A 56,893-nucleotide genomic window follows, 5' to 3' on the forward strand; every position below is an offset into this window, starting at 1 on the left:
TGCGGCAGCGACACGAAATGACCTAGTACCCATAGCGTGACGATCAGCGCCATGTCGTACGACCACAACAGGCTCATCAGGTATTCGGTAGCCACCAGCCACATGCGCCGCTGGCGCCAGCGCATCAGGCTCGGTCCATAACGCAGCAGTACTTCCGAACCACCTTGCGCCCAGCGCAGGCGCTGCTTCCACAGACCACGCAGCGTCTCCGGCATCAGGATCCAGCACAGCGCGTTGGGTTCGTAACGGATTTCCCAGTGGCGCATCTGCAGACGCCAGCTCACGTCGATATCTTCGGTCACCATATCGGTGTTCCAGTAACCGATATCGTGCAGCGCGCTCTTGCGAAAACCTGCGATCACACCCGAGATGGTGAAGATGCGTCCGTACACGCGTTGTGCGCGCTTGATCAAGCCGATGATGGAAGAGAACTCGCCAACCTGTAGCTTGCCGAGCAAGGTGGAGCGGTTGCGAATGCGCGGGTTGCCGGTGACCGCCGCCACGCGCGGGCTTTCCAGCATATGCATCACCAGCCACTGGGTGGCATAGCTGTCGAGCAAGGCGTCGCCATCGACGCATACCAGGAAATCCGCGTTCGATGCGAGCGCCGCCGCGCGCAGCCCCATCGCCTTGCCCTGGTTGCTGGCCAGGTGAAGCACGCGCAGCTTTGGGTACTCATCCATCAACTGATCGAGCTGTTCGCCGGTATCGTCGGTGGAACCGTCGTTGACCGCGATGATCTCGAAGTTGGGATAGATCTGCCCGGCCAGATGCGCAATCGTCTCGCGCACCTGTTCGCCCTCGTTATGGCAAGGCACGATCAGCGACACCATGGGATAGGAACCCATCGCCGGCGGCTTGATACGCAAAGGCTCCTTGCGTTCCCAGCGCAGGAAATAAATCACGCCACCGCTCATCCAGATCAGCGACATGATCAACGGATAGAAGAAGGCGAATTCAAGCAGAGCGTGCTGGATGCTTCCGTTCATGGTCATTTCTCCGGGTACGGATAGTCGGAGATCGATATCGACGGGCGAATCGCTTCACGCTTGGGATGATCCTTGATGAAGTCGTCCGGGTAGTAGCCGATATGGCGCGCGCCGGCTGCCTGCAGCAACCGGGTGCGATCGATCAGCATCTGATCGGGCACCGGTTGCCGGGTCTGCCAGTCGTAACTAGCCAGCTCGAACAAGGTGTGTTCCAGCGCGTCCGGCGTGGCCGCCACACGCGCAATCAATGCGCGATACCAGCTATCCGTATCGGGTTGTTTGTCCAGCTGCGGCATCGCCATCACCGCGGTCATGTCATAGCCGGAGAGGAACGCCGGCAGGCTTTGCGCGAACCACGCTTCGCCGCGCGGATCGAGAATGGGGCGCGCAAAGATATTGCGCACCGTGCGCACCTGCGGCCGCCAGCGCTTCACGCGTTCGGTCAGCGCGTGCGTGAAATCCACCAGCGCCGCGGTTTTCTCGGCGGGTGACTTGTTCGCCCAAGGGCCAAGGTTGTCGCTGTCGCGCAGGATCGCGTCGTCCGAGAACAACAGGCCCGCTTCGTCGGCATGCTGGGCGAGGTCTTCGTAGACATCGCCGATCATCTGCTGCACGCGTGGATCCCACGGTGCCAGCCGGAATACATCGCCACCGGCACTACCAAGCGCGGGCAGGTCCTTGGCATCCGGAAAGCGAAATGCCATTACCGGCAACCATGCGTAGACACGTACCCCGGCACGGGTACGTAGCTGCCACGCCACGCGCGAGAAAAGATCGGCGCGCATCGGCAGGTGGCGATTGGGAAAGTACACCGACTCGGCCACGCCGCTGCCGGTCGGATCGGCATACGCTTGCAGCCACACCTGGCTGGGATGCAGGCGCTTGATGCGATCGAGCAGCGCGGAAAGATTGCGTTCCTGCTGTGCCGGATCAGGGTCGTAGACATAGTCGAGATCGACCTGCACCGCTCGCACCGGATCGATACGCGACTGATGACGCAGCAACCAGCCCAGACGATTGGCGGTGATGTTGCCGCTGACCAATAGGCGCGGAATGGTACGGCCGGCCTGCAAGGTCGGCAGTGTGTCGCCCAGGCTCATCGATACCGGCATGCCTTCTTCCGCGGCCACCTTGGTAGCGACGCGTGTGTAAGCGCCATAGGGCCACACGATCGCGCGTGGACGCGTGCCGGTGTGTTCAGCGATCTCATCGGCGCTGTGGCGCAGGTCGGCGCGGATGCGGGCGGTATAAGCCGCTTCGCTTTCGTAGCCTGCCTTGGGATCGTTGCGCAGCGTGACCGCGGCCGGCATCGAGTTGCCTTGCGGGTTGCCCTGGATACCTTCGTGCAAGCCCCAGGTGTGCGAGGCGTATTCGACCAGCCCCGACTGCTGCATCTGCCGTACCTGATCCCAGGTAAGGAAACACTCGCGGGTGCAGTCGCCGCTGTTATAGGCCATCTTCTTGCCGGCCGGCAGATCGATCCACGAGCCGACCAGCGCCGCCACGGCCGGATAGTCATAGGCACGCAGCAGCGGATAGACGCGGGTGTAGAAACTTTCCAGGCCATCGTCGAAGGTCAGCAGCACCGCATCCTTGGGCAGCGGGCGCACGCCCTGCTCGGCATTCAGCACATCCTGCAGGCTGACGACGTGATAGCCGTTGGCCCTGAGCCAGTCGAAGTGCGAAATCAGATGATCGGTGCTGGTGGCGTCGGGATCGCGATCGGTCAGCGTACCGACGTCGTCGCGAATATCGTGATAGGCAAGCACGATCAGCGTCGGACGAGCCGGCGTCGGGCGAGCCGGCGTGGGCGCCGCAGCCATTGCTACCGAAGCGATCAGCGACAATACGAAGGTGAGCAGCAGGCGACGCATCGGTCATTCCCCCCAATGCATCGACAGGTCGAGCACGACACGTGATTCGCGCCGTCCATCGTACGGTTGGTTGTGCCAGGCGAGCCCCCAGCCAAAACGCAGGCCGAGCCGTGGCTGAAAGTACTGACCGTAGCGCGCGCTGAACATCCAGTCCGACGCGTAGCCACGTTCGTTGTAGCGGCCCACCGAAACATCGAAACGTTGCGTCCAGGTGCGTGCGTAGTACTGACTGAACAGGTTCTCGAAACGACCAGTCAACGCATAGGAGCGATCGCTGGGCGGATTGAAATACGGCCGATCGGTTTCGCTATTGCGCGAACCGCCGACTTCCACACCCCCGTCGAAAGTAAGGTTAGGCGCGGTGTACAGACGTTGCAGGAAGGTGAAGTCCCAACCCTTGCGCAAGTTGTCGTCGGTGAAGCGGCCGCGATACAGCGTGAGCTTGGCCGAGGTCAGTTCATCGCGTCGCCATTGCAACGAGGTATTGAGCGTCTTGCCGGTGATGCCGTAGTACTGCGCACGCAGCGGCACATCGGCACCGGCGCTGCTCCAGTCGGCGGCGACCGACCAATGATCGCTGATCGCCCAATTGGCGCCGGCTTCCAGTGCGGTGCGACCGACATAGTTGTCGACTGAGGGCAGCGCCTGTACATAGACCTCCAGCCCACGTGCGTAACCACGCAGGCCGATGCCGAGCCGATCGCGGCGCACATCGCCTTCGGGCAACGCCGCCGAATCGATGCGCGCCAAGGCGAGTACCCGCCAGTGATCGTCGATCAACGGGCTGGCCAGCGTGGCCAGAGTTTCCTGATCGTGGTCGCCAAAATCCGGCGAGCTGCCGCGGCCCTGGTCGTGCGAAATATCGAACTGCCAGCCGCGCTGGCGCTCCCATGCCTCGGCCGCATTGATGACACGGCCACTGCGGCCGGCCTGCGCCTGAGCCTGGGCGATATCCGCGTCGACGTCGCCGTATTCGTTCAAGGCGCGGTGTGCCTCGGCTTCGCCCAGGTCCGCACCGACATCGCGTTCGTCCAGCGTGCCGGCGATTGCCAGGGTTTGCTCGGCCCGACGCGGCCAGCCACGCGCCAGCTCGGCCAGACCCAACTCGCGGCGCAGCTGCGCATTGGCCGGCGCCTCGGCACTGAGCACACTCAGCCGATCGTAGGCTTCACCGGGTATGCCGACGTACTCGCGCAAGGTCGCGGCGTTCAGATCGGCATCGACCTTGCGCGGGTTCTGGATTCCCGTGCGGATGCCGGCAACGTGCAACCATTGCGGCTCGTCCGCGGCCAGTTTGTCGATAACGGCATACGCTTTCCTGGTTTCGCCTTCATCGAGATAGGCGTACATCAGGCCAATGCGCGGATCGGTTTCCCCACTGTCGTACGGGCCCGGATCCTGACGAATGCTGTCCTCATAGAGGGCGGCGGCTTCGCGCGGACGATGTTTCTGCAACATGGCGTCGGCGACGGCGCGCTCGACATAGGCGGGCAGCGCCAGATGGGCCTGCTTCATGGGTGCATAGACGGCCAGGGCTTCATCCGGCCGACCGGCTTGATCGAGTGCGACCAGCAAGTCCAGGCGCGCGCGATGGCGTACCTCTTCCGGTTGCGCCGGATCGTCAGCCAACTCGCGCACCTCGGTCACTGCCTGATCGGCTTCGGCATAGGGCTGGCCCGGATCGGCCGGCTCACCGCTCGCCCAACGGATTTCACGTGAGGCGGCATCGGCCTGGAGGTCGGCCCGGTCGCGGGGAGTCAGAGGCGGGTCAAGCTGGGTCGCCAGCTCGCGGGCGCGCATGGATGCACCGATATCCGACAACAGACGCACATTCAGCTCGCGCGCGTCACGGTCGTTCGGCCAGCGCGCGAGGATGTCCTGGCAAATCGACAGTGCCTCCAACCGATGACCGGCTTCGCGTTCGGCTCGCGCACGCACAAGCATGCTGTCGCGGTCGGCCCCCGCCTGGGCCCCAACTGCGTCACTTATGCCGTATAGCGTCAGCACGATGGCCAGTGCTATCCGCGCGCGTTTCCAGTTAACCGTCTGCATGCCCCTTCCAGATCGCTTTCCCGCCGAAAGACCGCGGGAGGTGATGTGTGTGGAACAGGCAGAACGCAAGCTTTATGCCAATGGGAAACCCCTTCACGCATGGGCGGAGCAGACGTGGGCGGCGCAAACTGGATGCCGCCCCATGTGAAGACGCCTATATGCAGCTCAGCGTGGGGGTTCGGATGTGCGCGAAATGTGGACGAGCTCGCCTTCACATGTGAAGAGGTTCACGAATACAGCCATTAGGACAGGTTGCTCAGCTGGCTGCGTGTACGTACTTCCGAGAAATACCAATCGCGCACCAGCTCGCCGTTTTCCCAGACGGTTTCCAGGGCATGTTCCCAATCCGCCGGCAAGGGCAGCTCCTCGATCTCATCGACATTCGCGGGAACAGCTACGGTCTTGTATGTGCCGTGTTTGCGATGACGCAGCAAGGTAAGGCGGCCGCGCTGCGATGTCTTGCCGCTATCGGTGACCGGCGCCTTGAACACGTCGACCCACTGACCGTCGATGCGGGCGGCCGAACACTTCAGCGCGAATTTCTGCGTGTCGCGATTCATATGCTGCAGCAGCGCACCGCCCATGCCAAAGGCAATGTTGTCGGCAGCGTAGCCGGCCTCCGTGATGCGCTCGAGGATCGCTCGGATGCTGGCCGGATTGACGCCGTCACCCTGGATCAGACGCACATGTTTGAGCAGTTTGTAGCCCCTGGCGTTGACCGTACTGCCGAAGGCTTCGTCCAGCAGGGTCATGCACTTGTGCACCACCTCGACCGGCTCGCCCGAATCCGGGCGCACGACCAGCGTGGCGCCCGACGCGATCACCTCGTCGCGCAAGGTCTTACCCCAGTGTTCGCTGATGGCGCGATAGATGTCGTAGCTGTCTGAGACCACCGCGACCAGGCTGCGTGGCTTGGCGAACTGCGCAAGCATGTTGCGATACGCCTCGACCTCGTTCTCGCGTCCCCAACTGGTGATCGTGCTGTGTTCGGCTGCAGGAATCGAATAGCCGGCCATGTCCTCGTGATAGTAGCGTCGCGCAGCCAGCACGCCAGACACGGTATCCGTGCCCTTAAAGTTCACCAGGTGTGCCATGCCACCGAGCGCTGCCGACTCCAGGCTGGAGACACCGCGCGCACCGAAATCGTGCAGTTTGAAGGGCAACTGTGCTTCCGGCTCATCGCTGGTCCGGTCGAGGAAACCCTTGATGATCTGCTTCACCTGCCAGCTCACGGTTGCCACGGTCACCGGATACCACAGACGCAGCAACAGCGTTTCCAGATAGCTAGGCAGCCAGAACGCTTCGTTGTCGGTCGACTCGATCGTCACCAGCGCCTGATGCGTCGGCACCACGCTGCCCTCGGGTACCGCGCGAATACGCAAGGGCAGCTTGCCGCCATGGACATCGACGATACGGCGCCAGCCGGACTCGTTGAATGGCTCGCCATGGGCAGCAAAGAAATCGCAAGCTTCGTCGACATCGTCGTGAGTCACCGTGCGGCTCAGGTATTCCTTGAGGATCGCCTGCAAACCGAAGAACACCGTGCTGTCGTACTGGCCACCGCGCGATTCGACATAGAAGAAGGTCTTTTCGGTGCCAGGCGGGTATTGCAGCCAGTGGCTGGCCTTGTAGCTGTCGGTGTTGAGGATGAGGTTGTCGAGGTAATACATGACGGGAGCTCCTTCGTGTCTTGATATTACCGGTGGCCTGAGGCCATTCCATCAACCTCGGCTTCTCCTACTCGTCATCCCGGCGCAGGCCGGGACCCAGTAGCTTTGTGCTCGATTATCGCGAGAGCCAACAAGCATCGGCTCGCTCGCGGACACCGGAAACCGAAGCCACTGGGTCCCGGCCTGCGCCGGGATGACGAGTAGGGAGGGGTTCACAGGTGAGCGAAAAGAGACGCTTGACTGAAACGATCGTTACATGTAACGATCGTTTCATGCGCGATAAAAAGCAGGAACTTCTCTACGCCGTCATAGCCCATTTGCTGCAGAACGGGCTGTCGGAACTGTCGTTGCGGCCGTTGGCCGAAGACGTCGGAACCAGCGCGCGGCTGCTTATCTACCACTTCGACTCCAAGGAAGGGCTGTTGACCGAAGTGCTCGACGCCATGCAACGGCATCTGCACGATTCGCTCGCCGCACTGGCCGAACAGCCGGCGCGTGGCGATACACCTTTGTTGGAGCGGGTCTGGCAATGGGCACTGCACGAGCGCAACTTCCCTTATCTGAAGCTGCTCTACGAGCTGCAGATTCTGGCCATCCAGAATCCGGCGACGTATGCGCAGTACCTGCAGCGCAATGCGCTCGATTGGCAGAAGCATATCGAGCGCACGCTCCCGTCCACGCCACATCGCGCGGCGCTGGCGACCTTGTGCGGCGCCGTGTTCGACGGCCTGTTTCTGGAGGTGCTGCAAACCGGCGATCGCACACGCGCCACCAAGGCATTACGCGAATTTCTGCGTATCGCCAACAAGGCCTACAGCACGGCTGACACAGCCTGAGGAACTATGCATGACCACCACCACCTTGCCGGCTACGCTGCCAACACGCTCGCGCTGGCAGATAGGGCTTGGCCTGCTGCTTGCGCTAGGCATCGTCAGCCTGCCGTTCTCGCTGTGGATCGACGAATTCGCCAATGTGCGCCACCTGATCGCCAACGAAGCCATCTGGTGGATCTACATCGCCGGCATGCTGGTTTACGTCGTCCGCGTGGAACGCCGGCCACTCTCCTCGATCGGCTTTCGGCGCCCCGGAGCTCGCGATGTCGCGATCGGCATCGGCGCCGGCATCGCCATACTCGCCGTATTGGCGTGCGTGTATTACCTGATCTTCCCGTTGCTGCACTGGGATCTGTCGCAAGGCATGAACCAGCTCGCCGCCACGCCGCTCTGGTGGCGGTTGATTTCCACGGTACGTGCGGCGGTGTCGGAAGAAGTGCTGTTTCGCGGCTACGCGATGGAGCGCCTGCGCGAACTGACCGGCAGTCGCAAGATCGCCGCCAGCGTTTCATGCGCGATATTCATGTTCGACCATGTGCCTACCTGGGGCTGGGAGCACCTGGCCATAGCTGGCATCGGCGGTATCGCGCTCACCCTGCTCTACCTGTGGCGGCGCAATCTATGGGTAAACATTCTCGCGCACTTTATCGTCGACGCTGCGTCGATGCTTTGAGCCGCCCATCACATGCGTTGAACTACCTCTCCACCGTCGCCTGGTCCAGATATGCCTTTACCAGGTCGCGTAGCTCGCCGAGCCAACGCTGCGATGATTTCCGCTCCGTACTCGACAAGGCGGCAACGGATTTCAGCACCTCGATAAGCACGGGCGCCATCGTCTCAGCCTTCGCACTGGTCAGGTTCGGCATCGCTGATCGAAGGATCGCCGCAATACCCGCACGCATCGATGCGCGAAACAACAGGCGTCGATCACCCGCGCGTGCATCGAGCAAGGCGAGCACGAACTGGCGTTTGTTCTGCAATGCGAGAACAAAGTCGACCAGCGCATCGGCCAGCTGTCGCGATGTCCATGTCGCGGCTTGTGACTGCATGGTCGTCAGGCTGGCCACGGCAAGGTCGGCGTAGCTCTCCAGCAAGGCATCGGCCAGCGATTCCTTGGACGGAAAGAAGCGATACAGCGAACCAATAGCAGTCTCCGCCCGGGCGGCGATCTCGGTCATCGTTGCCGCCTCATAGCCCTTTTCGGCGAACACCTGTGCTCCCGCCTCCAGGATGGCTGCGACGCGCAGACGGCCACGTTCGCGCTTGGCGGGGCGAGCGGCCTCGGCCGCCGGGGCATTTGACTTTTGCGAGGGCATCCTCAACAATCCGTTTTGCGAGTGTACCCTCGCATATTACGCCTGACTTCCTTCGGCGGCCATTGGCCGCCTGTCCTGATCTTCGAATCGGTGCACACCATGCACATCGTTGCTTCGTTCTTCGCCGGCGCTTTCCTGTGCAACAGCCTGCCGCATCTGGTTGCAGGCCTGCAGGGCAAAGGCTTTCCTTCGCCATTTGCCAAACCGCATGGCGTGGGCTTTTCCAGCCCCCTCGTCAATTTTCTATGGGGCGCATTCAACCTGGTCGCTGGCCTGGCCTTGCTGCAACAGGCTTCGATCAGTTACGGCTGGAACGCGGACTTCCTCGTAATGCTAGTCGGCGGCCTTATCCTGGGTTGTTACGCTGCGCTGCATTTCGGCAAGGTCATGCGGGAACGAGGCGAGGCTTAGCGGCAGGCAAGAACGGCATCGACTTTTTAATGATGATACCCGTCATATAATCTGTCGATACATGCCTGCCCGGAGTCCGCCATGAAAGTCAGCCGCGAACAGTTCGCCGAGAATCGCGAGCGCATTCTCGATGTGGCCGGCACCTTGTTTCGCGAGAAGGGCTTCGACGGCATCGGTATTGCCGACATCATGAAAGCCGCCGGTATGACGCATGGCGGTTTTTATCGTCACTTCGAATCGAAAGACGACCTGATCGATCAGGCCAGCCAAAAGGCGCTGGCGCGTGGTGCCGGCTATTGGGACCACACCATCGGCGACGGTGATAACGCCCATGCCGCGCTGACAAGGTTGCTGCAGATGTACTTGTCTGAAGCCCATCGCGATGCCAGCGGCAAAGGCTGCAGCATTGCCGCGCTCGGTGCGGATGCTGCGCGCCAGAACGGCAGCATACGCAAGACCTTCGAACACGGCGTGGAATCGCTCGTCGACAAACTCACCGCCCTGCTACCCGGACGCACCCGCGCCGTGCGCAGGCGCAAGGCGCTGGCGTCTTTCTCGCAGATGATGGGGGCGCTGGTGCTTTCGCGTGCGGTCGACGATCCGGCCTTGTCGAAGGAGATTCTTTCCGCGGCGATGTTCGAGCTTTCCACCGCGCACGGGGCGATGTAACGAGTATCAGCCCGGCTCTGATGTGCAAGCGATCGATACGTGTGCCGGTTCTTTCGTCTGACCGAAAGTGACAAAGCTTGCGGCGGCCAACAGCCACGCGCCCCATCCGCCATAAAGCATCACCCAGCCAAAGCCGTGTACCAGTGCCGCGTGCGCGATCTCGCTGGAGATATCGTCAACGCCCGGCAGCAGATTGCCTGCAGCGATCTTCGCGGCCACGTCATGCCATTGCGATGTGTCGACAGAGGTGTCCACCGCTCCCCTCAAGTAGAAGAGAATCCCCTCCAGCAGCAGGAAACCCATCAGCGCGATATTGATCGCCAAGGTGATCAACCGCGCGCTCATATCGATGCCTGACGCCATGCCTGCCCGCGCTGTCGGTACGGCGGCCGTGGTCGTGTTGGTCACCGGCGTGTTGGTCAGACCAAGACCGGCGCCCGCCAGCACGCAACCCGGCAGCATGCTCAACCAACTGGCGTGATCCACGCTGCTACCCAACTTCATCAGCATGAATCCGAGACCGATCATGAAAAGCCCCGCTGGAATAACGATGCGTGGTTGATAACGCAGCGCAAGGCGCTCGGCTAACGGCGGAATCACCAATGTCGGCAGCGTGTACGCCAGGAGCGATGTGCCAGCGGCAATAGCGCCGTAGCCCAGAGCGCTTTGAAAGTAGATCGGCAGGTAGATCATGAACGGCCAGAAGCTGAAGTTCATGCCCATGGAGCCGTAGAGCGCACCGGAGAATGCGCGGATCCGAAACACCGAGAAGTCGAACATCGGATGCGCGTTACGCTTTTCCGCGTAGAGAAACGCAAGAAAGCTCAAGACGGCAACGACGATGCTTACGATAGCGATACTGCTGGCGAAACCCAGGCTGGGTCCCTGGGTGATAAAGAACGTCAGACCGAATACCGCCAGCGACAGCGTGACAATGCCGGGCAGATCCAACGCCTTGGCCTGCGGATCGCTCGACTCGTCCACGCTGCCGACAATCAGCAGCGAGGTTATCGCCGCCAGCGGCACCTGGATCAGGAATACCCAGGTCCAGTTCGACAAAGCGACGATGGCGCCACCGATGATCGGACCGAAACCCAGCCCGACACCGAAAATGATGCCCCAGGCGCCAAACGCCTTGCTGCGCGACGGACCTTCCTGGAACTGATGCGACAAGGCGGCGATCTGGCAGATCACCATCGCGCCACCGCTCATGCCCTGTAGAAACCGGCTGACGATCAGCACGGATGCATTCGGTGCCAGACCGCAGATCCACGACGTCACCCCAAACAACAGCACGCTGATAAGCAGCAGGCGCTTGCGGCCATAGCGGTCGGCCAGGGTGCCCGCGGCCATCAGCACCGTGGTGCAGGCGATGGTGTACGCGTTCATGATCCACTGCGCGCTGCTGAAATCGGTGTGCAGCACGTTTTCCACGTGCGGCAGGATCACCGGAACACTGGAGATCTCCAGGCCGAACATGAGCGCAGCCAGGCAGATGGCTACCAGAGCGACGGCGTTTCTACGGGCCATGGGCTTCACCGGAGGGACGGGGAAGGCGATTGTCGGCGCGCCCGAAGCATGATGGAAATGATTTAATTTTGTGCTATTCATTAGCGCCCATCATTTATAGCCCGCCATGGACTTCGATCCCGCCCTCTTGCGCGCCTTCGTCGCCGTCAAGGAAACCGGTGGCTTTACCCGTGCGGCACAGCGACTCAACCTGACGCAGTCGGCCGTGAGCCACCAGATCCGCAAGCTGGAAGAACAGGTCGGGCGGCAGTTGCTGTTTCGCACGACGCGCGCACTGACGCTGAGCGAGGACGGCGAAGATTTCCTGCGCTATGCGCAAAGCATCCTGCATACGTTCGACAGCATGGCGCAGCGGTTCCGGCCGTCGCCCATCTCCGGCGTGGTGCGTTTCGGCGTGCTCGAGAACTTCATGGGCGACCGCCTGCCCACGTTGCTTTGCAAATTCAGCCGCGCGTTTCCGTCCGTGCGGCTCGATGTCAGCGTCGGCATGAATCTGGACTTGTTGCCGATGATCAAGGCGGGCGAACTCGATCTTGCTGTGGTGATGACACCACCGGACAGCGACGAAGGAACTGCGCTGCGGCGAACCCAGTTTGTCTGGGTGGCCGCCGATTCGTTCGATGTCCCGCCCCGCACATCGCTACCGTTCGCCTTCTTCCCGGCACCGTGCATCAACCGGCAGGTTGGGTTGGCCGCGCTGGATGGCAAGGCCGTCGAATGGCATGTCGTTTTCACATCGCAAAGCCAGCAAGGCATTCGCGCGGCGGTGCTCTCCGGACTAGCCATCACCATCATGACGCGCGATGACGTGGAACCAGGCATGCGTATCGTCGACGGCAGCTACGGCCTGCCACCGCTGTCGGATGCCGACTTCACTTTGCTATGGAGTGCCGGCGGCAAGACCGCCGCCGCGATGGAGTTCGGCAAGCTGCTTCAGGATCTGGATGCGACGCCTTTGACGGCGGGACGTCGCTAGGACAGCTACTCAGTTGAAATCAAAATGCGCGTCAATGCTGGCGCATGGCTTCCTTGCGCGCCCGCTTGGCGGCGTACATCGCCGCGTCGGCCTGAGAGAGCAGCAGGTCAGGATCGACATCGTCCTGTTCGGCGACAACGACGCCGATGCTCGGCCCGGCATAGTCGATCCCACGCCCATCCAGACCGAAATGGCCGGTGGTGGCCTGCTGCAGTCGGTCGCGCAACAGCCTGGCCATGTTCTGCGCATCCTCGCGACGCGGGCTGGCCAGTACCACAAATTCATCGCCGCCCAGGCGGCAGGCGAAATCCCCCTCGCGCAGCGCGCCCTGCAAACGACCGGCGATGGCGGCGAGGAAACGATCGCCCACGTCGTGTCCGTACTGGTCGTTGATCGCCTTGAAGTGATCGAGGTCGATAAAAGCGATAAGCAGAGCTTGGCCGTTCGCGCGAGTCGTATCCAGCCGGCGATTCATTTCGTTCATCAACGCGCGACGGTTGGGCAAATGCGTCGTGGCATCGGTCAACGCGCTGACCGCAAGCGTATCGTTGGCGTTCTGCAACGTTTGCACGAGGCGTTCGCGCTCGATCTGTTGACTGATGAGGCGCGAGAACATGATGAGCACCTGTTCTGCGCCATCGGCGAGCGGCTTGCGTTCGTCACTGGCGGCGCACAACGTACCGTAGAGCATGCCATCGTCAGTTCGTACCGGTGTGCTCGCATACGTGGCGATGCCCAGCTCACGCGCCGGACCGGAATCCGGCCAGCAGTTGGCTACGTCATCGGTATAAGGGCGCCCTTCTTCCAATGCGCGCTTGCACAACGTTGCCTCCCAAGGCACCGACAAGCCTTCGGGAATCTCGAGGCGATGCGTATTGCGCGCGAAGAGAATGTGCTGCACGCCGCTGGTTTCATCGATCGTGGTCAGATACGTCGACTCGAGTCCCGTGACGGTCTGCAACAATTCCAGCAACGGCCGCACCAGTTCTTCCAACGATCTGGCCTGAGCTACGGAGCTGGCGACGACACCCAGGAAATGGGCGGAAGAAGCATAGTTTTCTGAGCGCGTCATCTTGAATCTGTCGATAAGGACGGCGGCCGATAAGCCCGATGGGTTCATTTCATCTGCTGTCGGCGCAAGTTGCAATGCCCGCCCGCACACGGCTACCAAACGGGCGGTAAAAAACGAGAACGGGCGCCGAAGCGCCCGTCCTTGCGTCAAGCTTGCGAACGATCAGATCGCGTAATACATCTGGAATTCCAGCGGATGCGTGCTGGCGCGGTAGCGGGTCACTTCCTGCATCTTCAGCGCGATGTACGCGTCGATGAAGTCGTCGGTGAATACGCCGCCGGCCTTGAGGAAGTCGCGGTCCTTGTCCAACGCTTCAAGCGCAGCGTCGAGGCTGGAGCAGACCTGCGGGATGTTCTTCTCTTCTTCGGGCGGCAGATCGTAGAGATCCTTGTCGGCCGGCGCACCCGGGTCGATCTTGTTGATGATGCCATCGAGGCCGGCCATCATCAGCGCGGTGAAGGTCAGGTAGCCCGACTGCATCGGATCGGGGAAGCGCACTTCGATGCGGCGGCCCTTCGGGCTCGACACGAACGGAATGCGGCAGCTGGCCGAGCGGTTGCGTGCCGAGTAGGCGAGCATCACCGGCGCTTCGAAGCCCGGCACCAGGCGCTTGTAGCTGTTGGTGGTGGAGTTGGCGAACGCGTTGATCGCCTTGGCATGCTTGAAGATGCCGCCGATGTACCACAGCGCCGTCTGCGACAGGCCGCCGTACAGGTCGCCCGCGAACAGGTTGGTGCCGTCCTTGGACAGCGACTGGTGCACGTGCATGCCGCTGCCGTTGTCGCCGACGATCGGCTTGGGCATGAAGGTGACGGTCTTGCCGTTCTGGTGGGCGACGTTCTTGATGACGTACTTCATCGTCATCAGTTCGTCGGCCTTCTGCACCAGCGTGTTGAAGCGCACGCCGATTTCGCACTGGCCGGCATTGGCCACTTCGTGGTGATGCACTTCCACCACCTGGCCCAGCGACTCGAGCACCTTGCACATGTCAGCGCGCAGGTCGCCCAGCGAGTCGACCGGACTGACCGGGAAGTAGCCGCCCTTAACACCCGGACGGTGACCGGTGTTGTTGTTGTCGTACTTGTAGCGCGACGACCAGGCGGCTTCTTCGGAGCCAATTTCATAGAACACGCGGCCCATGTCGTTCTGCCAGCGCACCGAGTCGAAGATGAAGAACTCGGGCTCCGGGCCGAAGAAGGCGGTGTCGGCGATGCCGGTGGACTTCATATAGGCTTCGGCGCGCTTGGCGATCGAGCGCGGGTCGCGGCCGTAGGCCTGCATGGTGCTCGGCTCGAGCACGTCGCAATGCAGGACCAGCTGGGTGTGCGCGCTGAACGGATCGAGGTAGGCGGTATCCGGGTCGGGCAGCAGGACCATGTCCGACTCGTTGATGCCCTTCCAGCCCGAGATCGACGAACCGTCGAACATCTTGCCGTCTTCGAACGTCGACTCGTCGATGGCGTGGGCCGGGAAGCTGACGTGATGGTGCTTGCCGAGCATGTCGGCAAAACGCAGGTCGACGAACTCGACCTCGTGTTCCTGGATCAGGTCGAGCACTTTCTGAGCGGACATGGACGGACCTCGGGGGCTGATAAGCGGGAAAAGATGCAACGTTTTAGCAACAGCTGTGCCAGGCAGTGTAGCGCTTTTGAATCAGATAGTTAAAGCATGGTGACGGCCTATCTAGAGCATCGATAAGCACCAGGCTGGAGCGATCATTGCACCACACTGGAGCAATGAACAGTCGCCGATCATCACCCCTCCTCTGCCAGCCTCGCGCCATATAGACCACGTAAGCTATGCCGCTTCGTGTCGGGCGCAAGCCCGCCAGTCTTATCGCATAACGGAGTTGCAGCACAGTGAGCGACCTGATCAACGTCATCCTGCTCGGCATCATCGAGGGCATTACCGAATTCCTGCCCATTTCCAGCACGGGCCACCTGCTGATCGCCGAGAAGCTCGGCCTGGGCGAACGCTCGGACCTGTTCAATGTCGGCATCCAGGCGGGCGCGATCCTCGCCGTGACGTTCATCTACTGGAAGCGCATCTGGCAGCTGTTCACGCAACTGGGCGACCGCGACAACCGCGACTACCTGATGAAGCTGATCGTCGCCTTCGCGATCACCGCTGTGCTTGGCCTGATCGTGACCCATTACGGCTTCAAGCTGCCTGAGACGATTACCCCCATTGCCTGGGCGCTGCTGATCGGCGGTTTCTGGATGATCGCCGCCGAGCAGATCGCCGCGCGGCAGGTCGATCGCAAGGCCGTGACCTGGCCGGTTGCGATCCTGGTCGGCGTGGCGCAGATGGTGGCCGGCGTATTCCCGGGCACCTCGCGTTCCGGCGCGACGATCTTCACTGCCATGCTTGTGGGCACCAGCAACCGCGCGGCCGCCACCGAGTTCGCCTTCCTGGTCGGCATCCCGACCATGTACGCCGCCACCGGCTACGAGCTGCTCAAGGTGGTCAAGCATGACGGCGTTGCGCACGAGGACTGGACCGCGCTGATCGTCGGCTTCATCGTCTCGGCCATCGTCGCCTTTATCGCGGTGAAGTGGTTGCTCGGCTATATCCGCAGCCATCGTTTCACCGCATTTGCGGTGTACCGCATCGTGCTGGGCCTGGCATTGCTGCTGTTCATGCGCGGCGCCTGAGCCATTCCATGAGCGACATGTCCTATCCCCTGGCAACCATGGCCACCGCGCTGCGCACGGTGCGCGAGCGCGCGCCGCTCGTGCAGTGCATCACCAACTTCGTGGCGATGAACATGGCTGCCAACGCGATGCTGGCGATCGGCGCCTCGCCGGCGATGGTGCATGCCGAAGAAGAAGCCGGTGAATTTGCCGCCTTCGCCGACGCGTTGACCGTGAACATCGGCACGCTCTCGTCGGACTGGCTGGCCGGCATGCTGGCCGCGGCAGCGTCCGCGCGACAGGCCGGCAAGCCATGGGTGCTCGATCCGGTGGCGCATCAGGCCACGGCGTTCCGACGCCAGGCCCTCATGCGCCTGCTTGAACATCGTCCGGCCGTGATACGCAGCAATGCCTCCGAGATGCTCGCCTTGAGTGGCAGCGCCAGTCGCGCGCAGGGCGTGGACAGCCGCGACGCGGTGGAAGCGGCCGAAGCTGGCGCCATGCGTTTTGCGCGCGAGCAAGGCACCGTCGTCGCCGTCACCGGCGAGGTCGACTTTCTTACCGATGGCGAACGCAGCCTGCGCTTTGCCGGCGGCTCGCCCTGGATGCCGCGCGTGACCGCCATGGGCTGCACGCAGACCTGCGTGATGGGTGCGATGCTGGCCGTGTTGCCCGGACAACCGTTCGAAGCGGCAGCGACGACACTAGCGCTGTTCAAACAGGCTGGCGAACGCGCCGCACGTGATGCGGAAGGTCCCGGCTCGTTTCACTGGCGCTTTATCGATGCGCTGGCCACGATCGACGATGTGCAGCCGCGTGCTCCCTGAGACAAAGCAATAACGCCAGGGCAGCCACCCACGCCACCATCGGAGCGCATACCATAGCGATGTCGCCCGGATGGCCGCCCATGCAAGCCCCGCAACGCTACCGACTGCTCGATCTTTCCATCGACCTCGCACGGCAGCGCGTGGAACGCGGTGGCGATACGCTTGACGTTCAAGGCTTGAGCTTTCGGTTGCTCGCCTTCCTGCTGACACGCGGCACCGATGTCGTCTCCTTCGATGCCCTGATCGAAGGCGTCTGGTCGCCGGCTGTGGTGGGCGAGGAAACGGTGACGCAACGGGTCAAGCTATTGCGCCAATCACTGGGCGACGATGGCCGACAGCCACGATACCTCCGCTCGGTACGCGGCCAGGGTTACCAGTTGTGCGAGCAACCGCTGGTCGATAGCGAACCCGCACCATCGGTTTCGCCGACACGACGGCGGCGTGCCCTGATCGCGATCGCAGTGACCATCGTGGCCATTGCTGTGCTGGGCGTGCTCGGACTGATACTTCGCCCGGCACCGCCGCCCAAGCCCGCCACAGCGGCGCAAGAACTATTGCAACGCGCGGCCTACTACGCCGGCATCGGCCAGCGTGACAACAACGAACGCGCCATCGTGCTGTACACCCAGGCATTGGCACTGAGACCGACGGACACGGCGGCGCAGATCGGTCTCAGCCGCGCCTATAGCGCACGCGTTTGTCTCTATAACTTTCCTTATGAATGGACCACGCGTGCGCAACAGCTGGCCGAAGCGGTAACCAAGGCGAATCCGCGACAGGCAGAAGCCTGGTCGGTGCTGGCTTATGCCTATGACTGCCGCGGAGAAATGGCATCGGCGATTGCCGCTTATGAGCATGCCCTGGTACTCAATCCGGATGACGATGCTACGCGGGCGTCCGTTGCCTACCTCTATCAGGAACAAGGACGCCTGGTAGACGCCTTGCATGCCAACCTGGACATGCATGGCGATGGTGCAAAGGTGCGCTTTCGCGATGTACAGATCGCGCGTGAATTGGACCTTCTTGGTTTTCACGACGCAGCCGAAAAGCGCTTTCGCCGCAGCTTCGAACTCAATCCCGACAGCGTGTTTTCCAATATCGCCTGGCCACAGCATTTGTTTCTGCAGGGACGCTTTGTCGACGCCGGCATAGCGCTCGATCAGGCGATGGCACGCAACACGCCACACGTCGGCCTGTACCAACTCGCAGGCGAGCTGGCCCTGCTGCGCGGTGACCGCAGCGGGGCTGAAGCTGCTTTCGCCAAGGCGGTGCAACTGCGTCCGCAGATGAGCCTCCCCACGACATTGGCTGCACTTTATGCCGAACAGCCGCCTTCAACGGCGTGGCTGGACGAGCGCATCGCGGCGATGCGCTCGCAACCGGCGGGCGTTGGCTATCCGTCCGATCGGCTGGAGCTGGTGTTGTTGGAGTGGGCGCGCGGTCAGCACAAAGAGGCGATGGAAACTTTGTCCGCCGCCGTGCAGACCGGCTACGTCGATCGCGCCTATTTGCAGACATCGCCCTTGTTTCAGCCGATGACCGGTGAACCGGCATACGCCGCAGCCATCGATGCCATCAGCCGGCGCATCGCCACGCAGCATACGCAGGTGCTTGCGGCGGATTGGCGGCCGTCGGAGCTGGGAAGCCATCAACCTTAGGTAGCCGACTATGGAAGGACAAACGAAATCTATTCGTTCGACGCGGAACGTTTGCCGCCCCATAACCAGCTTGCTGATCGCGGTTGCGATTTGGAGCGTGACGGGAACGGTGCTGGCAAGTACACCGCCACCCCATCTTCCATTTCAGGATGCCCATTGGGCCGCCTCCATGAAGTCACCGCCGACCAGGGGAATCGCACTCGGCAAGCTTTCCGTCGAATTCGAAAAAACAACACTCGCAGATGTGCGTAATGCCGCATCGATCGGCACCATTGATCACCAAGGCGATGCGAGTGAGAGCATTTACTGGCTCTGCTACAGCCACACTGCCGCAGATGTCGGTTATCGAATCTGGATTGCCTCGAATGGCGAGATGGGAGGCCCCGAGCACGCTGTTACCCTGATTGCGGCGGAACGCATGGCGAATGCAAAGCCCACCGATGACTGCCCCTCCCTGCCGGCAAAGCTACAGCCGATTTCGTTGAATGCTCCGATATGGATTGGAACAACAGATCGAGATGTAGAGCGCGCCCTTGGCGCACCCTCTCATCGACAAGGCAAGTGGCGGCAATTCGACTATCAGGGCAAGGTTCCGGGGCCATGCCAAGGCGGTTACGACATGAGCAACTGGTTGCAGACCAAAAGCGAACACGGTCGCATCAGCATAATCTTCGCCGGACAGGTAACAAGCTGCTGACGCTCCCGTTTGTAGATGTGGTTCGAGGAGCCATAGACTTGCCTACTTCATCGACCGGCCGATGAGCCATCGCAGGAATCCATGCAAGGGGAAGGAAAACACTTGAACGCCTATCAGAAGACAGCGGTTTTCATTCTGCGCCTTGTCGGCGTCTGCTGGACTATATTTTTAGGTTTTGTCTGGTCCGTATACGGCGCCGAGGCTTTGATCGGCATCGAGGTCCAGCACTATCCCACGCATACTCTCATCGGCAACATGGGCTATATCGCTGTGGGAATCATAGTCACGGCTGCATCAAATCCGTTAGGTCGGTTTATCGGTCGAGGATTGGGCGATTAGTTCTCCGGTGAGCACATCGATGACCTTGGTGCTGCTTCCCGGGATGGATGGAACCGGTGAGCTCTTCAAGCCATTTCTCGATGCGATGGGGCAACGATATCCGATCAAGGTTGTCGACTACCCCAGGTCCGGAGCCTTGGGCTATACCGGACTTGAGGCGGCGATGAGGATGTCGCTTCCTCCTGATGGGCCATTTGTCCTGCTCGGTGAATCGTTTTCCGGCCCGGTGGCCATGTCCATCGCCGCCTCTCATCCGCCCGGACTCAAAGGACTGATCCTCAGCTGTACGTTTGCGCGTAATCCGCGCCCTCGGCTTGGAGCGTTGCATTTTCTTATCGGCGCATTGCCAACGGGCGCTATCGCTGCACGTTGCGCAAGCATCGCTCTGCTTGGCAGCTATTCCACCTCACGCTTGCGTCGCGCATTTCTCGAAGCGCTAAGCAAGGTTACTCCGGATGCCTTGCGCGCTCGGCTTCGAGCAGTGGTGTCGGTGGATGTGACACGTGAACTTGCGAAGATCGATGTGCCTGTTTTGTATTTGCGTGCCACGCATGACCATGTCGTGCCTGCTGGTGCTGCGGAGCTTATAAAGAGGATCAAGCCGGAGGCGCGTGTGGTCGATATGGATGCGCCGCATTTTCTGTTGCAGGCTGCGCCCGGAAAAGCGGCCGGGCTTGTTGCGGAGTTTATTGATGGTCTCGTGGGTTGCGAGTCGAGCAACTGAAGGAACCTCAATGTCTGTCGTCATCCCGGCGAAGGCCGGAATGACGGATAGGAGGCGCAATGGTGAGATCTTTGTAGGAGCGACTTCAGTCGCGACAGGTCGTGACGTAACCGTGAGTCGCGACTGAAGTCGCTCCCGCAAAAACTAGGCGGGCGATCCGGATCTCCTCAGTCAGTCGCACCAGGCAACGCCTTCAACACATAATCGCGAAAAATCTCCTGCGACTGCGGATGTGCATAGCGCTGGTTGTACGCCGTGCTGGTCACCACCGTGACGAGCCGTTGCGACGGCATCACAAACACGTAATTGCCGCCGTTGCCGGACATCGCCCATACCGGTTGCTCCTTGCCGTTTACCTTGAAGCGGAAGCACCACCACAGATAACCATAGTCAGCATCGTCGCGCGCTTGCGCATGCACGCTCAGCATCTGATGCACCCATGCGGACGAGATCACCTGCTGCCCTTTCCAACGCCCTTCGTCCAGAGCCAACTCGCCGAGCTTGGCCAGGTCGCGGCTTCGGTAGCGAGTACCGCCGCCGCCCATGCCAACGCCCAGGGGCGAGACATTCCAATGAACGCTCGTAATGCCCAGCGGCTTTTCCAGCACCTCGGCGGCGAACGCCGATAGCGGCTTGTGCGTCACGCGCTCCACTACCGCGCCGGCGACAAAGGCACCCGCCGTGCAGTAAGAGAAGGACCGGCCATGCGGACTGTCCGCCGGCTTGGTCATCCATGGCGCAAAGCCTTTGATGGGAAGGTCGAGCGCGAATTGCAGCCAATCCTCGGTCACGTACATGCGCTCTTCGTTGCCGGACGAAAACTGGTTTTCGTCGTCGCACTCCCATAGCGAGCTCATGGTGAGCAGGTCTTCCAGCGTGATCGCCTGCTTGCGTGGATCGGGATGCTGCCAGGGCTGCTTGTCCGGAAAGTAGCCGTAGACCTTGGCCTGGACATCGGGAATCAGCTTCCGCTCGATCGCAGCACCCACCAGCCACGCGGTGATGCTCTTGCTGGCCGAGCGGATGTCGTTGAGCTGGTCGGCGTTGCTGCCGTTGAAGTAGCCCTCATAGACCAACTTGTTGTCGCTGACTACGACCACACTGGTGATGCCCTTGAAGCTGCCATCGGCGAGCTTCGATTCCAGGGCGGCAAAACGGCTGATGTCCCAATGGGCGGCGCGGGCATCGGTGGAGGACCAGCCGTCATTGACGGCCGCGGGGGGATGGTAGTCCGCGGCGCAAAGCGGCATGGCGGCAAGGGTGAACAGCGTGGCGAACAGGCGCTTCGATGGCATGTGCAGGCTCCAGTCGGGGTGGCGCCAGCACAGCAGGACGTTCAATGAAGTGCCTGATGGGGAAATGAAGAATTATGAAGGCCGGGGTCGATGGCCAAAAACCTCCGTCGCGACGCATCGTCCACTGGAAGCACCACACCCTGACGCTTATGATGACCGCTGAACAGGGGAGACAAGAATGGACGCGAGGTACATCACGACGTTGGCGCTACGCCTTTTCGCTATCTGGTTTTGCGTGAGTGCCTTTCAGCTTTTTGGCACGATCGAGAGCCTTCGACAGCTAGGCGGAAACTTCAATCAGTCGTCCTTGGTCAGTCTATCGATCATCGGGGTAGCGGTCAGCATCGGCATCATTCTTTGGATACTGAGCCGTCCGATCGCAGGTTTGTTGACGTTCGACCTGGCCAAGCAACACAGCGCGACGCGCCTTTCCATGGCCGACCTGGTCGTCGTGGGCTGCGTACTCATGGGACTGTGGTGGCTCAAGAACGCCGTGTTGCCGTTTGTCGAGTTCTGGCTGACCGCGGTGGCACGCGCTTCTTATGCGGACGAGTCCGCCCTGGCGACACTGGACGGCAAGGACAAAATTACGATCGCGCTGGATTTATTGCGGATCGCCATCGCCTTGTTCTTTATCTGCAGGCCGCGCCATATCGCGCATTGGATACTTGGCCGCCCGGCGACTCCTGACGAGGCACCGGGCGAAGCGAGCTGAGGAAATCCGCGCCCCTCAGGCGCTCAACCGCTGCTCTTCGATCTTTTCCATCGTCATCGCCGCCGGGCGCTTCATGAAGCCCGGCTCGTTGGTGCGATCGAACAATTCGCGTACCCATTCGATAAACGCCTGCACGCGCGCCGACAGATGTTTCTTCTGCGGGTAGACGATCCAGACCGGCTTGCCGGTGGACATGGTGTCGGTCATGACCAGCTCGAGCATGCCGCGATCGAGGTAACAGCAGGCCAGCATGTGCGGGGTCTGGGTAATGCCCAGGCCGGCGGCGACGGCCTGGATCACCGATTCGCCATCATTAATAAGCATGTGCGCATCGATATCCACCTCGACCTGCCCGCTGGGCGTGTCGAACTGCCACTGGCGCGGGCGGCCGTTGGGATAGATGTAGTTGATCGCGCGATGATTTTTGAGGTCGTCGATGCTATGCGGGGCGCCAAACTTCTCCAGGTAATCCGGCGAAGCGACGACGACGTTGCGCAGATAGCCGATCTTGCGGGCAATCAGGCTGGAATCCTCCAGCTGGCCGACCCGAATCGCGCAATCGATGCCTTCCTGGATCAGGTCGGCCGGGTTATCGGTCATCGATAGCTCAAGACGGATATCGGGATAGCGCTCCTCGAATTCACGCAGACGCGGAATGATCGCCGCCCGCCCCACCGCCAGCGACAAACCGACCCGCAAACGGCCAGTCGGCTTACGGTTGTTGTAGTTCAACGCCTCGGTCGCCTCGGCCAGATCGGCGAGGATCTCCTTACAACGTGCATGGAACGCGGCGCCATCGTCGGTCAACCGCAAGGCACGGGTCGACCGAAAAAGCAGCCGGGCGCCGAGGCGCTCTTCCAGGCGTGAGACAGCCCGGCTGACACCCGAAGGCGTCATACCCAGCTGGACGGCGGCGGCGGCGAAGCTCTTGGCCTCAACCACGCGAACGAAGGCGGAGATTGCGGAAAAGTCTTCCATAGCCAGTCTTTTTACCCTATTCGTGACTGTCAGTCACTATTGCTTTGCACAAGAAACGGATTTTCTGTACCGCTCAGTGCGCCTATTCTTCCGCGCCTCACGGCGATGTACTCGCCGGTCTAATAATTACCTGGAGCGCACGATGAAGAAGCGTTGGATCTTGGCCAGTGTTGCCGCCGTGGCGGTCATTGGCAGCTATGCCCTCTTAAATGGGCACGACAACCCGCATGCGCAAGCCGCCGCCGGTGGGCCGCCGCCCGTCACCGTGGCCCAGGTGCTGGTCCGCAACGTAGACGACTCGGGTGAATTCACCGGCCGCCTGCAGGCGATCGACACGATCGAACTGCGCCCCCGGGTCAGCGGTTACGTGGATTCGATCCATTTCACCGAAGGCGCCTCGGTCAAGAAGGGCCAGTTGTTGTTCCAGATCGACCCACGCCCCTACCAGGCCGAAGTCGACCGCTTGAACGCCAACCTCGCCCAGGCCCGTGCCGAACAGGTATTGGCCCAGGCCAATGCGGACCGCGGCCAGCGCCTGCTCGACCAGCATGCCGTGGCCAAGGAAGAAGCCGACCGCCTGTCGACCGCCGCGCAGAGTGCCCGCTCGCAAGTGGCAGCCACCACCGCTGCACTCGCCGCGGCCAAGCTCAACCTGGATTTCACCCAGGTGCGCGCGCCGATCGACGGCCGCGTCAGTAATGCCCTGATCACCGCCGGCAATCTGGTAACCAGCACCGACGTGCTGACCCGCGTGGTGAGCGTCAACCCGATCTATGCCTACTTCGACGTGGACGAGAACAGCTACCTCAAGCTCGACCAGATCCGTCGCGAGAAAGGCGTCGCGCCGCAGGTGACGATGGCGTTGGCGAACGAAAGCAGTTTCCCGCATGCGGGCCGCATCGACTTTGTCGACAACGAACTGCGCGCAGGCTCAGGCACGATCCGTTTGCGTGCAGTGTTCGACAACAACGACACGCGTTACACGCCGGGTCTGTTCGTTCGCCTGCAGTTGCGTAGCGGCAGTGCGCACGAGCGTGCGCTGATCGACGACCGCGCCGTGGCGACCGATCTGGGTAACAAGTTCGTCTACGTGCTGGGCAAGGACAAGAAGGTCGAATACCGCCGCGTCACCACCGGTCCGTTGCTCGACGGCCTGCGCGTGATCGACGACGGCCTGACCGCCAACGACGTGGTCGTGGTGAACGGTTTGCAGCATGTGCGTCCGGGCGTGGAAGTCGCGCCGACCAAGGTCGCCATGGATAGCCGCAGCCTCGATCCAAGCAAACAGTTAGCAAATGTCGGCGCAGCACCGAAGGTCGCTGCGTTGAACAAGGACTGATTCGATGAAAATCGCGCAATTTTTCGTGGACAGACCGATTCTGGCCGGCGTCCTTTCCGTACTGATCCTGATCTGCGGCAGCATTGCGATGTTCAAGCTGCCGATCAGTGAGTACCCCGAGATCGTGCCGCCCACCGTGGTGGTGCGCGCCAACTACCCCGGCGCCAACCCCAAGACCATCGCCGAGACTGTTGCCACGCCGCTTGAAGAGCAGATCAACGGCGTGGAGAACATGCTCTACACCTCGTCGCAGTCCACCAGCGATGGCCAGATGACGTTGACCGTCACCTTCGCGCTCGGCAGCGACCTGGACAACGCGCAGGTGCAGGTGCAGAACCGCGTGGCGCAGGCGCTCAGCCGTCTGCCCCAGGAAGTGCAGCGCCTCGGTGTGACGACGCAGAAGAGTTCGCCCGACCTGACCATGGTCGTGCATCTGACCTCGCCCGATAAGCGCTACAACATGCTGTACCTGTCCAACTATGCACGCCTGCATATCAAGGACCAGCTCGCACGCCTGGACGGCGTGGGCGACGTGCAGTTGTTCGGTGCCGGCGAGTACTCGATGCGCGTATGGCTGAACCCGGACAAGCTGGCCCAGCGCGGCCTGACCACCGGCGATATCGTGCATGCGATCCAGGAACAGAACGTCGCGGTCGCCGCCGGTGCGCTCAATGCTCCGCCCGGCCCCGGCACGGCCGCGTTCCAGCTCAACATCAATACGCAGGGCCGCCTGATCAACGAGGAAGACTTCCTCAACATCATCGTGCGCACCGAAGGCAACGGCGCGGTGACTCACCTGCGTGACGTGGCCCGCGTGGAACTGGGCGCCGATCAGTACGCACTGCGCGCCCTGCTCGACAACCAACCGGCCGTGGCGATTCCTATCTTTGCCCGACCGGGCTCGAACGCGATTCATATCTCCGACGAAGTGCGTGCCGAAATGGCACTGCTGCAGAAGGATTTCCCGCAGGGCGTGGATTACCAGATCGTCTACGATCCGACCGTGTTCGTGCGCGGCTCGATCGAAGCGGTGGTGCATACCTTGTTCGAAGCCATCGCCCTGGTGGTGCTGGTGGTGATCCTGTTCCTGCAGACCTGGCGTGCCTCGATCATCCCGTTGATTGCTGTGCCGGTGTCGTTGATCGGTACGTTCGCGGTGATGTACCTGGCGGGCTTCTCGCTCAATGCGTTGTCGTTGTTCGGCCTGGTGCTGGCCATCGGCATCGTGGTGGATGACGCCATCGTGGTGGTGGAAAACGTCGAGCGACATATCGAACACGGTATGCAGCCGAAGGAAGCCACGCGGCAGGCAATGAAGGAAGTCACCGGCCCGATCGTCGCGACCGCCTTGGTGCTGTGCGCCGTGTTCGTGCCGACCGCCTTCATCAGCGGCCTGACCGGCCAGTTCTATCGCCAGTTCGCGCTGACGATCGCCATCTCCACGGTGATTTCGGCATTCAACTCGCTGACGCTGAGCCCGGCACTGTCGGCCATCCTGCTGCGCGGCCATGGTGCGCCCAAGGACAAGCTCACGCTGCTGATGGATCGCGGCCTGGGCTGGCTGTTCCGTCCGTTCAACCGCTTGTTCATCAGCGGTGCCAACCGTTACGTCGGCGGCGTCAAGCGCGTGCTTGGTGCCGGTACGATCACCGTGTTGATCTATCTGGGCCTGGTAGGCCTGGGCGGTGCCGGCTTTGCCCACGTGCCGACCGGTTTCGTGCCGCCGCAGGATAAGCAATACCTCGTCGCGTTCGCGCAGCTGCCCGATGCCGCTTCGCTCGACCGCACCGAGGAAGTGATCCGCAAGATGAGCGAGATCGCACTCAAGCAGCCGGGTGTCGCCAATGCGGTGTCGTTCCCGGGCCTGTCGATCAACGGTTTCACCAACAGCACCAATTCGGGCATCGTGTTCACCCCGCTCAAGCCGTTCGAAGAGCGTCGTGATCCGTCCGAATCGGCCGCTGCGATCGCCGCCGCACTGAACCAGAAGTTCGCCGGCATCCAGGACGCGTACATCGCGATCTTCCCGCCGCCGCCGGTACAGGGCCTGGGAACCATCGGTGGTTTCCGCGTGCAGATCGAAGACCGCTCCGACGCCGGTTTCGAGGAGCTGTACAAGCAGACGCAGAATCTGATCGCACAGAGCCAGAAGACACCGACGCTTGCAGGGCTGTTCTCCAGCTATCAGGTGAGCGTGCCGCAGATCAACGCCAACATCGACCGCGAGAAAGCCAAGGCCGAAGGTGTGGATCTGGCTGACGTGTACCAGACGATGCAGGCGTACATGGGTTCGCTCTACGTCAACGACTTCAACCGCTTCGGCCGCACCTATCAGGTGAACGTTTCGGCCGACCAGAGCTTCCGTCATGAACCGGAAGACCTGTTGCAGCTGAAGACGCGCAACGCACGTGGCGATGCCATCCCGCTCGGTTCGTTCGTGAGTGTGGAGCAGACGGTCGGCCCGGATCGCGTGCAGCACTACAACGGCTATCCGACCGCGGAAATCAGCGGTGGCGCCGCACCGGGCTTCAGCTCGGGCCAGGCCCAGGATGCGATGGAAAAGCTGGCCCGCGACAACCTGCCCAACGGCATGTCGTTCGAATGGACCGAGCTGACCTATCAGCAGATCCTTGCCGGCAATACTGCAGTGCTGGTGTTCCCCTTGTGCGTGCTGTTGGTGTTCCTGGTGCTGGCCTCGCTGTATGAAAGCCTGACCTTGCCGCTGGCGGTAATCCTGATCGTGCCGATGGTGCTGTTGTCCGCGATCTCCGGTGTGTGGCTGTCCGGTGGCGACAACAACATCTTCACCCAGATCGGTTTGATCGTGCTGGTGGGCCTGGCGTGCAAGAACGCGATCCTGATCGTCGAGTTTGCCCGCGAAGCGCAGCTCCTCGAAGGCCTGGATCGCAAGCAGGCCGTGCTCGAAGCTGCTCGCCTGCGACTGCGCCCGATCCTGATGACCTCGATCGCTTTCATCATGGGTGTGGTGCCGCTGGTGACCTCGCATGGTGCGGGTGCGGAGATGCGTCATGCGATGGGTGTGGCGGTGTTCGCCGGCATGCTGGGCGTGACCTTCTTCGGCCTGATCTTCACCCCGCTGTTCTACGTGCTGATTCGCGGCTGGACCGAAAAGATGGACGCGCGCAAGGCTGCGCACGCACAGCACCCGGCGCTGGAGGAACATTGAGATGAGCATGCACAACCACAACATGACCGATAAGAGCGGACGACCGGGCAACAAGCCCGGTCGCACCCTCGGCACGATGACCGCGATGTTCTCCGCGCTGTTGCTGGCCGGCTGCGTCAGCGTCGGCCCGGACTATCACGCGCCGCAGGAAAAGCCGGTTACGCTGCAAGGCGTCGACACGCAACGGCAGAGCGAGCAGAACTTCCAGGCCCGCTGGTGGGAGCAGTTCAACGATCCTACGTTGAATACGCTGATCCAACGCGCCGCGAAGAATGCGCCGGACCTGAAGATCGCCCTTGCACGCTTGCGTGAGGCACGTGCCGAGCTTGGCGTCGCCAAGGCCGATCAGTGGCCGACGATCAATACCGGCGTCGACTACAGCAAGAGCGTCGCCCAGCAACCGGGCTTCACCACGCAACGCGTGCCGGTACAGACCTACCAGGCCGGCTTCGACGCATCGTGGGAGCTGGATCTGTTCGGTGGTGTACGTCGCTCGGTCGAGGCGGCCAAGGCACAGGCGCAAAGCGCCGACGCCTCGCTGCAGGATGCACAGGTCACGCTGTTCGCCGAAGTCGCGCGCTATTACTTCGACCTGCGTGGCACGCAGCTGCGTATCGATGTCGCCAAGCGCGATATCGAAAACCAGCAGCAGTCGTTGACGCTGATCCGCGCTCGCCTCGATGTCGGCACCGGCTCGGAGCAGGACGTTGCCAGTGCCAATGCGCGACTGGCGCAGGTCGAAGCGGAACTGCCGTTGCTGGAGACGCAGGCGCGCGCGGATGAATTCCGCCTCGCCGTACTGCTGGGCGAACGCCCGGGTGAATTGGCCGTCGATCTTACGCCGGTCAATTTCAAGCCGATCGACGTGTCACTGCCGATCGGCCAAGCCGGCGATGTATTGTCGCGTCGCCCCGATGTACGCGTGGCCGAGCGTCAGTACGCCGCGGCCAATGCACGCATCGGTGTCGCCAAGGCCGACTGGTTCCCGCATATCACGCTCGGCGGCTTCTTCGGCTTTCTGTCCGGCCGCAGCAATGATTTCGGTAGCCCGTCGACCCGCGCATGGACGCTGGCCCCGAGCATCAGCTGGTCGGGCCTCAACGTGCAGCGCGTGAACTCGAACGTGAAAGCGAGCGAGGCGCGCGCCGACGAAGCCCTGGCCAACTACCAGCGCACCGTGTTGCAGGCTGCCGAGGATGTCGACAACTCGCTGACCTCGTACAACCTGCAACGCGAGCGCGTGCAGAAGCTGATGGAGCAGGCACAGCAAAGCCGTCGCGCGGCCGAGCTGGCGAAGATCCGCTATACCGAAGGCGCCACCGACTTCCTTGAGTGGCTGGATGCCGAGCGCACCCAGCTCACTGCGGAAGACGCGTTGGCCGAAGGCGAGGCGGCGATCAACCTGCGCGCCGTGGCGATCTACAAGTCGCTCGGTGGCGGTTGGGAAGCCTGTGCTGACGAGAAGTGCTCCGAGGTGGCCTCTGCACCATGAACGCCACCGTGCACCGCCTGCCGCGCAAGGCCGCGCGCGGTAGTGTCGTATCCAATGAACCGCCGCCAAGCCAGCGCGTTGCGCTGGTGAGCGGCGGCAACCGCGGCCTTGGATTGGAAGTGGTAAGACAGCTAGCAGCACAGGGCATCACCGTGCTGCTCGGCTCGCGTTCGCTGGCGGCGGGCGAGAAAGTCGCCCGCCAGCTGCGCCATGAAGGCGGCGACGTCGTTGCGGTCAAGCTCGACGTCACCTCCGACCATGACGTGGCCAACCTGGCCAAGCACATCGATACCAGCTACCACCGGCTGGATATCCTGGTGAACAACGCCGGCGCGTTTTTCGATATCGACAAGCGCGCCTCCAATGCCGACTTGTCGGTCGTGCGCAGCGCGCTGGACACCAACCTGCTCGGCGCATGGCGCCTGACCGAAGCCGTGCTGCCGTTGATGCAACGACATAACTACGGCAGGGTCGTGAACGTTTCCAGCAGTTGCGGCGCGATCGAGATGGAGGGCGAGAACTGTCCCGCGTATCGCGTCTCCAAGACTGCGCTCAATGGTTATACCCGCATGCTTGCCGCCGAGCTCAAGGGCAGTGGCGTGCTGGTCAATGCCGTGTGTCCCGGCTGGGTGGCTACCGATATGGGTGGTAGCGGTGGCCGACCGGTTGCCGAAGGTGCGGAAGGTATTGTCTGGGCTGCGTGTCTGTCGCCGCAGCAAGGCAATTTGAATGGGCGGTTTTTTCGGGACAAGCAGCCGATTGCTTGGTGACAAAACCGCCACCCTCCTACTCGTCATTCCGGCGCAGGCCGGAACCCAGTGAGCTCAGTAACCGGTTGTCGCCACGAGCATCACGGCTTGCTCTGTCCAGCACATCGCGAAAATCGAAGAACAACGTCACTGGGTTCCGGCCTGCGCCGGAATGACGAGTAGGGAAGGTATCTACAAGATCGGTCAGGCCAACGCCGCCTCGCCCACGAACTCACTACGCATGCTTGCTTGCGCCACTGGTTTTGCTTCCGTGGCTTTCTTGCCATCAGCCGCATCCCCATCAATGGTGAAATACCCCATCTGCCGGTGCAGCGCATCGGCCTGATCCTGCATCGACTTGGCCGCAGCCGCCGCCTCTTCCACCAGCGCCGCGTTCTCCTGCGTCACCTGGTCGATCTGCGTGATGGCGATATTGACCTGATCGACACCCGCCGACTGCTCCTGACTGGCAGCGGCAATCTCGGCCACGATATCCGTCACCCGTTTCACACCGCCGACAATGGCCTGCAACGCCTCAGCCGATTGCGCCACCAGCATCTCGCCCACTTCGACGCGCTCGGTACTCTCGGCGATCAACCGCTTGATATCGCGCGATGCCGCGCCACTCGATTGCGCCAGGCGCCGCACCTCGGCCGCCACGACACCAAACCCACGCCCATGCTCGCCCGCACGCGCCGCCTCGACCGCGGCATTGAGCGCCAGCAGATTGGTCTGGAAGGCGATCTCGTCGATGAGACTGACGATGTCGGCGATCTTGCGGCTGGACTCGCCGATATTCGCCATGGCCTGCATGACTTCTTCGGCCACGGCCCCACCCCGTTCGGCCTTTTCACGTGCGGCACGCGTCAGTCGGTCGGCTTGCAGGGCATTTTCCGCGTTCTGCTTTACCGTCGCGGTCATCTCTTCCATCGATGCGGCGGTTTCCTCCAGGCTCGATGCCTGCTCCTGCGTGCGCTGTGACAGATCATCGTTGCCTTGCGCGAGCTGTTGCGAGTTCAGCGTCACCATGCCGGCGCCGCGCTGCACATCGGCCACGATTACCGACAGGTGTTCGCGCATACGATTGACCATGTCCAGCAGGCTGCCTTCGGGAAACGCAACATCACCGCCCTTGCGTAGATCGCCTTCGGCAATACGTGTGGCAATGTGCACCGCCTGTGCCGGCTCGCCGCCGATTGTGCGCTTGATGCTTCGCATCGACAGCCATACCACCATGATCACGACAAAGCCGATGCCTGCCGCGCGCAGCAGGCTCTTGATCAGGGCGGTGTGGAACGCCGCATCGATATGATCGAAGTAGGCGCCGGAAGCGAAGTGAATATCCCAGGGCTTGTACCACTCCGAGTAGCTGATCTTCGGCTTCTGCTCGCCGGTTTTTGGAATATTTTGCACATAGCTGGTCATTGCATGGCCAGCATCCTGATCGGTGCTGGCCATCGCGGCATAGTGATGGAATCCATTGGCATCGGCTTCGTCATGAAGGTTCGCGCCCACATCGGTGCGCAACGGATGCATCAGCAGCACCGCCTTCGAGTCGAAGGCGAACACATAGCCCGCGCCGTCGTCCCAGCGCATGGACTGGATGTCCCGCAAGGCCGCCTTGCGCGCATCGGCTTCGCTCATCTCGCCTTTGACAGCGCGCTGGCGATAACCCTCCGCCACGGCGATGGCGCTCTGCACCTGATCATGCAGGCCATCGGCGAGCGCAGCCATCTGCACGTCGCGGCTTTCGATCTCGCCGATAACCGTGAGCGCGCCCAGGCCGAACGCGACGGTCAGCATCACCATCCACACGCGCGCGTTAAGCGTGGTGCGGCCGAACCAGTTGAACATACCCATGGCTTCCCCCGTGACTTATAACGGCGACGCTTTCGACCTCTCATGCAGGCCCCGTCAAGGGTCCGGATGGATCATTCGTGGTCGTCGCTTACCGGGGTTAACGGCTCTGGATCGAAATTCTTTACGTGGCCATTTGGCCTATGGCAGGGCGTTTTCCCTGCCTAGACAATAATTTGTGCGGCAAGTAGAAACCTGCGAAACGCCTGTCTCCGTATCAGCCAGCAAGCGTCAGCAGCACCTTGCCGATGGCCGCCCGGCTCTCGATAAAGGCATGGGCATCCTTGCCGTCGCGTATCGGGAAACGTGCCGCGATCTGCGGCTGCACGGTGCCCCGGCGCACCAGCTCGAACAGCGCGTTCGCACGCTCGCGCCGAATCGAGCCACTGGTCAACACGTTCCATAGATCGCCGCCGGTAAGCGTCAGCGAGCGATCCATCAACAGGCGCGGATCGACCGGATCGGGATCGCCCGCCGCCATACCGTAGAACACCACGGTACCGCCGATGCGGGTTGCCGCGAGACTGTCGCCCAGCGTGCGCCCGACCGAGTCGTACACCACGTCCGCACCGCGACCTTCGGTCAAGGTATGAACTGCCGATACCAGCTCGGCATAGTCGATCGCCAGCACCGCGCCGGCAGCGAGCACGGCCTCACGCTTGACCGTGGACGAGGCGATACCCACGACCTTCGCGCCCATCGCCTTGAGCATTTGCGTCAACAACAAACCCACGCCACCGGCCGCCGCGTGAACTACCGCGACATCGCCCGCCTTGACGCTGTAGCTGTCGCGTACCAGATACTGCGCGGTCAGCCCCTGCAGCAAAACCGCAGCCGCCGTATCGGCATCGATATCCGCCGGCAGGGGAATCAGTTTGTCGATATCGACCGCGACCAGCTCGGCATTGGCGTACGGCATATCCGCAAAACCCACGCGCGTGCCGACCGGGAACAAAGTGTCGCCTTCAGCCGCCTGCTCGATAACGCCGGCGCCTTCGTAACCGAGGATCCACGGCGCCTCGCCGCTCAAGTGATAGTTGCCGTTACGGCGATACACGTCGGCAAAATTCAGCCCCGCACACTGCATGCGCACCAGGGCTTGATGCGGCGCCGGCACCGGATCGGGCCGCTCGGCCCAATGCAGAACGTCGGGGCCGCCGAAATGGTTGAAGATCAGTGCGTGCATGGGGAGACCTGATGCCGTCGAGCAGACTATTAGACCACCACGCGCCCTGCCGTAGCCGTCAGAGACCCAGCAGCTTCATCAATATCAAGACGCCTATCGTGGTGATCGCGGTCGACACGATGCTGATGATGGCGGCCTTCTTGAAGGTCGTCGCCAGGATCCACTGATAGATCAGCGTCGCTGCAATAAAGCTGACGACAAATTCCAGCGGCGACGCCAGATGCAGATGCTCAAGCGCCCCGGTCACCAGGGAGCAGAGAAAGATGGCGAAAACCACCGAGCCCAGCCCGGCCTTGTTGGCGCCCAGGAGGCGGGCCATATACATGACTGGCGCGATGATCAGCACCGCCAGCACAACGAGTATCAGCCAGAATTTCACGCCCCTGCTCCCTTGAACGATCCATCGCAAGATATTGTAATGTCGATGATTTCTATTATCTCGTCAACTCGGATGGGGCAAGGCATGTCTCCGCCGGTGAGACCGCGGGCGCGCAAACTGAGCCCATGAACGAGCCTCCTCGCGCCCTCAAAGGCCGAGGCGCTGCCTCCAATCCGGAGGGGCGCTTCGAGTCGATCCGTCACCATGCCGAAGACGATGGCTGGCAACACGCCCTGCTGGACGACACCCAGCCGCGTCCGCGCACCGAGGTGACCGAAGAGCGCGCGCGCAGCGTCATCAGCCATAACGACTCGCCCGACATCCATTTCAGTCAGGCATTGAACCCGTATCGCGGCTGCGAGCACGGCTGCATCTATTGCTATGCGCGCCCATCGCATAGCTATCTGAATCTCTCGCCCGGGCTCGATTTCGAAACCAAGCTACGCGCCAAGAGCAACCTGGCCGAGGTGCTGCGGCTGGAACTGGCCAAGCCCGGCTACAAGATCAGCGCAATTAATATCGGCAGCAATACCGATCCCTACCAGCCCGCGGAACGCCGCTGGCGGCTGACGCGAGCCGCGCTGGAGGTATTGGCCGAATGCCATCACCCTTGCACCATCGTCACCAAGAACGCGCTGATCGAACGCGACATCGACATCCTCGCGTCGATGGCACGCGAGAAGCTGGTCCACGTGCTTGTATCGATCAACTCACTGGACAATCACCTCGCCGCCAAACTGGAACCGCGCGCCAGCGCACCGCATCGGCGTATCAAGACGATTGCCGCCCTGACCGAAGCCGGTGTACCGACCGGCGTGCTGGTGGCACCGATCATCCCTGCGCTTAACGACCGCGACATGGAAGCCGTGCTGGAGCAAGCCGCCACTGCCGGTGCTCGCCGCGCCGGCTTCACCACCGTGCGCCTGCCCTATGAACTGAAAGCCCTGTTCCGCGAATGGCTGGCCCTGCATTTCCCCCAGCGCGCCGAGCACGTCATGAGCCTGATCCAGCAGATGCATGGCGGCAAGGATTACAAAGCGGATTTCGCCACGCGCATGCGCGGTGAAGGCGTGTTTGCACAGATGATCAAGAAGCGCTTCGACGTCGCCTGCCGCAAGTACGGCTTCAACCAGGCGTATGAGTTGAAGCTTGATACCTCCCGCTTTGTACCGCCGCGGGAGCCTTCGCCGCAGGGGCAGCTGTTTTAAGTGGGATAGCGTTTTTCAGCCGGCTTGTTTCATCCCTGCAACAGGTCGCAACACAATCGCGCACGACAGACTCGCGAACTGCCTAAGCTGTTCTCTGTGTGCCGAATCGTCGACTATCTCCGTTCGCCCCCCGCTGCACGACACGATAACGCCGTGTTTGCTATGCCTGTCATTTTCTTGTGCCTCAATACTGGCGTGGCGGTCGTAGGGCCATGGGGCGCAATTCATCTTTCTCCACCACCACGCAAGCTTGAAGGAGCGAAACGATGAGCAGCATCACGACGAAAGACGGGACCAGGATCGCCTATAAGGATTGGGGCAAGGGGCAGCCGATTCTGTTCTCGCACGGCTGGCCGCTGGCCGGCGATGCATGGGATGCGCAGATGCTTTTCTTCGGCCAGCAAGGCTACCGGGTGATCGCCCATGATCGACGTGGGCATGGAGCGTCCGATCAACCTTGGGACGGCAACAACATGGATCAGTACGCCGACGATCTGGCCGAGCTGATCGAGAAGCTCGACCTGAAGGACCTCGTCATGATCGGCCATTCGACCGGCGGTGGCGAAGTGGCGCATTACATTGGGCGTCATGGTACCAGCCGTGTCGCGAAGGTCGTACTGGTAGGTGCCGTGCCTCCCCTGATGCTCAAGACCGACGCCAATCCGGAAGGCACGCCCCTGGAAGTGTTCGACGGTATCCGCAAAGGGACGGGAGGCGATCGCTCGCAGTTCTTCCGCGACCTGTCGATCCCGTTCTACGGATTCAACCGCGAGGGCGCCAAGATCAACGAAGGCCTGCGCGACACCTTCTGGCTGATGGGTATGCAGGGCGGCATCAAGGGCGAGTACGACTGCATCCATGAATTTTCGGAAGTCGATTACACCGACGACCTGAAGAAGATCGACAAGCCCACCCTGGTGATTCATGGCGACGACGATCAGATCGTGCCGATCGCCGCAGCGGGTGCCAAGACAGCGAAGATCGTCAAGGACGCAACCTTCAAGGTCTACAAGGGCAGCCCGCATGGCCTGGCGCAGACGCAGGCCGATCAGTTCAACCAGGACGTGCTTGCTTTTATCAAAGGCTGATTGACTCGGTGCCGCTCGCTTTAGTGCGAGCGCCATTTTTCGCTCGTCATCCCGGCGCAGGCCGGGATCCATTCCTCAGGCCTCGCTCGTCAGACGACATATGGCAAGCATCCACGCTGAGGAGTAGATCCCGGCCTGCGCCGGGATGACGAATAGGAGGAGCTTCAGTTTTGATTGGCAAGAAACGCATGCGGCCGATGTTGTAGCGACTGCCAGCCGGTGCGCCCCAGATACACCATCACTAAACCCATCACCGCCCAGACAGCCGTAACGGCCAACGCGACATAATCGATGTTCGGATGCAGCGAGTCGTCCTTGGCGAGGACTGGCAACACGCAGCCCGCATTGAGCAGCACGATCATCAATAGCGTTCCCACCACAAACATCCAGGCCTGCGGCGGTCGCCCACCGATGACACGTAACAACACGGCCGGCAGCAGGGCCAGGCTGCACAGCTGTGCTGCAGCGATGGATACGATAATAGCGGCGTCGACGTGCAGATAAAGAGCGCCGGCAATCATCGCCACGGCAAGCCCGATTTGCCAACGCATCGGCAAACTCAACGAAGCCCGCAGAAACTCCTTTTTCACCTTCGCTGCATCGCCAAGGCCCGGCATCAAAGCCAGCAGTGGCAGCTCGGTATTGGTCTTGCGCCAGCGTTGCGAGAAGCGAGCGATGGTAACGATGCTGATAAGCGCCGTGCCGTAGATCGCTAAGGACGCTCCGAGTGGCAGCGCAATGTGAGTTAGTGCTCCGGACAGGCTGACTTTGCTATCCAGGCCGATCATCAGAACGACTGCAGCCAGAATAATCAACAAGAAGGAGAACTGCGCGGCTGTCAACAACAGGCCTCGCCATGTCTTGGGCATATAGAAGCCGCCAAGGGCAACACGTATCGTTTGCAGCGGCGCATTCGGTCCCACCTTCCTGAGGTCCGCCTTGGCCAGCATCCATGCCGGTTGCTGGCTCAGAGTCTCCTTGCTGAAGGCAGTACCAAACGTCCCCCAGCTATTTTCGCCGATACGACGGAACTGCATCACCATCGGGCTGCGCATGCTTTGCTGAAGCATGCCATGCGTACGCATCAACTGGCGCCAGCGGTAGGCAATCAAGAGTGCGAGCACCAGAGTCAGCGGCAGCGCCCAGCTCAGAAACTCCGGTTGCGACGGCCCAGGAATGTTGGCGATGCGCCGTGCACCGATCATCAATGCAGGCAGCAAGCCCATCGGCGAGGCGAAATAACGCGGCAGCCACGCGAAGAGCAAACCGCCCAGCACGCATAAGGCCATCACAACCGCGATAGCCAGCGCGGGGCCGCCGAGCAAGCCCAGGGCGATCGCGGGTAGGACGATACAAAGCGCGGCATACAGCACGAGGCTGACGACAATGTTTGCCGGCAGTTGCGGTATGCGCAGATCGCGTGCATCCATCGCCATCAGCAGCATGTGCGAGACAAAGAATGCCCACACGTAAACCATGCCGAAGCCGATCGCCCCGATGGCATCGGAGATGGCCCCTTCCCTGTTCTTGTTGAAGATCAATATGCACGCGGCGGCAATAAGCAAAAGAACAAAGAAGCTGCACATCACCCAACGCACCGGCGCACGCGCTGAACGCCACGGTGCTTTCAGTATCAGCGAGAGATTCATTCGGCGATCTCCACGAACAGATCTTCCAACCCCAGCGGGTCGATACGCGCACCTGGCAGCTGACTCGCCTGCGGCCACTGACCTTCACTATCGCGCTCGACCACCAGGCTGATGCTGCCGTCCCCGTGCTGGCGATGGCTCAATGCAACCTCCGGTGCCGCCGCGCTGAGACGGGGCGGTAACCACAAGCGCATGAAGCGTTCTTTCGTGTCGTCCACGGTGCTGCGCAGAATCAGCCGGCCTTCGTGCACAAAGGCAATGTCCGAAGCGACGCGCTCGAGATCGGACACGATGTGCGTGGAGAACAGCACGGTCGTACCGAACTCGCCGGCGCGCACGGCGACTTCACGCAACAGTTCGCGGCGCGCCACTGGGTCGAGCGCCGCGGCCGGCTCGTCCAGCACCAGCAGGTCGGGCTGCGATGCCAGCGCGCGAATCAACTCCACACGTTGCCGTTCGCCGGGCGAAAGCTTGGCCAGCAGGCGATTCTGTGGAATCTGCCAGCGCTGCATCAGCTGCTTGGCGAAGCCACGATCCCAACGCGGATAAAAACGTCCGATGTAATCGAGCATCTGCTCCGCCGTCAGCCAGGCCAATGCCTCCGGCTGCTGCGGCACATAAGACAGGCGCCCCTTGGTGGCATCGGACATGCGCAAGGCCGGCTCGCCAAAGACGAACGCCTTGCCCTCGCTCGGTTCGAGCAAGCCGACCATGGCGCGGATCAGCGTGGACTTGCCCGCGCCATTGCGACCGATCAAACCCAGCACGCCACCGGGCTCGAGTGCGAGGTCGATCCCCGCCAACACCGGGCTACCCTCATAAGCATGGTGCAGGCCCTGAACGGATAACGGGGCAACCATCGTGGTCTCGCGAAGTACGGCGTTCATGTCATTCCCCCAGCAGTTTGGACAACCGCCGCAGCACAGGCTCGGCAGGTAATTCGAGTTCGGTGGTCTGTCGCGCCAGTGCCTGTAACTGCGGCTCGAGCAGCCCCAGGCGTTGCGCCTGGGTTTGCGTCGATCGATGCGCTTGCGCCACGACCATCCCCTTGCCGCGCAACCGTTCGAGCAGGCCTTCGCTTTCGGCCATGCCATAGGCGCGCGACACCGTCATCGGATTGATCGCATGGAACCCCGCCACATCGCGCACCGAAGGCAGCAGCTCGCCGGGCGCAATCTGTCCCCCGGCAATCAGCCGCCGAAGCTGCTCGACAATCTGCCGATAGATCGGCTCGGCCGAGGCGGGTTGAATCGTGAGTAGAGAGGCATCCATGTGTATTAATACAACAATACACTTGAGGAAAGTCAACTGGGACTTATGGCCTAGGGGCGCTTGTGCGTATTCGCATAGTTAGTACCCGGTGTACAAACTATGGGGGAAAACGGAGTAGATGAGTTTTATTAAGTTAATGATTGTGCTTGCAAAATTCTACTATTTCACGGTTTGTCCCGTGCGTTTTGTCCATTGAGGACCAGCCTTAGCGGCCTCCAGCCTGACTTGTCTTTTCGACCAGAACATCAAAAGCCTTGCCAATTTCTTCGTTCGTAAAGGCACAGTGCCCTTCCCCGACGGGAGGTAGCACCGTCACCTTCGAGGCGTTGCCGGCAGCCTTCGCGAGCCCGGGATAAACCGTATCGAAGCGCGACGGGACGGTCTGGTCGAAGGCATTTCTCTGCAGCACGACAGGTGCCGTGATTTTCCCCGTCAACGTTGCATTGCTCGCGAGATACGCCATGGCCGAGGGTACCCCTTTGTACCGATGCACCTTCTTATTGAAGGCACCATCATCTGCAAATTCGGTGTAGATGGTCTTCATCGTGTCGACAGGCATACCACCTGCACGCTGCACTATCTCGTGCAAGACCATGTAGTCGAGCATCAACGACCCCGGCAACGTTGCACTGGTTTCCTGCAATCGATCCTGCAGCCGGGCAGCGCTGGCGGGATTGGTTTTCAATGCTTCCTGGATGCGTTCTTGATCGACCATGGCCGGAGAGGCAGGATCCGCCAGATCGGGAAGTACGCCAGGGAAATACACATCAAAGGCGACCAGAGGCGTTACGACGCCACGCGCAACAATATCTGGCGCGGATACATTTACGCCGCACATCGACAGGGCGCCGCTGTATTTGGAGCCATAGCGTTCCATGGTCGCCAGCGATTCCAGCCCACCCAACGAGAAGCCAACCACATAAGCATGGTGGGGCGCTCGGTTCTCCTTGATGAAGAACTGACGGAGCTTCTCACTGTTCTCCAAGGCGTCTCCCACGGCCCAACCCTGGGAGGCGAATGCGCTGGCAGCGACGGCATAACCATGGGAAAGGAAAACGGGAGCCTCTTCATTTTGAGGCCATGGATTCTGACGCGGCACACCTTTGGGCTCGTAGCCGTGCATAAGCACGACCAGATTGCCGTTCCAGTTCTTGGGTATATCGATTCGGTAAGGGACGCCGTCGAGCGCACCGGCTGAAGTTCGAACAGCCAACTCGGACGCCGGGCCCGAGGCCATCGCGGTACTGAATGGATAACTGACACTGCACACCAGCAGTACGCCAAGAAGCCAACTTCCAAGTGCACGACGCATGCAGTTTCCCTTTGAGTTGAGATTTCAGGCTAATTTCCGACGGTAAGACCGCTAGGTGATCAGCTCTCGTCAGCGCCCTCCGATAGGGGGCGTTCTTCCAGCCAGGTGAGCAAGGCATCCAGCGCCGGACACAATGCCTGTCCCCACGCCGTCAGAGCATATTCGACCTTCGGCGGCACCTGGTGGTGGACGATACGATGGACGAGGCCGTCACTTTCCATGTGTCGAAGCTGCTGGGCCAGCATTTTTTGCGAGACCGATGGGATCGCTCGTTCCAGTTCCGAAAACCGCATGATTCGACCACCAAACAGGTGGAACATGATGACGAGCTTCCAACGCCCTTCAAGGAGCTTGAATGCCTGCTCTACGCCGTTGGCTGCAGTCTCCTGGGTGTAGTTTTTTTTCACCATGTTTTAGCCATGCTCCTTACCTTCAGGTAAGTCCCTTACCTTTTCGTGCGTTCTTGTGATGCCACCACCGTAATCCCATTCTGGGGAGCCATGCAATCGCTCGGGCCTGCACGACATGCCCAAGACCAAGAGGACCCAGATGATGCTCGATCTTCCAACACCTATTGCCGCCTACTTCGCCGCAGATGGCGGAGATGATGCGGATGCTTTAGTTAAGAGCTTTCTCGAAGACGCCGTCGTTGTGGATGAGCGTCATACCTATAACGGTCGGGCGGAGATCAAGCAGTGGAAGGTGGATTCGTCGGCCAAATACGAATACACCAGCGAACCGATCGCAGTTGCGAGCATCGATGGCAGATTCTTTGTCACCTGCCGCCTGGTTGGCAAGTTCAAGCGAAGCCCCATCGATCTGCGGTATTGCTTTGAGTTGCAAGACAACAAGATTGCTTCGCTGGAGATCGGCGTATGAACTTTGACCTTGGCCTTGAAGGCAAACGTGTATTGGTGAGCGGGGGAACGAAAGGCGTCGGCGCGGCGGTCGTATCAACGCTGCTGGAAGCCGGAGCGAACGTCCTGACCTCAGCGCGCTCGATCCCGCCTCGGTCCGCCACGGGGCCAATCTACGTCGCCGCAGACCTTACAACGGCAGAGGGATGCCATGCTGTCATCAACGCGGTTCGCCAGGAACTAGGCGGTATCGACATCATTGTGAATGTCCTGGGCGGATCCAATGCGCCCGCGGGAGGCTTTGCGGCCCTCGATGATGATCAATGGGCTGATGCACTCAATCGCAATCTTATGCCTTCTGTCCGTCTCGATCGAGCTTTACTCCCCCTCATGCTGGCGCAGGGATCGGGCGTCATAGTCCATGTCACGTCGATCCAGCACACGCTGCCCCTTCCCGAGTCGACAACTGCCTACGCTGCGGCAAAGGCGGCGCTTTCGACTTACAGCAAAAGCCTCTCCAAGGAAGTCACTCCGAAAGGAGTTCGCGTGATACGCGTCTCGCCAGGATGGGTTGAGACAGAGGCGGCCGTACGTCTGGCTCAGCGCCTGGCCGACGAAGCCGGCACGGACTACGAAGGCGGAAAGCAAATCATCATGAAGAGTCTGGGAGGCATCCCACTCGGCCGACCCGCCAAACCGCAGGAGGTAGCGGACTTGATCGCCTTCCTGGTATCGCCTCGCGCCAGCGCCATCTCCGGGACGGAATACACCATCGACGGTGGGACGGTGCCAACCGCTTGAGATGAGTACTCGGCACGACATTCGATGGGTATCATTGGGTGCCGATAACGACATGGAAACTTGTGCTCATACCGGGGATTGTTGCGCGCTGAACCACAGTTTGGCCGGTACGGCCAAACTATGAATTCCCGAAGCAAGGTTGGCCAATGGACGTCTACCTTGCCGGTCAAAATCCGGGCTGCTCTAGTCCGGCAGGCTGACCACCGATGTGAAGCCGCCGAAGATCATGCGCTTGCCATCGAAAGGACAGTCAGCGGCGGCGGCCATGCGCGGGTCTTGCATGAATTTCGCCATGCCGGCATCGCGAGTGGCCTTGTCAGGCCATTCCACCCACGAGAACACTACGGTTTCATCCTGCGTCGCCTGCACAGCGCGGCGGAAATCGGTGAGCTTGCCGTCGGGCACGTCGTCACCCCAGCACTCCACCACCCGAATGGCGCCAAACTCCACGAAAATGGCGTCAAAGGTACGGGCGTGCGCGATGAACTGTTCGCGGTTGGCGTTGGGTACGGGGATCACGAAACCATCGATGTAGGACATGGCAGTTTCCTCATGGAAGGGGCGGCCGAAGTAGCCGCCTTCATGCATACGACGAATGAGCTTGCCCGGGATCGACACAGGCCTTCGAGCAGTCGCCGCAAGCGGGCTCTCCAGGCAGCGATCTTCTATTGAGCACCACCGCCGATCTGACGAATGCCGTCACTGTTTGCCAACCGCATCTCCAGACCCCATCCCCAATGCTGTTGGCCACCGGCGAAGTTATCGTCGATAGCTACAACAATTTGATTCTTACCCTTTTTTAGCGGCAGGTCGAATGATCCATTGGTAAGGGACAGGCGCCCGCCGGGCTCTTTGCTCGCGCTCTTGATGCCATAGAGGTTCTTGCTTTGGAACGTGAGCTTACCGTTCACGAAGACCCAGACTTCTCTGGTCCATCCCATATCTACGTGCTTTATCTGGTCGTGGTCAGCGTCGATCGCGGTCTTCAACCAGATGCCGGTGATGGCCTGCCCTGTCTGCGCATCGCCAAACCATCGCGTCAAGTTGACCAGGCCACCCGGGTCGAGCGGGATGGACTTCCACGGCGCTGTCTGTTTTGGCATGGACGAGTAAACGGGGTCGATGCCGGTGTTTTCCTGAAGCGTGCCATCCATGCGGCTGGGCATGACGAACGGCTTCGAAGCCAGCCAATGACGTACGTATCGGAGATCATCCTTCGCTGGGTCCGCGGGCGCCACCGCAGACAAGCCATCGACGACATTGGGCGCGATGCTCAGGTGTGCATAGGATGCGGGTCCATGCAATCGGATCGAGCCATCGGGGAAGCCACCGACCAGCGTTTCGACAGCCAGCGCCGGTGCGTGCGCACCGTTGATGAAAACATTCATGCGTGCGCCGGAGAGCACCAGCTTTATGTGGTTCCAGCCGTCGAAATGAATGGGTGCATGCGTTTGATACTGTCCATACAAGTCCCATTCGAATACATGATGTGCCGTGGGCATGTACTGGATGCATTCCTCGGAGACAGCACAGTCTGCACTCGGCCGAAAATACAAGGCATCCGCTTCGTCATCATGTTGGCGAAAGGTGATGCCGGTGATTCGCTCCCCTACAAATTTTGTGTCGAACTCAATCGTTCCATTGCTGAAGTTGGTGTTCTTCAGCTCCGCATAACCCTTGTTGACGACGAGAATATCCTGCTCGGTCTTATCATGCTGGAACGATACATCGCCATTCGCTTGCCATTTTGCCGGCGTCATGGAGATATCGGTTTGTTCAAATGCAAGGATAGGCTGCGAAAGCCCGACGATGGCGAAAAAAAGCAACGAGCTTCCTAGCCAACCGGGCGCCTTTGCCCGGTTCGCGTACTTGGATAATGTAGACATGTGTTCTTCCAATCGTCTGGCGCGACATGAGCGGCTACTGTATTGACCGTGTCTCGCTCGCTCTACTGAAATGATCCGAAGTGGATCAGTGACGTTTCAAAGCGGCGATCCATGAGACCGAACGCCGCGTTGAGCGGCGGAAGGCATGGCATCCCAGGCAGTCGCGTTGAAGACCACGTATACGCCTGGATGCCGCTTGCACCGATCAATGGCTAGTGGCCACTGTCTGCTTGCGCCCACTTATCCAGCCGACAAGGAGTGACAAAGTCGCTGCGACGAGTGGCGGCACAGCATGCCCGTAGTCGTGGTGGATGATGACGGTCGCGACGGCGGCAAGCATGACAGCACAGCCAAGCGCCGAACCTAACAGACGACTCGGCGCCCGCAAAAGCAGCGCCGCCGCAGTGAGTTCCAGCGAACCGGTGACGAAATGGAACCAGCTTGGGTAGCCCCATTTCAGGTATTCCTCGTAGATGGATCCAGGCGCCAAAATATTGCTGAGCGAACCCACGACGAAGAAAGCGGCAAGCGCGAAAGGTAAGACCCGGCGCCAGGAGAATTTAGACATGTGCCCAACCTTGGATGATGAGTTTGCCGCTAGCGGAAAGCGATTTTCAGAGTAGGTTTCGAAAGCCGCAGCGGCGTATAGGCGAACTTATTCCGCAACGGCCTTCTGGGCCGCCGCAAAGACATCACGCGCGGATGTCGTGCCTGGAACATGCTCTGTTCCGTCAACCCCAAGGCCCATCCAACCTGCGTTGACGGCATCGAACATGGCTTCGGCCGGTCCGGTCTGACCCTTCGGAATACCCAACTGCTCGAACGCCGCCGGCCAACCCGCTCGCGGAATGGCAAACGCTTTGACCTCGATCTTCAAGACGTCGCCCAGTTGCGCCGCCACGTCATCAGCGCTGACCATCGAACCGAGCTCGACAACCCGATGCCCCAACCATGCCGGTCCGGTCAGAAGCGCTGCGATCTCAACGCCGACGTCATGGGTTGCAACCATGGTCGATTTCCGGTCGGTCGGGTTGTAGTAGACGGGGAGCGTGCCACCCTGGGCAGCCTGCAGGCCGTAAAGGAAGTTCTCGAAAAAGCCGCCTGCACGCACATAAGCGATCGGCAATGTCAGGTCGCGAAATGCCTGCTCCAGAAGCGACAGGGCGGTGATCATCCCCAGCCCGCTGGTTCGGTTTGCCCCCATGGATGAGAGCGCTACCACCCGCGGCGGAGCTGCCCGGGTAAGCGCACCGACGTAATTTGCGATCACGGCCTTCGCTTCTTTGTAATCCGGCGAAGGCGCCCATTCGGACGGCAACATAACAAAAGCGCCTTCGACGCCTTTGAGCGCTATCTCGATGGCCGCCGAATCGTTCCAGTCGCCTTCTACCAGTTGCACACCCTGGTCGGCCCACTTCGTCGCCTTTTCACGATGCCGGACGAGCGCACGTACCTCTTTGCCTTGCGCCAGCAGATGCTTGGCCGCTGCGCCGCCAACTTTTCCCGTGATTCCCATAACTAAAAACATGAGCGTTCTTCTTTATCAAGTTCGGTAGCCCACGGTACCCCGTGGGTTATTATTCGAATACGAGGCATATTCGGAACGGGCCGTGTAGATGAACTTAACAATCGCTCGAACCCATCTGGACGGGCTTGTGATGTTTCTGACCGTGGCGGAGCATCGAGGCTTTCGCGCTGCGGCACGCCAGCTCGGCATCACCCCGTCTGCGGTCAGCCAGGCGATACGCGGCCTGGAAGAGCGGGTTGGCGCGCCCCTCTTCTCCCGTACGACGCGAAGCGTCAGGCTGACCGAAGCGGGTGAACGCCTGCTTGCCCATGCACGCCCGGCCGTCGATATGCTCACGGCCGGTTTGGACGCTGCGAGTGGTTTGGGCGGTGAGATTACCGGCCGACTGCGCATCAACGTGCCTAGGCCCGTTTTGCCGTTGCTGGTGAATCGCTTGCTGCCCGACTTTCTCGACGCTCATCCAAATGTCGAACTCGATCTGGTGGGCGAGGATCGTCCGATCGACATCGTCGAAGAAGGTTTCGATGCGGGGATACGTCTCGGAAATTTCGTCCAGATCGATATGGTCGCGGTGTGGCTGACGCCACCGGAGCGCTTCGTTGTTGTTGGTGCTCCTACGTTATTTCAAAAGCATGGCCGACCGTCGTCTCCGTACGACCTGCAGGGCTTTCGTTGCATCCTGCTGCGTCAGTCCGTGCGAGCCCTCGATCATTGGCAATTTATCGTCGATGGTGAGCGCATCACGGTGGGCGTCGAGGGACCTCTCGTGATCAATGACATCGAGGCCTGCATTCACTCAGCGCTGAGAGGCGTTGGGCTCTTCCAGATACCGCATTCACTCGTGATGTCGTATCTCGAAAGTGGAGACCTGCAGGCCGTGCTCGAATCGTATTGTGTCGAGGTTCCCGGCCTTTCCCTTTACTATCCAAGCCGAAGTCAATCGCTGCCAAAACTTCGCGCCTTCGTCGATTTCGCCACCCAGCGAATGCGAAGAGCATTCAAGCCTGGCGACTACCTGCTGAGTCCCGTGAGCGGCCCGGTTCAGTAGCGAACGAAATTTGGCTGTCTAAATTGGACGTCTAATTCGCGGTCAACGATTGTGCGCTTAGCCACAACGTGGCTGTTTTGGCCAACTTATGCTTAATTGTTACCCCTGATTTGGCCGCAGAGGGAGTTATGTCCGTGGTTACCTTGGCTGTGTTTGAGCAGCACAGCTATCTCGCGCCGGCCATCATGCTCGTATCGGGCTGCACCGCAGCCTGGTGCAACGACAGGTAGAGCTGGCTACTACCCATCTAAATGCAATCTACGAGCTTGAGCTTCCTTATGGAATACGTGGCTTCGTCTGGATTGCTCCCTATCCCATCGATATCCAAACGGAGACTGCAGCGCCCATGTCGGATGAATCGAACATAGAGCAAGACAAGCAAAGCCACAGCACAGTGGAAGCGTCCAAAGAAACGAGCGATAACGTCAAGATCTCACGCCGAAATTTTCTCACCGGCACCGCCATCGCCGCGACCGGGTTGATGATCGTGCCCCGCCATGTCCTGGGCGGGCCCGGCCATACAGCGCCCAGCGATCGATTGAACATTGCCGGCATCGGCGTCGGCGGCATGGGCATGCACAATATCCGCGCCTTGGCCGGTGAGAACATCGTCGCCCTGTGCGATGTGGATTGGCGCTATGTGGACAAGTCCTTTCACGGAATGTTTGCCGACCTGGGACAAGCACAGGCACGCCTGGACAAGATTCAGAACGCTGCAAAGCGCCGGGAGCTGCAGGACGATATCGAGCGGACAACGCGGCTGTCCCACAAGTTTGATTCGATCAAACGCTATACCGACTACCGCCAGATGCTCGAACAGCAAAAGGACATCGACGCGGTGGTCATTGCAACGCCGGACCACCTGCATGCGGTGATCGCCAGCGCGGCGATGAGCCATGGCAAGCACGTGTACGTGCAGAAACCACTCACCTGGTCGATTGACGAAGCCCGCATGCTGGCCAGGAAGGCCAAGGACAACCCCAAGATTGTCACGCAGATGGGAAACCAGGGGCATTCGTCCGACGATGCCCGCTTGATCAACGAATACATCGCAGCAGGAGCGATCGGCCATGTGAGCGAGGTCCATGTCTGGACAAATCGTCCGCTTGCCTACTGGCCGCAAGGGATTCCACGCCCGCAAGCCAGGCCGCAACCGGACGATGCGAACTGGAACGAGGGCGCGGTGATGGATCGGCTCGCCAATGCCATGGTCGGCAACTATCCGATGCCGCAAGGGCTGGCATGGGATCTCTTCCTGGGCCCCGGTCCCGTCGTCGACTACCACCCGGTGTATCACCCGTTCAACTGGCGTGGATGGGTGGACTGGGGTGTGGGTGCCATCGGCGACATGGGGGCGCACCTGATCGATTCTTCGTTCTGGTCGTTGGACCTGGGCTTTCCGACGGCCGTGGAGACCGTCTCGACACCCTTCAATCACGCGTCGTACCCCATGGCGACGATGACGTATTACGAGTTCCCGGCACGCGGCAGCAGGCCGCCGGTGAAGCTCACCTGGTACGACGGCGCATTGCTGCCACCCGGACTTCAAGCGTTGGGAGCCGGGCAGCTGAGCAAGGACGGCGGCGTCCTCTACATCGGCGACAAGGGCAAGCTGATCCACGAGACATACGGCGCGAACCCGCGCCTGCTGCCGCAGTCGTTGCATGATTCGGTGGGCATACCTCCGCAGAAGTACGCACGCATCAAGACCTCGCACGAGATGAACTGGGTAGATGCCTGCAAGGGAAAGGCGGAAGCGTCCTCGCCCTTCTCGTATGCCGCGCGGCTGACAGAGGTCATGCTACTTGGCGTCGTATCCCTTCGCGCGGGCGGCCGGATCGAGTACGACGCAGACAACATGCGCATCACCAATGTCCCGGCAGCCAACGAGTTTCTACGTCGTGAGTATCGTGAAGGTTGGTCCGTCTAGGGCAACGAGGTAGAGGGCAGCAGCACGAGCCCTCGTAGCACCACGATGCTACGAGGGCGGATTGGCACCCTCACAGAGAGGGTCCTGGCCACGGTGTTTACGAGGGCAAAAGCCCAGCCACCTGGTAATTCTTGATCAACGCATCAAACAGCTTTATGTCGGAACGGCCGCGCGCCATCAGCTGCGCGCCGGCAACGGCAGCGAATATGGCATAAGCGCGCTTCTTGGAATCCCTGCTGCTTACGATTCCCGCGGCCACAAGCGTCTTGCTGAGCCACGCGACATTGATGTCGGTGAACGTTTCGACCTCTTTCTTGACCTGCTCAGGCAGATCGTCGAACTCCGCGGTCATGAAGCTGCACAGACAGATGCGATTGTCGCTCTCCAGCGACGCACGAAACGTTCCTGGAAAGCGCCGCAGGCGCTCCGCGGGATCCGACATCTTGGCCGACAGCACTTCCAGGTTTTTTGCCGCGCCTTCCCAGTAGCGCTTGGCCACGGCGGTGGCGAGATCGGCTTTGCTCGGGAAGTGATGGTAGAGGCTGGCGGCCTTGATGCCGACTTCTTCCGCCAACGTGCGAAGGTTCAGTCCGCCGTAGCCATGCGCCTGCGCGATCTTTGTCGCGACGTCCAGGATTCTGTCCCTGGAATTTGTGCCTGTCTGACTATCCACGAATCTATCCTCATGAAACGAGCCGCCCCGGAAACTGCGGAGGTTCGCTGTATTGACGTGCGTACCGCAGGTCCGTTCAACCAGGGCTCGAGCTGTTCATTATCGACGCAAGCCGCTCAGGCCGTACACAGCGATGGCATCGCCATGCCGCGTCCAATTCTCTCAGAGCCTTGGCCATCACCAAATCGGCCGCCCGCAAAAAGTGGTTGACGACGCCTATTATGCGGCCTATTCTCCGCCCTAACAAATGTTAGGTAGGCTAGCGACCGACCTTTGTTGCCCCCTATTCAGCACTTTGAGAGCCCTATCCCATGCACTCCGAACTCATTTACCAGGATGCGACCAAGCTCGCCGAACTGATACGCACCAAGGAAGTTTCGCCTGTCGAGGTTATGCAGGCGCACCTCGACCGCATCGAAGCGGTCAATCCGAATATCAACGCTGTGGTCACCGTCGCTCAGGACGCACTGAAGGCTGCCAAGGCGGCCGAAGCCGCCGTCCTGGCCGGCCATACATTGGGGCCGCTCCATGGCGTGCCCTTCTCGGCGAAGGATTCGTTCGATACCGCTGGCGTGCTCACCCAGTTGGGCTCGCCCATCTTCAAGGGCCGTATCCCCGACACCGATGCACCCACCATTGCACGCATGAAGAAGGCAGGCGGCATTCTTCTGGCCAAGACCAACCTTCCCGAATTCTCTTATTGGATCGAAAGCGACAATCTGCTTTCGGGCCGAACGCTCAATCCATGGAACCTCGATCGCACCCCAGGCGGGTCAAGCGGCGGTGAGTCGGCGGCCATTGCAGCAGGTATGTCGCCGATCGGTCTTGCCACTGACGTCGCTATTTCTGTCCGTGGCCCGGCGGCCTTGACCGGCGTGCTCGGTCTCAAGGCGACGCACGGACGGATTCCGATGACGGGCATCTGGCCGCGCGTACCGCGTCGTTTCTGGCATGCCGGCCCGATGGCGCGTTCGGTTCGCGATATCGCACTCGCTTATTCGCTCCTGGCCGGTCCCGATGGCGCCGACGGTTTCTCCATCAGCTCGCCCAGCCTGGATGCCGGCATTGGCGCTTTACCGAATCGACCGATCCGCGTCGGCTGGCTCGTCGAACCCGGCTTTGGCCTGGTCGACAACGATGTCGCGGCAACCGTCAAGGCGGCGGTTGAGGCGCTCAAGAGCGCAGGTGTCATCGTCGAGGAAGTGCGCATCCCTGTGCTTGAGCAGATCAATGCGCTTGAGCTTCTTTGGAAGCTTCAGGCCATGGAGACCAAGCCTGCCTTCAGGAAGGCAACGGCCGGGCACGAAGATCTGATCTACAAGCATGTGCAGGGCGTCTTCGACACTCCCGATACATCGATCGAAGATTTCGTTATCGCCGAGCAGCAGATCGAAACGATGCGCGATGGCTTCGCTCAATACTTCGCTCGCTATGATGCGCTGCTCTGTCCGGTAACGCCGGTGCCAGCGCACGCTCACGATGCCGCGGAGTTCCTCATCAACGGTCAGACGGTCTCTTCCCTGCACGTGATGGACGCGACCGCGCCGCTGAGCGTTACGGGCCTGCCGGGCCTCTCGATGCGTTTTGGCACCAGCAAGGATGGCCTGCCGATCGGTGTGCAGCTGGTATCGCCATGGTTGGCGGAGTCCACAATTCTGCATCTTGGTTCGCTGCTGGAAAGCCTAAGCCCGGTCCGGGATCTTCACCCCAGCCTGGCGAACATGGGCGTGATGTCTTAAGCGCGCTTCGGTATGCCGTCGGTGGCATGACCATCGGCGGCATCCGTTGTCAGAACAAGCGCCATCTTATAGATTCGAAACATGGGTCTTAAACGGATGGACAACATCGGCATCGTCGTCGATGACCTCGCGGCGGCGATCGATTTCTTTCGCGAGCTCGGCCTCGAGCTTGAAGGGCGGGCCATGATCGAAGGAGAGTGGGCCGGACGTGTCACCGGATTGGGCGATCAACGCGTCGAGATTGCCATGATGCGCACCCCCGATGGTCACAGCCGGCTCGAACTCTCCCGCTTTCTCACGCCGGCCACCGTCGCGGATCATCGGAACGCGCCGGTGAATGCGCTGGGCTATCTGCGCGTCATGTTCACCGTGGACGACATCGACGAAACGTTCGAAAAGCTCCGCAAGCGCGGCGCACAGCTCGTGGGCGAAGTCGTGCGTTATCAAGATATATATCGGCTTTGCTACATTCGCGGGCCTGAGGGGCTTCTCATCGGACTTGCGCAGGAGCTTGGCTGAGCGCCGGCGCTACAAACGCGGTGCGCGAACGACGGCCCGACTAAACATAAATGCAGGGACCACCGTATGTTTCCGGGTGTACACGACAGTCAGGTACTTGCCTACTCGGCAGACTCGCGATCGAGCGAGGTGCTGTTGCACCTTCGCGCGGGCCCGGAAGGCTCATCGCTTTTCGACTTGAGATTCAGTGGTGTGGTGGCACATCAGTTTCCCTATCCACTCATGCCGTCCTGGGTATTCGATCTGGTACCCATCCATGCTGAGGCACTGCTCTCCCGAGAGTGGAACATCATCGATGAGGGATTCCGGCTGGTGGGCTGGCCGGGCAACTGGGCTGACTCGCTCGAGAACGCTCAGGCGTATTGCCATGCACAGGGCGTTTCTGGTTACGATCTGGAGACCAGCTACGGAATGCAAGGCTGGGTGTTGGCCAAGTCAGTGGAACGCATCGAGTGTCGGCTTCCGACACAAAGCCGACATGCGTCAATGAATCGGGTGCGTGTCAGTTAAATTCCAGGGGAGCGTGGCAAATATGAAGGCAATGGCAGAGCTGGCATTTGAGTACATTTTCCTTGTCTATTTTGGGACTGAGGACCAGATAGATAGGGATTACGCAGCTACGATGTACGAACCGATAACAGACATCGTCAAGGAAATGAATTCCGAGGAACGCGGCGCATTTCAGGCGCTAGCACTTGAAAGCAAATCACGCTTGCTTGCTGAGCCGGATCAACACGGCTATACCCCGCGATCGATGGTTGATCCAGATGCCATCAGATTCCTTGATGCTGTCATCTCTGGCGAATACTTCAATCAACGGTAACTGAGAGCATTTCTTGCTGAGATGAAGCAATACCCGCTTCCGACCCGAAACGGACCTCGTTGGAGGACATATGGACGGTCGAAATGACCTGCAATAGCTGCGTGACTCGGATCATGGGGCGATTCTTCACCCCTCTGTTGGTCGTGGCTTTCGTTGGTTGCTTGAATTGCGCGGCATACCCGCAATCTTCATCCATGTCGCCGCCCGCATCGAATACGGTGACAACGCTCGCACCGGTGGTGGTGACCGGCGTTCTGCCCGGCCCCGCGCTGTGGAAGGTGAGCAAGGGAAAACATGTCATGTGGGTACTCGGCCTTACTTCGCCGCTACCCCGAGATATGCGATGGAAGTCAGCGGACGTCGAATACCGTATCGCAGCATCGCAGGCGGTGTTGAAGCTGCCAAGTTTGGAGATCGGCGTGCGGACGAGCTTCTACCGCAGCTCCATGATGCCCTCGCCCCAGGAACTTGGAAAAAATCCCGACCAGAAGACTCTGCAGGACGTCCTGACGCCAGAGCTTTATCGCCACTGGCTAGTGCTGAAAGCCAAGTATCTCGGCGACAGTCATCGCGTGGAACGGATGCGGCCCATTCTGGCTGGACGCGAACTTTATGAGGCCGCTCTCAAGCATTACGGACTGGTTGATGAGTATGAACTGGAGAACATCGTTTACAAGATCGCCGCTCACCATGGAGTCGCAGCTTTCAATACGTCGTACCAACTTTTGCTGAAAGATTCACGTGAGACGATCCGCTCGCTGAACGACAAATCGATGGACGATCAGCGCTGCCTTGACCAGGTGTTGGATGCGCTGGACCAGGATCTCGCCCAGGCGACGTCGCGCGCAAATGCGTGGGCGACGGGCGATATCGGTACACTGCGGTCCATCTTGTCGCAAGTGCAACAGGACTCATGTTTGTCCACGCTGGACATCTCACCCTTCGCTGCGGCACTTGGCATCAGCGACATGGAAAGTCGCGTAAGGAAAAACTGGATCAGCGTCGCCGAGCATGCGCTCGATAAGAATCAGCAGACCTTCGCAGTACTGCCGATGCACGAACTGCTCGCACCAGATGGCTATCTGAGCGCACTGCAATCCGATGGCTACAACGTGCAAGCGCCCGATAATTAGCGCACGCGATAGGGGTCCGCAAGGCTCATGTTTCCGACACAACGTTCACCCGCACGCCGAGTTCGCCAACGTAATAGGTGCCGAGGCCCTCGAGCTCGATGTTGTAGACCGTGGCCTGCAAGCTGCCCAGGGATTTGCCGAAGTTCCGCTGGTCCTGCTCGTCCAGCCACCATTCCCGGCCGCCGCTGAAGTCGATCTCGAATCCGTCCGCGCTGTGTGAGTATTCGGGCATCCAACCCACGCCTGGGCGATCCGTCTTGTAGACGTACACCACTTCGAGCACGTAGGCCGTGCTGCCGTCGTGCAATTCGAACTCCTGGCCGCCTTCGAGCAGGTAAGTGTGGACCCATCCCGTACGCTTCACCCAGAACGGGTGATTGTCGACCACATACAGGTAGTGGATCTCTGTGTCGTTAGGCGGCGGCAGGCAGTAGCGAACGCACAAGATCGCCTTGTTCTCGCATGAGAACGTGCGCACCACCTTGCGATAGACACGCTCACCCGTGCCTTCGGACTGCGACAGCACGCTGTCGCCGATTTTCAGCTGCTCGATCGGGACCAGGCCGCGATCCGTCCATATCGGCGTGCCGGCGATGAAACCGCCGCCCAGCTGCGAAACGGGATGATGCTCAATGGGATGCATGGCATTCATGGGTTATTGCAGCCCCTCGGCAAGGCCATCAAAAGCGATCAGTTCTTCAAGCTTACAGGCGTTTGCATGGGTCCTACCGGAACGCAAGCGAGGGCGGCGCTTCCAACCACCGTGACCTCTGGCATATACGACGCGGGGCCGCGCGGCTCCACCATCGAGCCTTCATCCGCCCGGAACTTCCCATGCGCCTCCCCCTTCGCCGTGCCTCGCTCGCCACCGCCATTGCGCTGATCACCGCCGCTCCCGCTGCCTTCGCGCAGGACCTTCCCGCTCCTGTCGACCAGCCCTACAAGGGCAACCTCGCAGTGACCGTGGACCTGACCGATCAGGCACGACACCTGCTGCACGTGCGCGAGAGCATCCCGGTATCGCCGGGCCATGTGGTGCTGTACTACCCGAAGTGGATTCCGGGCGAGCACGGGCCGGACGGCCCGTTGTCGAACGTGGCCAGTCTGATCGTCACCGCCAACGGCAAGAAGATTCCCTGGCGCCGCGATCTCAAGGAGATGTTCGCGTTCCACGTGGACGTGCCCGATGGCGTGGACAAGCTCGACCTGAGCTTCGACTATCTCGATGCCGCTACGCCGCACTACATCCCGCTGGAATTCAACGAAGTGTCGTTCTACCCGGCCGGTTACTACAGCAGCCGCATCACCATCGAGCCGACGGTGAAGCTACCCGCCGGCTGGAAGTTCGCGACAGCGCTGGAAACCGCATCGCAGTCCGGCGACACCGTCACCTTCAAGCCGGTGAGCTACGAGAACTTCGTGGATTCGCCGCTGATCGCGGGCCCTTATTTCAACCGCGTTGATCTTGCGCCGGGCCAGTCTGTGCCCGTGCACCTGGACATCGTGGGCGAGGACGAGGACAGCGTAAAGATCACCGACAAGCAGATCGCCCCACAGCGCAACCTCGTGGTGCAGGCGAACAAGCTGTTCGGTGCGCACCACTACGGCCACTACGATTTCCTGCTCGTCGTTTCCGATCACACCGGCCACTTCGGTCTGGAGCATCACCAGTCGAGCGACGATCGCCTGTTCGCCAACTTCCTCACCGACCCGAAGGTGCATGCCGCCGCGGGCACACTACTGCCGCATGAATACATCCACTCGTGGAATGGCAAATTCCGCCGCCCGGCCGACCTGTGGACGCCGACGTTCGCCGAGCCGATGCAGGACGATCTGCTGTGGGTGTACGAGGGCCTCACCGATTACTGGGCTGGCGTGCTGACCGCGCGCTCGGGCATCTGGAGCACCGACCAGTGGCGCGATTCGCTGGCGTCCATTGCCGCGGACATGGGTGCGCGCACGGGCCGCCAATGGCGCTCGCTGCAGGACACCGCCGATGGCATTCCACTTTCCTCTCGCGGCAGCAGCGGTTGGGTGAATCTGCGCCGCAGCTCCGATTATTACCCGGAAGGCCAGATGCTGTGGCTGGACGTGGACACGAAGATTCGCGACCTCTCCGGCGGCAAGCACACGCTGGATGAATTCGCGAAGGCTTTCTATGGCATGGACAACGGCAGCTATGTGCCCAAGACCTATACGTTCGAAGACGTGGTGAAGACCCTTAACGACGTGCAGCCCTACGACTGGAAGACCTTCCTGCGCGAACGCCTGGACTATACCGGCGACACCATGCCCGAGAAGGGTATCGAAGGCGGCGGCTGGAAGCTGGCCTTCGACGACAAGCCCAGCGAGTTCGCGACGACGGGTGAGAAGCTGCGCAAGTCGATCAACCTGGCCTATTCGCTAGGCATCCAGGTCTCCGACAAGGGCGAAGTACGCGATGCACAGTGGGAAGGCGCGGCGGCGAAAGCGGGCCTCGTCCCGGGCGTGACCATCGTGGCCGTGAACGGTAAGGAGTTCTCGCCGCAGGTACTGAAGGACGCGGTGACCGATGCGAAGAAAACCACCACGCCGATTGAGTTCCTTGTGAAGGACGTGGATGACTATAAGACCGTCAAGGTCGACTACCACGGCGGCCTGAAGTATCCGCATCTGGTGCGCGGCCAAGGCAAGGATCTTATCGGGGCTATCGCTACGCCGACGAAATAATCCTTCGAAATACCACTCCTAGCCGTCATCCCGGCGCAGGCCGGGATCCAGTGACTTTGCAATCGGATATCGCGAGAGCCAACAAGCATCCGCTCTATCGCGAAAGCCGGAAACCGAAGTCACTGGATCCCGGCCTGCGCCGGGACGACGATGGAAAGGGCGAGGTTCTTTTTGAGGCTCTCTACAGTCGCTCGTCATCTGGGGAATGGATCATGAGATCGAGCTATCGGTTGCGAACGCTGTTCGTCATCTCTATGGCATGGACGAGCAGCTCGCCACTACTTGCCGCGGACCAGGCTGAGCCCATACTCGATGGCGGAGCGGCCATGAATATTGCGCTAAAGCTGGCTACTGAAGCGACACATAGCCACAACTACTCCACGCAAGACATACGCTTCGAACCATCAACTCGCGAATGGACGGTCCAAATCGAAGCCTCGCTGGATTCCAACGCGACGAAGCGCTTCGTTGCAACAGTAAACGAGTCAACCGGCCGGGCCTGTCTTGAACTGCCGCCTGCGGTGGGATGTGTGGCCCAGGAAAATATTCAGCAGCTGGTCGCCGATGCCCAGGCAAAAACGGAGGCCTTGGCGATGGCCAGGAAATTTCCATCGCCTGATCTGCAGAACCTGGCTGAGGTCCTGCTTCGGTATCAGGTTGGTGCCGATCGATCCCGTGGAGGCGGCACGGTACAAGCGCGTTATTTCGTGAATCTCCCCTCGCCCGATGCCAAGGGGCTTGTCGATCTTTCACCCGAAATTGCGGCCAGCCTCAGGCAAGACGGCATTGAAACCTACCCTGGAAGCGCCTGGAAGGAAGGTGTCGGCGGTGCTTCCATGAGCATGCGCTTTTCAATCGGCCTACCCGTTCGCCGCCCTGATGGAAACTACGACGTGCCTTATAGCTACTACTGCGGCGCCCTCTGTGCGGGTTGGTATACGGCCGTGGTGAAACACGATGCTGGCGGGTGGCACGTGGTTTCCTCCGTGATGAACGCCGTGTCGTAGCTGCGCGTCCGTTGGAAGTCTGGTAAGCACCCGATTCGCTTGAAATCAATGAGGGGGAATGCGTTATGAACTGCTTCAATCATCCGACGATGGTTGCCTTGGGCACATGCAAAGCCTGTGGCAAGGGCCTTTGCCAGTCCTGTACTGTGGACATGGGGCACGGTCTGTCATGCAAAGGGGAGCATGAAGTCACCGTGCAGGCTTACCACGACATGCTGAAGCGGAATGAACGCGCTTTAGCCGCCGCTCCACGAAACATTATTC

At 60.8% G+C, this 56,893-nt stretch carries 54 protein-coding genes (1 of these 54 running past the window's edge); 29 read left to right on the plus strand and 25 right to left on the minus strand.

Annotated features, from left to right (window positions below; translation table 11 throughout):
* The 4 genes from pgaC to ACZ6WW_RS10240 all read right to left on the minus strand — a co-directional run.
* Positions 1–995 carry the 5' portion of a poly-beta-1,6-N-acetyl-D-glucosamine synthase gene (gene pgaC, locus ACZ6WW_RS10225; protein WP_465274100.1) on the minus strand. Its footprint begins 262 nt before the window's first position, so 995 of the gene's 1,257 nt are visible here — the first part of the coding sequence; it begins with the start codon at positions 993–995; its stop codon lies beyond the left edge, outside the window.
* Positions 992–2,863 (minus strand): poly-beta-1,6-N-acetyl-D-glucosamine N-deacetylase PgaB, encoded by a 1,872-nt coding sequence (gene pgaB, locus ACZ6WW_RS10230; protein WP_465274101.1) that lies wholly within the window; start codon positions 2,861–2,863, stop codon positions 992–994. The genes pgaC and pgaB overlap by 4 nt, the downstream gene beginning before the upstream one ends.
* 3 nt (positions 2,864–2,866) lie before the next feature.
* Entirely contained in the window at positions 2,867–4,915 is a 2,049-nt protein-coding gene (gene pgaA / locus ACZ6WW_RS10235) for a poly-beta-1,6 N-acetyl-D-glucosamine export porin PgaA (RefSeq protein WP_465274102.1), read from the minus strand.
* Between the two features lie 242 nt (positions 4,916–5,157).
* On the minus strand, positions 5,158–6,585 hold the full coding sequence (locus ACZ6WW_RS10240; protein WP_465274103.1) for a nicotinate phosphoribosyltransferase: 1,428 nt from the start codon (positions 6,583–6,585) through the stop codon (positions 5,158–5,160).
* Positions 6,586–6,857: 272 nt separating this feature from the next.
* On the opposite strand from ACZ6WW_RS10240, the gene ACZ6WW_RS10245 reads away from it, so the two are divergent.
* Together ACZ6WW_RS10245 and ACZ6WW_RS10250 are read left to right on the plus strand one after the other, a co-directional pair.
* Positions 6,858–7,421 (plus strand): TetR family transcriptional regulator, encoded by a 564-nt coding sequence (locus ACZ6WW_RS10245; protein ID WP_465274104.1) that lies wholly within the window; start codon positions 6,858–6,860, stop codon positions 7,419–7,421.
* Positions 7,422–7,431: 10 nt separating this feature from the next.
* Positions 7,432–8,091 (plus strand): lysostaphin resistance A-like protein, encoded by a 660-nt coding sequence (locus ACZ6WW_RS10250; RefSeq protein WP_465274105.1) that lies wholly within the window; start codon positions 7,432–7,434, stop codon positions 8,089–8,091.
* 22 nt (positions 8,092–8,113) lie between these two features.
* Here ACZ6WW_RS10250 and ACZ6WW_RS10255 read toward each other — a convergent pair whose 3' ends face one another.
* Positions 8,114–8,734, minus strand: a complete 621-nt coding sequence (locus tag ACZ6WW_RS10255) for a TetR/AcrR family transcriptional regulator (RefSeq protein WP_465274106.1) — start codon at positions 8,732–8,734, stop codon at positions 8,114–8,116.
* A 99-nt stretch (positions 8,735–8,833) separates the two neighbouring features.
* Between ACZ6WW_RS10255 and ACZ6WW_RS10260 the strand changes: the two genes are divergently transcribed.
* Together ACZ6WW_RS10260 and ACZ6WW_RS10265 are read left to right on the plus strand one after the other, a co-directional pair.
* On the plus strand, positions 8,834–9,145 hold the full coding sequence (locus ACZ6WW_RS10260; RefSeq protein WP_465274107.1) for a hypothetical protein: 312 nt from the start codon (positions 8,834–8,836) through the stop codon (positions 9,143–9,145).
* Between the two features lie 81 nt (positions 9,146–9,226).
* Positions 9,227–9,814 (plus strand): TetR/AcrR family transcriptional regulator, encoded by a 588-nt coding sequence (locus ACZ6WW_RS10265; RefSeq protein WP_465274108.1) that lies wholly within the window; start codon positions 9,227–9,229, stop codon positions 9,812–9,814.
* A 6-nt stretch (positions 9,815–9,820) separates the two neighbouring features.
* Here ACZ6WW_RS10265 and ACZ6WW_RS10270 read toward each other — a convergent pair whose 3' ends face one another.
* A complete protein-coding gene (locus ACZ6WW_RS10270) occupies positions 9,821–11,344 on the minus strand; it encodes an MFS transporter (protein WP_465274109.1) in 1,524 nt (507 codons plus the stop codon).
* A gap of 106 nt (positions 11,345–11,450) precedes the next feature.
* On the opposite strand from ACZ6WW_RS10270, the gene ACZ6WW_RS10275 reads away from it, so the two are divergent.
* The gene (locus ACZ6WW_RS10275; RefSeq protein WP_465274110.1) at positions 11,451–12,320 is read left to right on the plus strand and encodes a LysR family transcriptional regulator; all 870 of its coding nucleotides are present in this window, start codon (positions 11,451–11,453) and stop codon (positions 12,318–12,320) included.
* A 31-nt stretch (positions 12,321–12,351) separates the two neighbouring features.
* Here the strand turns inward: ACZ6WW_RS10275 and ACZ6WW_RS10280 are convergent, their stop codons facing one another.
* Entirely contained in the window at positions 12,352–13,392 is a 1,041-nt protein-coding gene (locus tag ACZ6WW_RS10280) for a sensor domain-containing diguanylate cyclase (protein ID WP_465274111.1), read from the minus strand.
* A 162-nt stretch (positions 13,393–13,554) separates the two neighbouring features.
* Complete coding sequence (gene glnA, locus ACZ6WW_RS10285) at positions 13,555–14,964, minus strand: type I glutamate--ammonia ligase (protein ID WP_281851307.1); 1,410 nt, start codon at positions 14,962–14,964, stop codon at positions 13,555–13,557.
* Positions 14,965–15,251: 287 nt separating this feature from the next.
* Between glnA and ACZ6WW_RS10290 the strand changes: the two genes are divergently transcribed.
* The 6 genes from ACZ6WW_RS10290 (at position 15,252) to ACZ6WW_RS10315 (ending at position 20,270) form a co-directional block, all read left to right on the plus strand.
* Positions 15,252–16,046 (plus strand): undecaprenyl-diphosphate phosphatase, encoded by a 795-nt coding sequence (locus ACZ6WW_RS10290; protein WP_281851306.1) that lies wholly within the window; start codon positions 15,252–15,254, stop codon positions 16,044–16,046.
* Between the two features lie 8 nt (positions 16,047–16,054).
* Positions 16,055–16,852 (plus strand): hydroxyethylthiazole kinase, encoded by a 798-nt coding sequence (gene thiM / locus ACZ6WW_RS10295; protein WP_465274112.1) that lies wholly within the window; start codon positions 16,055–16,057, stop codon positions 16,850–16,852.
* A gap of 80 nt (positions 16,853–16,932) precedes the next feature.
* A complete protein-coding gene (locus ACZ6WW_RS10300; protein ID WP_465274113.1) occupies positions 16,933–18,510 on the plus strand; it encodes a winged helix-turn-helix domain-containing protein in 1,578 nt (525 codons plus the stop codon).
* 10 nt (positions 18,511–18,520) lie between these two features.
* Entirely contained in the window at positions 18,521–19,207 is a 687-nt protein-coding gene (locus ACZ6WW_RS10305) for a hypothetical protein (protein ID WP_465274114.1), read from the plus strand.
* A gap of 102 nt (positions 19,208–19,309) precedes the next feature.
* On the plus strand, positions 19,310–19,546 hold the full coding sequence (locus ACZ6WW_RS10310) for a hypothetical protein (RefSeq protein WP_465274115.1): 237 nt from the start codon (positions 19,310–19,312) through the stop codon (positions 19,544–19,546).
* Positions 19,547–19,565: 19 nt separating this feature from the next.
* Entirely contained in the window at positions 19,566–20,270 is a 705-nt protein-coding gene (locus tag ACZ6WW_RS10315; protein WP_465274116.1) for an alpha/beta fold hydrolase, read from the plus strand.
* Between the two features lie 167 nt (positions 20,271–20,437).
* On the opposite strand, the gene ACZ6WW_RS10320 is transcribed toward ACZ6WW_RS10315, so the two are convergent.
* Positions 20,438–21,565: a serine hydrolase domain-containing protein gene (locus ACZ6WW_RS10320; protein ID WP_465274117.1), complete on the minus strand. Its 1,128-nt coding sequence runs from the start codon at positions 21,563–21,565 to the stop codon at positions 20,438–20,440.
* A gap of 178 nt (positions 21,566–21,743) precedes the next feature.
* On the opposite strand from ACZ6WW_RS10320, the gene ACZ6WW_RS10325 reads away from it, so the two are divergent.
* Entirely contained in the window at positions 21,744–22,280 is a 537-nt protein-coding gene (locus tag ACZ6WW_RS10325; protein WP_281851299.1) for a hypothetical protein, read from the plus strand.
* 15 nt (positions 22,281–22,295) lie between these two features.
* Here ACZ6WW_RS10325 and ACZ6WW_RS10330 read toward each other — a convergent pair whose 3' ends face one another.
* On the minus strand, positions 22,296–23,258 hold the full coding sequence (locus tag ACZ6WW_RS10330; protein ID WP_465274118.1) for a LysR family transcriptional regulator: 963 nt from the start codon (positions 23,256–23,258) through the stop codon (positions 22,296–22,298).
* A 142-nt stretch (positions 23,259–23,400) separates the two neighbouring features.
* Between ACZ6WW_RS10330 and ACZ6WW_RS10335 the strand changes: the two genes are divergently transcribed.
* The 4 genes from ACZ6WW_RS10335 (at position 23,401) to ACZ6WW_RS10350 (ending at position 30,046) form a co-directional block, all read left to right on the plus strand.
* Positions 23,401–24,597 carry an efflux RND transporter periplasmic adaptor subunit gene (locus ACZ6WW_RS10335; protein ID WP_465274119.1) on the plus strand — a complete coding sequence of 399 codons (1,197 nt, stop codon included), beginning with the start codon at positions 23,401–23,403 and terminating at the stop codon, positions 24,595–24,597.
* Between the two features lie 4 nt (positions 24,598–24,601).
* Positions 24,602–27,784: an efflux RND transporter permease subunit gene (locus ACZ6WW_RS10340; RefSeq protein ID WP_465274120.1), complete on the plus strand. Its 3,183-nt coding sequence runs from the start codon at positions 24,602–24,604 to the stop codon at positions 27,782–27,784.
* A gap of 76 nt (positions 27,785–27,860) precedes the next feature.
* Positions 27,861–29,276: an efflux transporter outer membrane subunit gene (locus tag ACZ6WW_RS10345; RefSeq protein ID WP_465274496.1), complete on the plus strand. Its 1,416-nt coding sequence runs from the start codon at positions 27,861–27,863 to the stop codon at positions 29,274–29,276.
* Entirely contained in the window at positions 29,273–30,046 is a 774-nt protein-coding gene (locus ACZ6WW_RS10350) for an SDR family oxidoreductase (protein WP_465274121.1), read from the plus strand. The genes ACZ6WW_RS10345 and ACZ6WW_RS10350 overlap by 4 nt, the downstream gene beginning before the upstream one ends.
* Before the next feature lie 183 nt (positions 30,047–30,229).
* On the opposite strand, the gene ACZ6WW_RS10355 is transcribed toward ACZ6WW_RS10350, so the two are convergent.
* The 3 genes from ACZ6WW_RS10355 to ACZ6WW_RS10365 all read right to left on the minus strand — a co-directional run bounded on the left by ACZ6WW_RS10355 (position 30,230) and on the right by ACZ6WW_RS10365 (position 33,447).
* Positions 30,230–31,885 carry a methyl-accepting chemotaxis protein gene (locus tag ACZ6WW_RS10355; protein ID WP_465274122.1) on the minus strand — a complete coding sequence of 552 codons (1,656 nt, stop codon included), beginning with the start codon at positions 31,883–31,885 and terminating at the stop codon, positions 30,230–30,232.
* 214 nt (positions 31,886–32,099) lie between these two features.
* Positions 32,100–33,068, minus strand: coding sequence for a quinone oxidoreductase family protein (locus ACZ6WW_RS10360; RefSeq protein ID WP_465274123.1), 969 nt, complete (start codon positions 33,066–33,068; stop codon positions 32,100–32,102).
* 58 nt (positions 33,069–33,126) lie between these two features.
* Positions 33,127–33,447, minus strand: a complete 321-nt coding sequence (locus ACZ6WW_RS10365) for a hypothetical protein (RefSeq protein WP_465274124.1) — start codon at positions 33,445–33,447, stop codon at positions 33,127–33,129.
* A gap of 125 nt (positions 33,448–33,572) precedes the next feature.
* On the opposite strand from ACZ6WW_RS10365, the gene ACZ6WW_RS10370 reads away from it, so the two are divergent.
* Positions 33,573–34,655, plus strand: a complete 1,083-nt coding sequence (locus ACZ6WW_RS10370; RefSeq protein ID WP_465274125.1) for a PA0069 family radical SAM protein — start codon at positions 33,573–33,575, stop codon at positions 34,653–34,655.
* Between the two features lie 266 nt (positions 34,656–34,921).
* Entirely contained in the window at positions 34,922–35,743 is an 822-nt protein-coding gene (locus ACZ6WW_RS10375; RefSeq protein ID WP_465274126.1) for an alpha/beta fold hydrolase, read from the plus strand.
* Positions 35,744–35,907: 164 nt separating this feature from the next.
* On the opposite strand, the gene ACZ6WW_RS10380 is transcribed toward ACZ6WW_RS10375, so the two are convergent.
* From ACZ6WW_RS10380 to ACZ6WW_RS10400, 5 genes are all read right to left on the minus strand, one after another.
* Entirely contained in the window at positions 35,908–37,392 is a 1,485-nt protein-coding gene (locus tag ACZ6WW_RS10380) for a hypothetical protein (RefSeq protein WP_465274127.1), read from the minus strand.
* Entirely contained in the window at positions 37,389–38,279 is an 891-nt protein-coding gene (locus ACZ6WW_RS10385) for an ABC transporter ATP-binding protein (protein ID WP_465274128.1), read from the minus strand. The genes ACZ6WW_RS10380 and ACZ6WW_RS10385 overlap by 4 nt, the downstream gene beginning before the upstream one ends.
* 1 nt (position 38,280) lies before the next feature.
* Complete coding sequence (locus tag ACZ6WW_RS10390; RefSeq protein WP_281851287.1) at positions 38,281–38,664, minus strand: GntR family transcriptional regulator; 384 nt, start codon at positions 38,662–38,664, stop codon at positions 38,281–38,283.
* 205 nt (positions 38,665–38,869) lie between these two features.
* The gene (locus ACZ6WW_RS10395) at positions 38,870–39,976 is read right to left on the minus strand and encodes a hypothetical protein (protein WP_465274129.1); all 1,107 of its coding nucleotides are present in this window, start codon (positions 39,974–39,976) and stop codon (positions 38,870–38,872) included.
* 59 nt (positions 39,977–40,035) lie between these two features.
* On the minus strand, positions 40,036–40,386 hold the full coding sequence (locus tag ACZ6WW_RS10400; RefSeq protein ID WP_281851280.1) for a winged helix-turn-helix transcriptional regulator: 351 nt from the start codon (positions 40,384–40,386) through the stop codon (positions 40,036–40,038).
* 139 nt (positions 40,387–40,525) lie between these two features.
* Here ACZ6WW_RS10400 and ACZ6WW_RS10405 point away from each other — a divergent pair, with 139 nt between their 5' ends.
* Positions 40,526–40,855 carry a nuclear transport factor 2 family protein gene (locus ACZ6WW_RS10405; RefSeq protein ID WP_465274130.1) on the plus strand — a complete coding sequence of 110 codons (330 nt, stop codon included), beginning with the start codon at positions 40,526–40,528 and terminating at the stop codon, positions 40,853–40,855.
* Positions 40,852–41,634 carry an SDR family oxidoreductase gene (locus tag ACZ6WW_RS10410; RefSeq protein WP_465274131.1) on the plus strand — a complete coding sequence of 261 codons (783 nt, stop codon included), beginning with the start codon at positions 40,852–40,854 and terminating at the stop codon, positions 41,632–41,634. Before ACZ6WW_RS10405 ends, ACZ6WW_RS10410 begins: the two co-directional genes overlap by 4 nt.
* Before the next feature lie 183 nt (positions 41,635–41,817).
* On the opposite strand, the gene ACZ6WW_RS10415 is transcribed toward ACZ6WW_RS10410, so the two are convergent.
* The 4 genes from ACZ6WW_RS10415 to ACZ6WW_RS10430 form a co-directional block, all read right to left on the minus strand.
* Positions 41,818–42,174 carry a DUF1428 domain-containing protein gene (locus ACZ6WW_RS10415; RefSeq protein ID WP_465274132.1) on the minus strand — a complete coding sequence of 119 codons (357 nt, stop codon included), beginning with the start codon at positions 42,172–42,174 and terminating at the stop codon, positions 41,818–41,820.
* Between the two features lie 125 nt (positions 42,175–42,299).
* Positions 42,300–43,520 (minus strand): hypothetical protein, encoded by a 1,221-nt coding sequence (locus ACZ6WW_RS10420; protein ID WP_465274133.1) that lies wholly within the window; start codon positions 43,518–43,520, stop codon positions 42,300–42,302.
* Between the two features lie 205 nt (positions 43,521–43,725).
* Complete coding sequence (locus ACZ6WW_RS10425) at positions 43,726–44,088, minus strand: DoxX family protein (RefSeq protein ID WP_465274134.1); 363 nt, start codon at positions 44,086–44,088, stop codon at positions 43,726–43,728.
* 87 nt (positions 44,089–44,175) lie between these two features.
* Positions 44,176–45,048: an NmrA family NAD(P)-binding protein gene (locus ACZ6WW_RS10430; protein WP_281851274.1), complete on the minus strand. Its 873-nt coding sequence runs from the start codon at positions 45,046–45,048 to the stop codon at positions 44,176–44,178.
* An 88-nt stretch (positions 45,049–45,136) separates the two neighbouring features.
* On the opposite strand from ACZ6WW_RS10430, the gene ACZ6WW_RS10435 reads away from it, so the two are divergent.
* Together ACZ6WW_RS10435 and ACZ6WW_RS10440 are read left to right on the plus strand one after the other, a co-directional pair.
* Positions 45,137–46,096 carry a LysR family transcriptional regulator gene (locus tag ACZ6WW_RS10435; RefSeq protein ID WP_465274135.1) on the plus strand — a complete coding sequence of 320 codons (960 nt, stop codon included), beginning with the start codon at positions 45,137–45,139 and terminating at the stop codon, positions 46,094–46,096.
* 346 nt (positions 46,097–46,442) lie between these two features.
* On the plus strand, positions 46,443–48,026 hold the full coding sequence (locus ACZ6WW_RS10440; RefSeq protein WP_465274136.1) for a Gfo/Idh/MocA family protein: 1,584 nt from the start codon (positions 46,443–46,445) through the stop codon (positions 48,024–48,026).
* 97 nt (positions 48,027–48,123) lie between these two features.
* On the opposite strand, the gene ACZ6WW_RS10445 is transcribed toward ACZ6WW_RS10440, so the two are convergent.
* Positions 48,124–48,699: a TetR/AcrR family transcriptional regulator gene (locus tag ACZ6WW_RS10445; RefSeq protein ID WP_465274137.1), complete on the minus strand. Its 576-nt coding sequence runs from the start codon at positions 48,697–48,699 to the stop codon at positions 48,124–48,126.
* A 311-nt stretch (positions 48,700–49,010) separates the two neighbouring features.
* On the opposite strand from ACZ6WW_RS10445, the gene ACZ6WW_RS10450 reads away from it, so the two are divergent.
* The 4 genes from ACZ6WW_RS10450 to ACZ6WW_RS10465 all read left to right on the plus strand — a co-directional run bounded on the left by ACZ6WW_RS10450 (position 49,011) and on the right by ACZ6WW_RS10465 (position 51,780).
* Positions 49,011–50,438, plus strand: a complete 1,428-nt coding sequence (locus tag ACZ6WW_RS10450; RefSeq protein ID WP_465274138.1) for an amidase — start codon at positions 49,011–49,013, stop codon at positions 50,436–50,438.
* Between the two features lie 81 nt (positions 50,439–50,519).
* Positions 50,520–50,957: a VOC family protein gene (locus ACZ6WW_RS10455; protein ID WP_465274139.1), complete on the plus strand. Its 438-nt coding sequence runs from the start codon at positions 50,520–50,522 to the stop codon at positions 50,955–50,957.
* A gap of 66 nt (positions 50,958–51,023) precedes the next feature.
* Entirely contained in the window at positions 51,024–51,467 is a 444-nt protein-coding gene (locus ACZ6WW_RS10460; protein ID WP_465274140.1) for a hypothetical protein, read from the plus strand.
* Positions 51,457–51,780 (plus strand): hypothetical protein, encoded by a 324-nt coding sequence (locus ACZ6WW_RS10465; RefSeq protein ID WP_465274141.1) that lies wholly within the window; start codon positions 51,457–51,459, stop codon positions 51,778–51,780. Before ACZ6WW_RS10460 ends, ACZ6WW_RS10465 begins: the two co-directional genes overlap by 11 nt.
* Here ACZ6WW_RS10465 and ACZ6WW_RS10470 read toward each other — a convergent pair.
* Positions 51,767–52,081: a hypothetical protein gene (locus tag ACZ6WW_RS10470; protein ID WP_465274142.1), complete on the minus strand. Its 315-nt coding sequence runs from the start codon at positions 52,079–52,081 to the stop codon at positions 51,767–51,769. The two genes, ACZ6WW_RS10465 and ACZ6WW_RS10470, sit on opposite strands and share 14 nt — an antisense overlap.
* Between ACZ6WW_RS10470 and ACZ6WW_RS10475 the strand changes: the two genes are divergently transcribed.
* Positions 52,080–52,913, plus strand: coding sequence for a TraB/GumN family protein (locus ACZ6WW_RS10475; protein WP_465274143.1), 834 nt, complete (start codon positions 52,080–52,082; stop codon positions 52,911–52,913). The two genes, ACZ6WW_RS10470 and ACZ6WW_RS10475, sit on opposite strands and share 2 nt — an antisense overlap.
* Positions 52,914–52,938: 25 nt before the next feature.
* Here the strand turns inward: ACZ6WW_RS10475 and ACZ6WW_RS10480 are convergent, their stop codons facing one another.
* Complete coding sequence (locus tag ACZ6WW_RS10480; RefSeq protein WP_465274144.1) at positions 52,939–53,565, minus strand: polymorphic toxin-type HINT domain-containing protein; 627 nt, start codon at positions 53,563–53,565, stop codon at positions 52,939–52,941.
* 182 nt (positions 53,566–53,747) lie between these two features.
* Here ACZ6WW_RS10480 and ACZ6WW_RS10485 point away from each other — a divergent pair, with 182 nt between their 5' ends.
* Positions 53,748–55,622: a M61 family metallopeptidase gene (locus ACZ6WW_RS10485; RefSeq protein WP_465274145.1), complete on the plus strand. Its 1,875-nt coding sequence runs from the start codon at positions 53,748–53,750 to the stop codon at positions 55,620–55,622.
* Positions 55,623–55,678: 56 nt separating this feature from the next.
* On the plus strand, positions 55,679–56,629 hold the full coding sequence (locus tag ACZ6WW_RS10490) for a hypothetical protein (RefSeq protein WP_465274146.1): 951 nt from the start codon (positions 55,679–55,681) through the stop codon (positions 56,627–56,629).
* The last annotated feature ends 264 nt before the right edge of the window (positions 56,630–56,893 follow it).

This window comes from Dyella sp. NPDC103356, from assembly GCF_055584465.1.

Coding starts and splice junctions, on each gene's coding strand:
- ACZ6WW_RS10440 (WP_465274136.1), top strand. CDS start 46,443: ATGTCGGATGAATCGAACATAGAGCAAGACAAGCAAAGCCACAGCACA.
- glnA (WP_281851307.1), bottom strand. CDS start 14,964: ATGTCCGCTCAGAAAGTGCTCGACCTGATCCAGGAACACGAGGTCGAG.
- ACZ6WW_RS10385 (WP_465274128.1), bottom strand. CDS start 38,279: ATGAACGCCGTACTTCGCGAGACCACGATGGTTGCCCCGTTATCCGTT.
- thiM (WP_465274112.1), top strand. CDS start 16,055: ATGAGCGACATGTCCTATCCCCTGGCAACCATGGCCACCGCGCTGCGC.
- ACZ6WW_RS10250 (WP_465274105.1), top strand. CDS start 7,432: ATGACCACCACCACCTTGCCGGCTACGCTGCCAACACGCTCGCGCTGG.
- ACZ6WW_RS10395 (WP_465274129.1), bottom strand. CDS start 39,976: ATGCGTCGTGCACTTGGAAGTTGGCTTCTTGGCGTACTGCTGGTGTGC.
- ACZ6WW_RS10340 (WP_465274120.1), top strand. CDS start 24,602: ATGAAAATCGCGCAATTTTTCGTGGACAGACCGATTCTGGCCGGCGTC.
- ACZ6WW_RS10390 (WP_281851287.1), bottom strand. CDS start 38,664: ATGGATGCCTCTCTACTCACGATTCAACCCGCCTCGGCCGAGCCGATC.
- ACZ6WW_RS10370 (WP_465274125.1), top strand. CDS start 33,573: ATGAACGAGCCTCCTCGCGCCCTCAAAGGCCGAGGCGCTGCCTCCAAT.
- ACZ6WW_RS10325 (WP_281851299.1), top strand. CDS start 21,744: ATGGACGCGAGGTACATCACGACGTTGGCGCTACGCCTTTTCGCTATC.
- ACZ6WW_RS10330 (WP_465274118.1), bottom strand. CDS start 23,258: ATGGAAGACTTTTCCGCAATCTCCGCCTTCGTTCGCGTGGTTGAGGCC.
- ACZ6WW_RS10350 (WP_465274121.1), top strand. CDS start 29,273: ATGAACGCCACCGTGCACCGCCTGCCGCGCAAGGCCGCGCGCGGTAGT.
- ACZ6WW_RS10355 (WP_465274122.1), bottom strand. CDS start 31,885: ATGGGTATGTTCAACTGGTTCGGCCGCACCACGCTTAACGCGCGCGTG.
- ACZ6WW_RS10400 (WP_281851280.1), bottom strand. CDS start 40,386: ATGGTGAAAAAAAACTACACCCAGGAGACTGCAGCCAACGGCGTAGAG.
- ACZ6WW_RS10255 (WP_465274106.1), bottom strand. CDS start 8,734: ATGCCCTCGCAAAAGTCAAATGCCCCGGCGGCCGAGGCCGCTCGCCCC.
- ACZ6WW_RS10480 (WP_465274144.1), bottom strand. CDS start 53,565: ATGAATGCCATGCATCCCATTGAGCATCATCCCGTTTCGCAGCTGGGC.
- ACZ6WW_RS10345 (WP_465274496.1), top strand. CDS start 27,861: ATGACCGCGATGTTCTCCGCGCTGTTGCTGGCCGGCTGCGTCAGCGTC.
- pgaA (WP_465274102.1), bottom strand. CDS start 4,915: ATGCAGACGGTTAACTGGAAACGCGCGCGGATAGCACTGGCCATCGTG.
- ACZ6WW_RS10460 (WP_465274140.1), top strand. CDS start 51,024: ATGTTTCCGGGTGTACACGACAGTCAGGTACTTGCCTACTCGGCAGAC.
- ACZ6WW_RS10470 (WP_465274142.1), bottom strand. CDS start 52,081: ATGACATGTTTTCCCTTGCTCACCTTCCACAGCGCGGGGCCGGGCAGA.
- ACZ6WW_RS10485 (WP_465274145.1), top strand. CDS start 53,748: ATGCGCCTCCCCCTTCGCCGTGCCTCGCTCGCCACCGCCATTGCGCTG.
- ACZ6WW_RS10280 (WP_465274111.1), bottom strand. CDS start 13,392: ATGACGCGCTCAGAAAACTATGCTTCTTCCGCCCATTTCCTGGGTGTC.
- ACZ6WW_RS10425 (WP_465274134.1), bottom strand. CDS start 44,088: ATGTCTAAATTCTCCTGGCGCCGGGTCTTACCTTTCGCGCTTGCCGCT.
- ACZ6WW_RS10265 (WP_465274108.1), top strand. CDS start 9,227: ATGAAAGTCAGCCGCGAACAGTTCGCCGAGAATCGCGAGCGCATTCTC.
- ACZ6WW_RS10245 (WP_465274104.1), top strand. CDS start 6,858: ATGCGCGATAAAAAGCAGGAACTTCTCTACGCCGTCATAGCCCATTTG.
- ACZ6WW_RS10300 (WP_465274113.1), top strand. CDS start 16,933: ATGCAAGCCCCGCAACGCTACCGACTGCTCGATCTTTCCATCGACCTC.
- ACZ6WW_RS10455 (WP_465274139.1), top strand. CDS start 50,520: ATGGGTCTTAAACGGATGGACAACATCGGCATCGTCGTCGATGACCTC.
- ACZ6WW_RS10260 (WP_465274107.1), top strand. CDS start 8,834: ATGCACATCGTTGCTTCGTTCTTCGCCGGCGCTTTCCTGTGCAACAGC.
- ACZ6WW_RS10375 (WP_465274126.1), top strand. CDS start 34,922: ATGAGCAGCATCACGACGAAAGACGGGACCAGGATCGCCTATAAGGAT.
- ACZ6WW_RS10320 (WP_465274117.1), bottom strand. CDS start 21,565: ATGCCATCGAAGCGCCTGTTCGCCACGCTGTTCACCCTTGCCGCCATG.
- ACZ6WW_RS10420 (WP_465274133.1), bottom strand. CDS start 43,520: ATGTCTACATTATCCAAGTACGCGAACCGGGCAAAGGCGCCCGGTTGG.
- ACZ6WW_RS10430 (WP_281851274.1), bottom strand. CDS start 45,048: ATGTTTTTAGTTATGGGAATCACGGGAAAAGTTGGCGGCGCAGCGGCC.
- ACZ6WW_RS10405 (WP_465274130.1), top strand. CDS start 40,526: ATGATGCTCGATCTTCCAACACCTATTGCCGCCTACTTCGCCGCAGAT.
- ACZ6WW_RS10360 (WP_465274123.1), bottom strand. CDS start 33,068: ATGCACGCACTGATCTTCAACCATTTCGGCGGCCCCGACGTTCTGCAT.
- ACZ6WW_RS10240 (WP_465274103.1), bottom strand. CDS start 6,585: ATGTATTACCTCGACAACCTCATCCTCAACACCGACAGCTACAAGGCC.
- ACZ6WW_RS10380 (WP_465274127.1), bottom strand. CDS start 37,392: ATGAATCTCTCGCTGATACTGAAAGCACCGTGGCGTTCAGCGCGTGCG.
- ACZ6WW_RS10315 (WP_465274116.1), top strand. CDS start 19,566: ATGACCTTGGTGCTGCTTCCCGGGATGGATGGAACCGGTGAGCTCTTC.
- ACZ6WW_RS10305 (WP_465274114.1), top strand. CDS start 18,521: ATGGAAGGACAAACGAAATCTATTCGTTCGACGCGGAACGTTTGCCGC.
- ACZ6WW_RS10415 (WP_465274132.1), bottom strand. CDS start 42,174: ATGTCCTACATCGATGGTTTCGTGATCCCCGTACCCAACGCCAACCGC.
- ACZ6WW_RS10410 (WP_465274131.1), top strand. CDS start 40,852: ATGAACTTTGACCTTGGCCTTGAAGGCAAACGTGTATTGGTGAGCGGG.
- ACZ6WW_RS10450 (WP_465274138.1), top strand. CDS start 49,011: ATGCACTCCGAACTCATTTACCAGGATGCGACCAAGCTCGCCGAACTG.
- ACZ6WW_RS10475 (WP_465274143.1), top strand. CDS start 52,080: ATGTGGGTACTCGGCCTTACTTCGCCGCTACCCCGAGATATGCGATGG.
- pgaB (WP_465274101.1), bottom strand. CDS start 2,863: ATGCGTCGCCTGCTGCTCACCTTCGTATTGTCGCTGATCGCTTCGGTA.
- ACZ6WW_RS10435 (WP_465274135.1), top strand. CDS start 45,137: ATGAACTTAACAATCGCTCGAACCCATCTGGACGGGCTTGTGATGTTT.
- ACZ6WW_RS10275 (WP_465274110.1), top strand. CDS start 11,451: ATGGACTTCGATCCCGCCCTCTTGCGCGCCTTCGTCGCCGTCAAGGAA.
- ACZ6WW_RS10270 (WP_465274109.1), bottom strand. CDS start 11,344: ATGGCCCGTAGAAACGCCGTCGCTCTGGTAGCCATCTGCCTGGCTGCG.
- ACZ6WW_RS10335 (WP_465274119.1), top strand. CDS start 23,401: ATGAAGAAGCGTTGGATCTTGGCCAGTGTTGCCGCCGTGGCGGTCATT.